The 56,408-nt window shown below is 70.9% G+C and carries 54 protein-coding genes, 3 tRNA genes and 1 pseudogene (2 of these 58 running past the window's edge); 33 read left to right on the forward strand and 25 right to left on the reverse strand.

All coding sequences use genetic code 11. The features are described from left to right. A protein-coding gene (locus IW248_RS24035) for a class I SAM-dependent methyltransferase (protein WP_196928780.1) crosses the window boundary here: on the forward strand, positions 1-392 show its end. 511 nt of this gene lie to the left of the window's left edge; the window shows 392 of its 903 coding nt (coding positions 512-903); its start codon lies off the left edge, out of view; it ends in the stop codon at positions 390-392. Next, positions 389-772 carry a hypothetical protein gene (locus IW248_RS24040; protein WP_196928781.1) on the forward strand — a complete coding sequence of 128 codons (384 nt, stop codon included), beginning with the start codon at positions 389-391 and terminating at the stop codon, positions 770-772. The genes IW248_RS24035 and IW248_RS24040 overlap by 4 nt, the downstream gene beginning before the upstream one ends. Positions 773-814: 42 nt before the next feature. Here IW248_RS24040 and IW248_RS24045 read toward each other — a convergent pair whose 3' ends face one another. Both IW248_RS24045 and IW248_RS24050 read right to left on the reverse strand, forming a co-directional pair. Continuing rightward, complete coding sequence (locus IW248_RS24045) at positions 815-1,711, reverse strand: helix-turn-helix domain-containing GNAT family N-acetyltransferase (RefSeq protein WP_196928782.1); 897 nt, start codon at positions 1,709-1,711, stop codon at positions 815-817. Between the two features lie 27 nt (positions 1,712-1,738). After that, the gene (locus tag IW248_RS24050) at positions 1,739-2,899 is read right to left on the reverse strand and encodes a low temperature requirement protein A (RefSeq protein ID WP_196928783.1); all 1,161 of its coding nucleotides are present in this window, start codon (positions 2,897-2,899) and stop codon (positions 1,739-1,741) included. Between the two features lie 184 nt (positions 2,900-3,083). On the opposite strand from IW248_RS24050, the gene IW248_RS24055 reads away from it, so the two are divergent. Next, positions 3,084-3,548, forward strand: a complete 465-nt coding sequence (locus IW248_RS24055) for a DUF8243 domain-containing protein (RefSeq protein ID WP_124821741.1) — start codon at positions 3,084-3,086, stop codon at positions 3,546-3,548. 13 nt (positions 3,549-3,561) lie between these two features. On the opposite strand, the gene IW248_RS24060 is transcribed toward IW248_RS24055, so the two are convergent. Beyond that, on the reverse strand, positions 3,562-5,961 hold the full coding sequence (locus IW248_RS24060; RefSeq protein ID WP_196928784.1) for a glycoside hydrolase family 65 protein: 2,400 nt from the start codon (positions 5,959-5,961) through the stop codon (positions 3,562-3,564). A gap of 171 nt (positions 5,962-6,132) precedes the next feature. Here IW248_RS24060 and IW248_RS24065 point away from each other — a divergent pair, with 171 nt between their 5' ends. Then, the gene (locus IW248_RS24065) at positions 6,133-6,762 is read left to right on the forward strand and encodes a phosphatase PAP2 family protein (RefSeq protein WP_196928785.1); all 630 of its coding nucleotides are present in this window, start codon (positions 6,133-6,135) and stop codon (positions 6,760-6,762) included. A 112-nt stretch (positions 6,763-6,874) separates the two neighbouring features. Here IW248_RS24065 and IW248_RS24070 read toward each other — a convergent pair whose 3' ends face one another. Further along, positions 6,875-7,552 carry a prepilin peptidase gene (locus IW248_RS24070; RefSeq protein WP_196930343.1) on the reverse strand — a complete coding sequence of 226 codons (678 nt, stop codon included), beginning with the start codon at positions 7,550-7,552 and terminating at the stop codon, positions 6,875-6,877. 842 nt (positions 7,553-8,394) lie between these two features. On the opposite strand from IW248_RS24070, the gene IW248_RS24075 reads away from it, so the two are divergent. From IW248_RS24075 to IW248_RS24130, 12 genes and pseudogenes are all read left to right on the forward strand, one after another. Then, complete coding sequence (locus IW248_RS24075) at positions 8,395-8,904, forward strand: hypothetical protein (protein WP_231397706.1); 510 nt, start codon at positions 8,395-8,397, stop codon at positions 8,902-8,904. Continuing rightward, positions 8,898-9,821, forward strand: a complete 924-nt coding sequence (locus IW248_RS24080; protein WP_196928787.1) for a hypothetical protein — start codon at positions 8,898-8,900, stop codon at positions 9,819-9,821. Before IW248_RS24075 ends, IW248_RS24080 begins: the two co-directional genes overlap by 7 nt. Further along, positions 9,818-10,477, forward strand: coding sequence for an SAF domain-containing protein (locus IW248_RS24085; protein ID WP_196928788.1), 660 nt, complete (start codon positions 9,818-9,820; stop codon positions 10,475-10,477). The genes IW248_RS24080 and IW248_RS24085 overlap by 4 nt, the downstream gene beginning before the upstream one ends. A gap of 2 nt (positions 10,478-10,479) precedes the next feature. Continuing rightward, entirely contained in the window at positions 10,480-11,280 is an 801-nt protein-coding gene (locus tag IW248_RS24090; protein ID WP_196928789.1) for a CpaE/TadZ family protein, read from the forward strand. Further along, a complete protein-coding gene (locus IW248_RS24095; RefSeq protein WP_196928790.1) occupies positions 11,270-12,817 on the forward strand; it encodes a TadA family conjugal transfer-associated ATPase in 1,548 nt (515 codons plus the stop codon). The genes IW248_RS24090 and IW248_RS24095 overlap by 11 nt, the downstream gene beginning before the upstream one ends. Then, positions 12,772-13,719: a type II secretion system F family protein gene (locus tag IW248_RS24100; RefSeq protein ID WP_196930344.1), complete on the forward strand. Its 948-nt coding sequence runs from the start codon at positions 12,772-12,774 to the stop codon at positions 13,717-13,719. The genes IW248_RS24095 and IW248_RS24100 overlap by 46 nt, the downstream gene beginning before the upstream one ends. Further along, a complete protein-coding gene (locus IW248_RS24105; protein ID WP_196930345.1) occupies positions 13,719-14,588 on the forward strand; it encodes a type II secretion system F family protein in 870 nt (289 codons plus the stop codon). Before IW248_RS24100 ends, IW248_RS24105 begins: the two co-directional genes overlap by 1 nt. Before the next feature lie 24 nt (positions 14,589-14,612). Beyond that, positions 14,613-14,807: a hypothetical protein gene (locus IW248_RS24110; RefSeq protein WP_196928791.1), complete on the forward strand. Its 195-nt coding sequence runs from the start codon at positions 14,613-14,615 to the stop codon at positions 14,805-14,807. An 8-nt stretch (positions 14,808-14,815) separates the two neighbouring features. Next, positions 14,816-15,259: a TadE family protein gene (locus IW248_RS24115; RefSeq protein ID WP_196928792.1), complete on the forward strand. Its 444-nt coding sequence runs from the start codon at positions 14,816-14,818 to the stop codon at positions 15,257-15,259. Beyond that, complete coding sequence (locus IW248_RS24120; RefSeq protein WP_196928793.1) at positions 15,256-15,732, forward strand: TadE/TadG family type IV pilus assembly protein; 477 nt, start codon at positions 15,256-15,258, stop codon at positions 15,730-15,732. Before IW248_RS24115 ends, IW248_RS24120 begins: the two co-directional genes overlap by 4 nt. Positions 15,733-15,797: 65 nt before the next feature. After that, positions 15,798-16,169: a pilus assembly protein TadG-related protein gene (locus IW248_RS24125; RefSeq protein WP_196930346.1), complete on the forward strand. Its 372-nt coding sequence runs from the start codon at positions 15,798-15,800 to the stop codon at positions 16,167-16,169. Between the two features lie 14 nt (positions 16,170-16,183). Beyond that, positions 16,184-17,221 (forward strand): annotated as a pseudogene (locus tag IW248_RS24130) (LysM peptidoglycan-binding domain-containing protein); the annotation flags it as partial. 388 nt (positions 17,222-17,609) lie between these two features. Here IW248_RS24130 and IW248_RS24135 read toward each other — a convergent pair. Next, a complete protein-coding gene (locus IW248_RS24135) occupies positions 17,610-18,464 on the reverse strand; it encodes a Rieske (2Fe-2S) protein (RefSeq protein ID WP_196928795.1) in 855 nt (284 codons plus the stop codon). Between the two features lie 185 nt (positions 18,465-18,649). On the opposite strand from IW248_RS24135, the gene IW248_RS24140 reads away from it, so the two are divergent. Continuing rightward, entirely contained in the window at positions 18,650-19,450 is an 801-nt protein-coding gene (locus tag IW248_RS24140; RefSeq protein ID WP_196928796.1) for a crotonase/enoyl-CoA hydratase family protein, read from the forward strand. A 1-nt stretch (position 19,451) separates the two neighbouring features. Here IW248_RS24140 and IW248_RS24145 read toward each other — a convergent pair whose 3' ends face one another. From IW248_RS24145 to IW248_RS24180, 8 genes are all read right to left on the reverse strand, one after another. Further along, complete coding sequence (locus tag IW248_RS24145) at positions 19,452-23,147, reverse strand: galactose-binding domain-containing protein (protein ID WP_196928797.1); 3,696 nt, start codon at positions 23,145-23,147, stop codon at positions 19,452-19,454. Between the two features lie 48 nt (positions 23,148-23,195). Beyond that, positions 23,196-26,081 carry a galactose-binding domain-containing protein gene (locus IW248_RS24150; RefSeq protein WP_196928798.1) on the reverse strand — a complete coding sequence of 962 codons (2,886 nt, stop codon included), beginning with the start codon at positions 26,079-26,081 and terminating at the stop codon, positions 23,196-23,198. 143 nt (positions 26,082-26,224) lie between these two features. Then, entirely contained in the window at positions 26,225-27,883 is a 1,659-nt protein-coding gene (locus IW248_RS24155; RefSeq protein ID WP_196928799.1) for a glycoside hydrolase family 13 protein, read from the reverse strand. Between the two features lie 101 nt (positions 27,884-27,984). After that, positions 27,985-28,872 (reverse strand): carbohydrate ABC transporter permease, encoded by an 888-nt coding sequence (locus IW248_RS24160; RefSeq protein ID WP_196928800.1) that lies wholly within the window; start codon positions 28,870-28,872, stop codon positions 27,985-27,987. 11 nt (positions 28,873-28,883) lie between these two features. Further along, a complete protein-coding gene (locus tag IW248_RS24165; RefSeq protein WP_124821582.1) occupies positions 28,884-29,840 on the reverse strand; it encodes a carbohydrate ABC transporter permease in 957 nt (318 codons plus the stop codon). 86 nt (positions 29,841-29,926) lie between these two features. Continuing rightward, on the reverse strand, positions 29,927-31,306 hold the full coding sequence (locus IW248_RS24170; protein ID WP_196928801.1) for an ABC transporter substrate-binding protein: 1,380 nt from the start codon (positions 31,304-31,306) through the stop codon (positions 29,927-29,929). A 332-nt stretch (positions 31,307-31,638) separates the two neighbouring features. Next, complete coding sequence (locus IW248_RS24175; RefSeq protein ID WP_196928802.1) at positions 31,639-32,643, reverse strand: LacI family DNA-binding transcriptional regulator; 1,005 nt, start codon at positions 32,641-32,643, stop codon at positions 31,639-31,641. 69 nt (positions 32,644-32,712) lie between these two features. Continuing rightward, positions 32,713-34,188 carry a dihydrolipoyl dehydrogenase family protein gene (locus IW248_RS24180; protein WP_307788185.1) on the reverse strand — a complete coding sequence of 492 codons (1,476 nt, stop codon included), beginning with the start codon at positions 34,186-34,188 and terminating at the stop codon, positions 32,713-32,715. 92 nt (positions 34,189-34,280) lie between these two features. On the opposite strand from IW248_RS24180, the gene IW248_RS24185 reads away from it, so the two are divergent. Continuing rightward, positions 34,281-35,357, forward strand: coding sequence for a serine hydrolase domain-containing protein (locus IW248_RS24185; protein WP_196928804.1), 1,077 nt, complete (start codon positions 34,281-34,283; stop codon positions 35,355-35,357). Between the two features lie 8 nt (positions 35,358-35,365). Here the strand turns inward: IW248_RS24185 and IW248_RS24190 are convergent, their stop codons facing one another. After that, positions 35,366-36,691: a cryptochrome/photolyase family protein gene (locus IW248_RS24190; protein WP_196928805.1), complete on the reverse strand. Its 1,326-nt coding sequence runs from the start codon at positions 36,689-36,691 to the stop codon at positions 35,366-35,368. Then, on the reverse strand, positions 36,688-37,611 hold the full coding sequence (locus IW248_RS24195) for a phytoene/squalene synthase family protein (RefSeq protein ID WP_196928806.1): 924 nt from the start codon (positions 37,609-37,611) through the stop codon (positions 36,688-36,690). Before IW248_RS24195 ends, IW248_RS24190 begins: the two co-directional genes overlap by 4 nt. A gap of 66 nt (positions 37,612-37,677) precedes the next feature. Here IW248_RS24195 and IW248_RS24200 point away from each other — a divergent pair, with 66 nt between their 5' ends. From IW248_RS24200 to IW248_RS24235, 8 genes are all read left to right on the forward strand, one after another. Continuing rightward, a complete protein-coding gene (locus IW248_RS24200) occupies positions 37,678-38,820 on the forward strand; it encodes a polyprenyl synthetase family protein (protein WP_196928807.1) in 1,143 nt (380 codons plus the stop codon). A 28-nt stretch (positions 38,821-38,848) separates the two neighbouring features. Beyond that, positions 38,849-40,330 (forward strand): phytoene desaturase family protein, encoded by a 1,482-nt coding sequence (crtI, locus tag IW248_RS24205; RefSeq protein WP_196928808.1) that lies wholly within the window; start codon positions 38,849-38,851, stop codon positions 40,328-40,330. After that, positions 40,327-40,947, forward strand: a complete 621-nt coding sequence (gene idi, locus IW248_RS24210) for an isopentenyl-diphosphate Delta-isomerase (RefSeq protein ID WP_196928809.1) — start codon at positions 40,327-40,329, stop codon at positions 40,945-40,947. Before crtI ends, idi begins: the two co-directional genes overlap by 4 nt. Continuing rightward, positions 40,937-41,881, forward strand: a complete 945-nt coding sequence (locus IW248_RS24215) for a MerR family transcriptional regulator (RefSeq protein ID WP_196930347.1) — start codon at positions 40,937-40,939, stop codon at positions 41,879-41,881. Before idi ends, IW248_RS24215 begins: the two co-directional genes overlap by 11 nt. Then, positions 41,874-42,740: a polysaccharide deacetylase family protein gene (locus IW248_RS24220; RefSeq protein ID WP_307788186.1), complete on the forward strand. Its 867-nt coding sequence runs from the start codon at positions 41,874-41,876 to the stop codon at positions 42,738-42,740. The genes IW248_RS24215 and IW248_RS24220 overlap by 8 nt, the downstream gene beginning before the upstream one ends. 154 nt (positions 42,741-42,894) lie before the next feature. Next, positions 42,895-42,967 (forward strand) — tRNA-Glu (locus tag IW248_RS24225). Positions 42,968-43,024: 57 nt separating this feature from the next. Then, a tRNA-Asp gene (locus IW248_RS24230) sits at positions 43,025-43,098 on the forward strand. A gap of 99 nt (positions 43,099-43,197) precedes the next feature. Beyond that, positions 43,198-43,271: transfer RNA gene (locus tag IW248_RS24235), tRNA-Phe, on the forward strand. A 416-nt stretch (positions 43,272-43,687) separates the two neighbouring features. Here IW248_RS24235 and IW248_RS24240 read toward each other — a convergent pair. Further along, positions 43,688-44,824 carry a hypothetical protein gene (locus IW248_RS24240; RefSeq protein ID WP_196928810.1) on the reverse strand — a complete coding sequence of 379 codons (1,137 nt, stop codon included), beginning with the start codon at positions 44,822-44,824 and terminating at the stop codon, positions 43,688-43,690. 166 nt (positions 44,825-44,990) lie between these two features. Between IW248_RS24240 and IW248_RS24245 the strand changes: the two genes are divergently transcribed. Next, a complete protein-coding gene (locus IW248_RS24245) occupies positions 44,991-45,518 on the forward strand; it encodes an SRPBCC family protein (protein WP_124821593.1) in 528 nt (175 codons plus the stop codon). 12 nt (positions 45,519-45,530) lie between these two features. Here the strand turns inward: IW248_RS24245 and IW248_RS24250 are convergent, their stop codons facing one another. After that, entirely contained in the window at positions 45,531-46,235 is a 705-nt protein-coding gene (locus IW248_RS24250) for a DUF2786 domain-containing protein (RefSeq protein ID WP_196928811.1), read from the reverse strand. Positions 46,236-46,366: 131 nt separating this feature from the next. Between IW248_RS24250 and IW248_RS24255 the strand changes: the two genes are divergently transcribed. Next, the gene (locus IW248_RS24255; RefSeq protein ID WP_196928812.1) at positions 46,367-46,807 is read left to right on the forward strand and encodes a hypothetical protein; all 441 of its coding nucleotides are present in this window, start codon (positions 46,367-46,369) and stop codon (positions 46,805-46,807) included. Positions 46,808-46,923: 116 nt separating this feature from the next. Here IW248_RS24255 and IW248_RS24260 read toward each other — a convergent pair whose 3' ends face one another. Then, positions 46,924-47,313, reverse strand: a complete 390-nt coding sequence (locus IW248_RS24260; RefSeq protein ID WP_196928813.1) for a hypothetical protein — start codon at positions 47,311-47,313, stop codon at positions 46,924-46,926. A 156-nt stretch (positions 47,314-47,469) separates the two neighbouring features. Between IW248_RS24260 and IW248_RS24265 the strand changes: the two genes are divergently transcribed. Further along, complete coding sequence (locus IW248_RS24265) at positions 47,470-48,813, forward strand: ABC transporter substrate-binding protein (RefSeq protein ID WP_196928814.1); 1,344 nt, start codon at positions 47,470-47,472, stop codon at positions 48,811-48,813. A gap of 67 nt (positions 48,814-48,880) precedes the next feature. Here IW248_RS24265 and IW248_RS24270 read toward each other — a convergent pair whose 3' ends face one another. Further along, positions 48,881-49,624: an enoyl-CoA hydratase/isomerase family protein gene (locus tag IW248_RS24270; protein WP_196928815.1), complete on the reverse strand. Its 744-nt coding sequence runs from the start codon at positions 49,622-49,624 to the stop codon at positions 48,881-48,883. Next, the gene (locus tag IW248_RS24275) at positions 49,621-50,478 is read right to left on the reverse strand and encodes a 3-hydroxyacyl-CoA dehydrogenase family protein (protein ID WP_196928816.1); all 858 of its coding nucleotides are present in this window, start codon (positions 50,476-50,478) and stop codon (positions 49,621-49,623) included. Before IW248_RS24275 ends, IW248_RS24270 begins: the two co-directional genes overlap by 4 nt. 177 nt (positions 50,479-50,655) lie before the next feature. Here IW248_RS24275 and IW248_RS24280 point away from each other — a divergent pair, with 177 nt between their 5' ends. Then, complete coding sequence (locus tag IW248_RS24280) at positions 50,656-50,943, forward strand: hypothetical protein (protein WP_091396025.1); 288 nt, start codon at positions 50,656-50,658, stop codon at positions 50,941-50,943. A 48-nt stretch (positions 50,944-50,991) separates the two neighbouring features. On the opposite strand, the gene IW248_RS24285 is transcribed toward IW248_RS24280, so the two are convergent. Beyond that, a complete protein-coding gene (locus IW248_RS24285) occupies positions 50,992-51,771 on the reverse strand; it encodes a class I SAM-dependent methyltransferase (protein WP_124821600.1) in 780 nt (259 codons plus the stop codon). Between the two features lie 54 nt (positions 51,772-51,825). Between IW248_RS24285 and IW248_RS24290 the strand changes: the two genes are divergently transcribed. After that, positions 51,826-52,215, forward strand: coding sequence for a PPOX class F420-dependent oxidoreductase (locus tag IW248_RS24290; RefSeq protein ID WP_196928817.1), 390 nt, complete (start codon positions 51,826-51,828; stop codon positions 52,213-52,215). Positions 52,216-52,297: 82 nt separating this feature from the next. Here the strand turns inward: IW248_RS24290 and IW248_RS24295 are convergent, their stop codons facing one another. Both IW248_RS24295 and IW248_RS24300 read right to left on the reverse strand, forming a co-directional pair. Further along, entirely contained in the window at positions 52,298-52,507 is a 210-nt protein-coding gene (locus IW248_RS24295; protein WP_007073996.1) for a BldC family transcriptional regulator, read from the reverse strand. A 251-nt stretch (positions 52,508-52,758) separates the two neighbouring features. Continuing rightward, positions 52,759-53,598, reverse strand: a complete 840-nt coding sequence (locus IW248_RS24300; RefSeq protein ID WP_124821616.1) for a DUF8083 family protein — start codon at positions 53,596-53,598, stop codon at positions 52,759-52,761. A 193-nt stretch (positions 53,599-53,791) separates the two neighbouring features. On the opposite strand from IW248_RS24300, the gene IW248_RS24305 reads away from it, so the two are divergent. Together IW248_RS24305 and IW248_RS24310 are read left to right on the forward strand one after the other, a co-directional pair. Further along, positions 53,792-54,874: a Leu/Phe/Val dehydrogenase gene (locus IW248_RS24305; RefSeq protein ID WP_124821602.1), complete on the forward strand. Its 1,083-nt coding sequence runs from the start codon at positions 53,792-53,794 to the stop codon at positions 54,872-54,874. Positions 54,875-55,178: 304 nt separating this feature from the next. Continuing rightward, complete coding sequence (locus tag IW248_RS24310) at positions 55,179-55,394, forward strand: DUF3073 domain-containing protein (protein WP_124821603.1); 216 nt, start codon at positions 55,179-55,181, stop codon at positions 55,392-55,394. Positions 55,395-55,533: 139 nt separating this feature from the next. Here IW248_RS24310 and amcA read toward each other — a convergent pair whose 3' ends face one another. Together amcA and amcB are read right to left on the reverse strand one after the other, a co-directional pair. Further along, positions 55,534-55,761: a multiple cyclophane-containing RiPP AmcA gene (gene amcA, locus IW248_RS24315; RefSeq protein ID WP_124821604.1), complete on the reverse strand. Its 228-nt coding sequence runs from the start codon at positions 55,759-55,761 to the stop codon at positions 55,534-55,536. Next, a protein-coding gene (gene amcB, locus IW248_RS24320; RefSeq protein WP_307788393.1) for a cyclophane-forming radical SAM peptide maturase AmcB crosses the window boundary here: on the reverse strand, positions 55,730-56,408 show its 3' portion. It continues 425 nt past the right edge of the window; 679 of the gene's 1,104 nt are visible here — the last part of the coding sequence; its start codon lies off the right edge, out of view; its stop codon occupies positions 55,730-55,732. The genes amcA and amcB overlap by 32 nt, the downstream gene beginning before the upstream one ends.

Here is a 56,408-nt window from a genome sequence, read left to right on the forward strand (position 1 = left end):
GCGCCGCACCGCATCTCGGACCGTTACCACCGCTCCCGGTCGGTGACGAGCCCGGTCCGTTCGCGTTCGCCGACCCGGCGCGGCTCGTTCGGACCCTCACCAACGCCGGCTTCACCGCCGTCACGATCACACAGTGCGATGTCGCCCTGGAGGCTCCGGACGACGCCGACGCGGTGGCCGAATGGCTTATCGAGGTCGGCCCGGCCGGTGCCGCGTACCGGGCGGCTCCGCCGGCTGGTCAGGCTTCGGCCCGGGCGGGGGTCGCCCGGCTGCTCGACCGGTTCCGTGAGCCCGGCGTCGGCTACCGGCTGCCCACCGGCCTCTGGCTCGTCGCCGCGAACGCCGCCGGAACCCCTACCCACCACGAAACCCGTGAGGACAACATCCAATGAGTACGTTCCGACCGCTCGCACCAGCCCTCTGCCTCGTGCTCGCCCTGACGGCGTGCACCGAGGCCGACGCGCCCGAGCCCGCTGCGGCGCCGGACACGACAGGATCGACAAGCGCGGCCGGTTCCGCTCCGGCCGACGGCTCCCAGCTGTCGGCGAAGGAAGTGTGCGCCTACCTGAAAGGCCAGGTGCCGACGCTCAAGGGGATCGGGTCCGAGACGGGTGCGATGGCCAACCTCACCGTGAACCTCTATTCCTGGTACGAGAAGCAGGGCCCCGTGCCCAACGGCCGTGAGATCGACGACCAGACCCGCAAGGAATGCCCGGCGACCCGGACCGAGGTGCTGAAACTCGCCGGCATGGAGAGCTTCGAGCGGCTGTAGCCGCCACGAACGCGACGGCCCATCACCGGACGGTTGGGACCGTCAACGCCCCAACCGCTTCTCGAACCAGTGGTGGGCGTAGTGCTCGGTGTTGTACGCCTCGATCTCCCGGTAACCGGTCGCCCGGTACAGGGCGATCGCCTCGGTGAGGTTGCGGTTGGTGTCCAGCCGGACCGCTGTCGCGCCGTGCTCGGCGGCGTACCGTTCCAGCTCACCCAGCAGTCGCCGCCCGACGCCGAGCCCGCGTACGGTGTCGGCCACCCACACGCGTTTGACCTCGGCGGGCGCGTCGGAGTGGAGTTTGACAGCGCCGCAGCCGATCGGTTCGCTGTTGAGGGTGGCAAGCAGGAGCACCCCGTTGGGCGGGACGAGCGCTTCGTCAGGGACCGGTTTGCTCAGTGCGGGGTCGAACCCGTCGTCGAATCGTCGCGCGATGTCCCGGGCGTAGGCCCGCAGACAGGCGCGGGCTCGCGGGTCGCTCGGCGGGCACGGCTCGATGACGACCATCGAGCCGATGAGGAGCCGTTCGACCTCGGCCATGGCGGTGACGAGTCGTTCGCGGCGGTGTTCGGTGAGCGGTTCGAGGATCGAGGCGGCGAGATCGTCCGACCGCTGGTCGAGGTCGGCCCACTGGGTCCGGCCGGCGTCGGTGAGCGTGGCGACGCGTACCCGGCCGTCGCCGCCGGCCTGGCCAACCGGTCCGACGGTGATGAGGTCGTCGTTCTCCAGAGTGCGCAGAAGCCGGCTGAGGTATCCGGAGTCCAGGCCGAGCCGGGCCCGTAGCGCGGCGACCTCGGCACCGGCGGGGCCGATCTCCCAGAGCAGCCGAGCCTGCCCCAGGGGACGCCCCTGGGCCATGTACTCGTCGTCGAGCGCACCCACCCGTTGGGTGACAGTCCGGTTGAACCGCCGCACGGCGGCGATGAGAGCCGAGTCCATACACCTGACTTTAGTCAGGCTTCTTGACTACGCACCAGACCGGTGGCGGTAGGACCGGATGCCGGCGTGGTCCAGGACGACCACCACGAACACCACCACTGTGACGACCGCGCTGACCGCCAACAGCGGCAGCCGCACGAGGGCCGCCGCACCGCCCAGCACGAACAGGGCGGCGACCCGGGGCCAGGAGAGTCGCCGGTGGATCGCCGCCGAGAAGAGGATCCGCCCGATGAGGAACAGCGCCGGGCCGCTCAGAATGACCAGGGCCTCGGTCGTGCCACCGGTCCGCAGCGGGTGGGCGATGCTCAGCTCTGCGCCGACGGCGGTGACCACCAGCCCGGCGATCATCAGCAGGTGCAGGTATCCGGTGACGACCCCGAGCCGGGACGGGTCGGCGTGTTCGATGGCCGGGCCCAGGCGCTGACCGGCGGGCGTGACGTAGAGCAGACCAATCAGCACCGCGATGGCGAAGACCAACAGGAACGCGGCGGTCTGCGGGAGGGCGAGGTCGCTTTCGGCGTACGAGAGGCCGGCGACCAGGACCAGCTCGCCGAGCGCGATGATCATGATTTGTTGGTACCGCTCGGCGAAGTGCTCACCGGCGAGATGCAGCTCCTGTGGCCCGGTCCGGCCCATCAGTGGAGTGGGCCAGCCGAGTCGTGGGCCGGTGAGGTCGATGGCGAGGGCGAGCAGCCACAGCGGCACGCGCCACTCCGGCAGAAACCCACCGGCCAACCACGGTACGGCCGAGACGCTGAACCAGCAGAGGATGCGCAGCGCCCGGCTCTGCCGTGGGTGACCGCGCAACGCGAGGACTGTGAACACACCCCGGGCGATGTGCACCGAGACGTACGCGCCGGCGAAGAGCAGGCCCCGCCCGTCCAACGCCTGCGGGATCGCCACCCCGGCCAACAGGCTGCCCAGCGCGGCACCGACCAGCAGCCAGCGCACCGCCGGGCTCTCCGGGTCGTACCAGTCGGCGAACCAGGTGGTGGTCACCCAGATCCACCAGACGCCGGTCAACAGCACCGCGGTGTGCAGCGCGCCAGCCAGGCTGAGGTCGTGCAGCAGGTGGGCGGCCAGCTGGCTGAGGGCGAGCACGAACGCCAGGTCGAAGAACAGCTCCAGGAACGAGGCGCTCAGCGGAGAGTCACCGCCCCGCAACAGCCGTTCGGGTCTGCTCGCCATCGGCGCTCCTCCCGCTGGCGCACGCCCTGCGTCCGTCGTACCACCCGAGGCCGGCCACCGGAGGCGAAAGGGGGTCAGCCACCTCGGGGCGACTACCCACCGACCCCTCGTGTCGTTGATCCGGCTGCACCCATGGTCACCGCTGACCACGGTGGGGGCACCGACTCAACGAGGAGGGACGCCGATGACCGCTCAGCGCGAGACCGTCCAGGTCGACCACGACCTGTTCCGCGCCGTGTACGACTCGCCCGCATCACTGCCCGGCCGACACCGCTGGACCACCCCCGAGTCGGACGTCCGGCGGCTGGAGAAGCTGCTCGGCATGCCGGCACGCAGCATCGGCGCCCCGCTCTGGGTCAGCGGCGACGAACCCGACTGCCCGAAGTGCCGCCGGCGGGTCACCTGGTACGACATCGTCTCGTCGGCGCTCTCCGGCCTGCACGACAAGGCCATGATCGCCACGGTCATCCTGGGCGAGCGCAAGTACGTCAACACCGAGATCCCGGACGCCATCGCCGGGGTGCGCTGCTCCGACTGTCACACAGCGATCGACGGTCTGCGCAGCTTCAAGTGCCACAACTGGGCGTACGCCTTCGAGGCGCTGGAGGCCGTCCGCGAGCGGATGGCCGGCGGTCTCGCGCCGACCTGAGCCGGGAGCGGGCTCAGTCGGTCGAGCGACGGGTGGGGCGGCGGCCGGGCGGGGAGGCTGGTTCCGGGCCGGGGTCGGGCACCTGCGGCATCGGCCGGGTGACCGGCTCGGCGCCGGTGACCCGCAGCGACTCGCCGTGGTGCCACAGCTCGACCTCGGCGTCTCCGGCGGCGTCGGGCAGCTCGTAGCGGGCCTCGGCCGGAGTCAACGTGACCCGCAGGCGGTGGCCGCGCCAGCGCAGGCTGAACGCCAACCGGTCGATCCGTCGCGGCAGCCGGGGGTCGAAGGAGAGCACCCCGCGGTCGTCGCGCAGCCCGCCGAAGCCCTGCACCAGCGCCAGCCACGCGCCGGCCAGTGAGGCCAGGTGCAGCCCGTCGGCGGTCTTGTCGCCCAGGTCGGCCAGGTCCTGCAGGACCGACTCGGCGAACAGGTCGTACGCCAGGTCCAGGTGCCCGACCTCTGCGGCCAGCACGGCCTGCGGGGCCGCCGACAGCGACGAGTCGCGGACCGTGCGGGCCTGGTAGTAGGCCAGGTTGCGGGCCTTCTCGTCGGCGGTGAACTCACCTGGGCAGAGCTGCATGGCCAGCACCAGATCTGCCTGCTTGACCACCTGCTTGCGGTACAGCTCCAGGTACGGGAAGTGCAGCAGCAGCGGGTAGTTGTCGTCGCCGGTGTTCGCGAAGTCCCACTCGGGTTGCTCGGTGAAACCGGCGGCCTGCTGGTGCACCCCGCGCTCGCGGTCGTACGGAACGGCCATCGCGTCGGCGGCGGCCCGCCAGCCGGCCACCTCGTCGCGGTCCACGCCGAGCCGGCCGGCCAGCTCGGGGTGCCCCTCGGCGGCGTCCGCCGCGCCGCGCAGATTGCGCTTCGCCATCAGGTTGGTGAAGACGTTGTCGTCGACAAGCGCGGCGTACTCGTCCGGGCCGGTCACGCCGTGCAGGTGGAAGTCGCCCCCGTCCGACCAGTGGCCGAAGGCGTGCCAGAGCCGGGCGGTCTCCACAAGCAGTTCCAGCCCCGCCTCGGCCAGGAACCGCCTGTCATCGGTGGCGGCCAGGTAGCGCAGCACCGCGTCGGCGATGTCGGCGTTGACGTGCAGCGCGGCGGTGCCGGCCGGCCAGTAGCCGGAGCATTCCCGGCCACCGATGGTGCGCCACGGGAAGGTCGCGCCGGACAACCGCAGCTCGGCGGCCCGCTCCCGCGCCTCGGGGAGGTGGGCGTGCCGCCACCTCAGCGCCGAGCGGGCCACCGCCGGGGCCAGGTAGGTGAGCACCGGTAGGACGTAACTCTCGGTGTCCCAGAGGACGTGCCCGTCGTAGCCGTTGCCGGTCAACCCCTTGGCCGAGATGGTCCGATCGGAGTCCGGACGACCGGCCTGGATCAGGTGGAACATCGCGAACCGAACAGCCCGTTGCAGCTCCGGATCACCGTCGAGCTGCACGTCGGCGACCTGCCAGGCCGCGTCCAGGGCGGCGCGCTGGTCGGTCAGCAGGGCGTCGAAGCCGTCCGCGCGGGCCGCGTCCGCCTCGGCGGCGACCAGGGCGGCCAACTCGTCGGCGGGAGCCGCGTCGACCGCCGCCCACTCGTAGGCGGCGAACTTCGTCAGCCGCAACCGCTCCCCCCGGTGCAGGCGACCCGTCACGGTCAGCCGTACACGGTCCGGCGTGCAGTCACCTGTGGTGGTCACCGTGCCCGGCCCCTCCAGCAGGTGACTGACCGCGACCGCGACGCGCTGGCCGCTGCGCCCGGTGCGGTGCACAAGCACCCCGTCGAGGCCAGTCGCACGGTACGTCTCGGCGGCCAGCGGGTCGGTGGGCACCGAGGCGGCCCGAGGATCGTCCGAACGCTCCGGCACCTTCTCGTTGGCCAGCAGATCCGAGCAGACCCGCAGCTCGACGGCGGCGTCCAACGGCTCGACCTCATACCGGACGGCGGCCACCGGGCGACGCGGCAGGGACACCAACCGGGTGCTGCGGATGCGTACGCCCCGCCCGGCCGGTGAGATCCACTCGGTCTCCCGGCGCAGCACGCCGGTACGCAGGTCGAGCACCCGTTCGTGGCTGCGCAGCGTCCCGGTCCGGAGATCCAGCGGCTCGTCGTCGACCCAGAGCCGGATCAGCGCGGCGTTCGGTGCGCTGATCACTGTGTCACTGGCCGACGGGAACGCGTACCCCTCCTCGGGGTAGCTCAGCTCGCGCCGCTCGTGCAGGCCGTTGACGTAACTGCCCGGCATCCCGCACGGGGCGCCCTCGTCGAGCACCCCGCGCCAGCCGATCCACCCGTTGCCCAACGCGAAGATCGACTCGGTTTCGCCGAGCCGGTCCAGGTCGGCCTCCGTACGCCTGATTCGCCAGGTCTCGTCGTCCGCCGTTCCGGCGGTGGACTGCTGTTGATCGGTGGCCGAACCGGTCTGCACGAAGCCTCCTGTCGATGTTGACGTCCTGCGACCAGCCAACCAGAGCCGGCTGTGCGAATCCTGGACGAAGGTCGTACGGACCGCCCGACCTTCGACAGCGGCGGTGCCCTCTGCCGCGTTCGTAGGGTGTCCCCCAGGTGAACAGGGTATGAACGTGAAGTGAGGTGATGCATGGTCGACAACGGCAGCATGGACGTTCCGGAGATCAGCGCCGAGTGGTACAGCGACGTCGTCGACGCCGCCGCCGGCAGCCCAGAGCCGGTGCAGTGGTTCGTCGGACACGCCACCGAGGGGGTGATCCTGCTACTCGGCGCGCTGCTGGTGATGGCCGCGCTGAGCCGCCGCTCCGGCGGCCCGCACGACCGGGCACTCGCCCTGATCGCGCCGCTGCCGGCCCTCCTGGCGTACCTGGGCAGTGAGTTCTTCAAGACCGTTGTGGACCAGGAGCGCCCCTGCCGGACGATCGGTCGGGAGATCATCGCGGGTGCCTGCCCACCCCCGGGCGACTGGTCGTTCCCCAGCAACCACGCCACCATCGCCGGCGCGCTGGCGGTCACCACGTTGCTGCTCAACCGCCGTCTTGGCGTGGTCGCGTTGCCAGTGGCCGCGCTCGGCGCCTTCTCCCGGGTCTTCGTGGGCGTGCACTACCCGCACGACGTGATCGCGGGTGTGCTGTTCGGTGCCCTGGTCGCCGTGGCTGTCACCCCGTTGCTGGCCCGCCCGACCAGCGAGGTACTCCGCCGCCGGGCCAACCGCCCCGACAGTCCGGCCCCCAAACTGGCCAGCCGCTCCCGCCCCTGACCCCCCGCCCCGCCCCGCCCCCGCCCCGTCGATCTTGCACTTTGGGTTGTCGATATGAGTGGGACGCCCCTTATGCCGGGACAGAAAGTGCAAGATCGCGGGGCGGGGGCGGTCAGAGTGCCCAGAGGACGGCAGCCGTTGTGCCGAGCAGCAGGAACGGGCCGAACGGCAGGTGGGTGCTCCAGTTGGCGCGGCGCGTGGCCAGCAGGCCCAGGCTCACCAGCGCGGAGAGCCCGAAGGTGAGCAGCAGCCCGAACGCCAGCACCGGCCAGCCGTACCAGCCGAGCAGCGCGCCGACGCTGAGCGCCAGCTTGGCGTCGCCCAGCCCGAAGCCGCGCCGGCCGAGCAGCACCGCGGTGCTGGCGAAGAAGAGCGCCAGCCCCGTGCCGCTGATGACGGCCCGCAGCCAGTGCCCCGGGTCGGCGTCGAGCGCTGCCACGCCGAGCAGCAGCCAGGTCCCGGCCGCGGCGGGCAGGGTGAGCCGATCCGGCAACCGGCGCACGGCCAGGTCGACGAGGACCGCCGGGATCGTCCAGCCGAGCCACCAGATCAGCGCCGGCAGCGCCCCGCCCGACGGACCGGCGAAGGCCAGCAGCACCGCCGCCGCGAGCACGGCCAACTCGACAGTGCCCGGCGGTGGGCCGACCCGGGCGCGGCAGCGACCGCAGCGGGCCGCCGGGCTCAGCGCCGGCCAGGGGCGGGTCAGGCCGATCGGCGCGCCGCAGGCGTCGCAGCCGCTCCGGTTGGGCAGACCCGGGGGTACGGCGTAGCGCAACGCCGCCAACCGCATCAGCGGGCTGATCGTGAGGATCGCGAACACTGACGAGACCCGGGTACGCGCCACCGCCGAGGCGAGTCCCGCTGGTCGTTCGCGCCGTAGAGCGGGCGTTGCCTGGCCGGTGGGTTCCGTCGTACCGCCGGACGGCGGGGGCGCCGGGCTCCGATCGGGCGGGTCCTCCCGACCGGGGACGGCCGCAGGGGGTCCGGTCAGCGCCATGTTCCCTCCCTTGCGGCCAGATGCTCCTCCACGATGGCGAACACGGATCGTGATTGAACGCTCGCGATGGTGTTGCGGATGGCGCAGAAACCGACCTGCCCACCCGAGCCGGCGAGGGTGCTCTCGACCGCTTCCGAGCTGGGTGAGGCGACCCGCCGATCGGCCGACAACCCCGTTCGAATGCCGGGATGAGGCCGCGATGTCCCACTCCCGCGACCGGTGGCGAGACTCCGGCGAGCCCATCCGGCGCGGCGACGCCCCATCAATAACGACAGTTCGCTCGACCATTGCCCGGGGCGCAGTGTGGACACCCGCCACCACCACCTGTCATCACGCAGAGTGTTCGCTTGAATTGCCTCTGTTGTATCGGCGAGCGTCAGCCTATGCTCGCCCCTTGGGTGTGACGCAAGCCTCACCTTCACCATCGGACGACACAGGACCCCTGATTTGTAAAAGATCCGTAACGGTGAATGCAGAAGCGCAATGAACGGCTCCGGATGTGCTGATCCGGGCGCGCTTCCGCATGCCCGACGGCGGTGAACCGTCACCGCCCCGGGCGACCACGAGGAGGCTCGACGGTGCGCGGACGGCAGCTCAGGAGAGCGGCAATCTGCCTGCTGGTGGGCGTGGCGGCGATGCCGGTCACCGCCTGCGCCAGCGGACGGGAAGCGGTCGAACGGCCGACGGAAGTGCGCGACAACGGACCCCGGACCGATCCCGACGTCGAACGGCATGCTGCCGAAAAGGCGGCACTTGACGCGTACTCCGGGTATCTCGCGGCCTCGCGCACAGCGGGCCTACGCAGTGATCCGCGTTCACCGGAACTGTCCCGGTTCCTCGGTGATCCACTTTTGACTCGGGTCCGGGTGTCCATTCGTGAGGCTAAGGAGCACGGCGCTATGCGTACCGGGACGTTCAAGTCCGACCCGACCGTGACCGCCGTCAGCCTGGACGCGAAGCCGGCCACCGTGGAGATCCAGGACTGCCTGGACACGAGCGGCTACCGGCTGGTCTACGCCAAGGACAAACGCTCGGTCCCGGGCAGCGGTGGCGGCAGACACCTTTCCACCGCTACCGCGACCCGCTATCCCGACGGTCGCTGGCTGATCAACTACGGCGCGACGCACCGGGACCAGCCGTGCTGAGCGGGGCCGCGACAACCCGACGGGCGCTCGCCGGGCTCGGCCTCACGCTTCTGCTGGTAGTCGGTGCGGCCCCGCCGGCCGCCGCGGCCCTACGGGCCGACCCGGGAGCTGGCTGCCCACCCGACCAACCCGACTGCAGCGTCTGGGACGACGAGCCCGGCAAGCCGGGCGATACCGGCGGCGGCGGGGACGACGGTGGGGATGACGGTGGCGGCGGGGGTGGGGGCGTCTGCCAGTGGAACGGGCGGACCATCCCCTGCTACGACGAGGACCTGGGCTGGTTCAACAACGGCGACGGGTGCTATTACAAGCTTTCCGAGGGAACGGTCGAGCCCCCCGAGGGCGAGCAGTGGTATCTGCGAACCTGCAACGGCGGCGACCTGGGTACCCAGGTAATGGTGACGCGGGCCGATCCGCCGCCCGGCTTCGGCGCGCCGCCAGACCCGGAGGAGTTGGCTCGTCGCGCCCTGGCGTCGATCAGTCTGCTGCCGGCACCGCTGAGGATGGCACCCCGCAAGAGCATCGGCCCCGGTCTGGTCGGCCTGCCTGTGTGGATGTGGGCGGCGCGGAGCACCAGCTACTTCGGCCCGCTGACCGCGTCCGCGTCAGACCGGGGCGTGACCGTCTCCATCGAGGCGAAGGTCGACCGGATCGTCTGGGACATGGGCAACGGGGACGAGGTCCCCTGCGAAACGGCCGGCACGCCGTACGACTCGAAGGGCGATCGGGCCGGCGAGACCTCGCCGGACTGCGGCTACGACAAGGGCTACCAGAAGGCCGGCACCTACCGGGTCACCGCCACCACCCACTGGAAGGTGACCTGGCACGGCGGTGGCGAGAGCGGAGAGATCCTGGTGACCCGTAACAGCGGCACCGTTCCGATCCAGATCAACGAACTCCAGGTGGTCACCAGATGAGCCTCGCGACGCGCAACGGGACCGGGTCGGTGGACGCCCCCGTCAACCCGCCCACTGTGGTCCGCCAGCGCCGGGTCCGTCCCGGGCTGCTCGGTCTCGCCGTCCTCCTGATCGCCCTGGGCGGGCTGGGCGCGGCGTTCGCTGTCACCTCGGTTCGGGCCACCGGCAGCTATCTGGCGGTGGCCCGCCCGGTGGAGGTGGGCCGCGAGATCAGCGCAGCCGACCTGGTGACCGTGCAGGTCGCCGGCGGCCAGGGGCTGCGCCCGGTGCCCGCCGGACGCCTCGACGAGGTGGTCGGCAAGCGGGCCGCAGTCGCGCTGCTTCCGGGCACGCTGCTCACCCTGGGACAGGTCACCGACGATCCGCTGCTCGGCCCCGGCCAGCAGCAGATCGCGCTCGGCCTGGAGACCGCCCAGGTGCCGGCCCGCGAACTGCACCCCGGTGACAAGGTCCTGCTGGTCAGCACTCCGGACGACAACCCCGACGGAGACGCGGCCGCCGCCGGCACCCGGTTCGCCGCCACCGTCATCGACATGGTCAGCCCGGCCAACGACGACAAGGTCCTGTACCTGGCACTGCTCACCCGTGACGTGCCCGCGGTGGTGGCGCTCGCCGCACAGGAACGGCTCGCCGTCGTGCTGACCGAGGCGGCCTGAGCATGGCGATCATCGCGCTGGTGTCCGCGAAGGGCTCGCCCGGCGTCACGACCTCGGCGCTGGCCTGCGCGCTGGCCTGGCACCGACGGCTGGTGGTCGCCGAATGTGACCCGGCCGGCGGCTCGATCCTCGCCGGATACCTCGGCGGCCAACTGGACGGCCCGCGCGGCATCGGCGAGTTGGCCGTCGGGGAGTTGCGCGACGGCAACCTGGACACCGCGTTCTGGTCGCAACTGGTCGACCTGGACGCACCCCGCCGGGAACGGCTGCTGCTGCCCGGCCTCGTCGACCCCGCCCAGAGCGGCAGCGTCACCCCGCTCTGGCAGCGCTTCGCCGACTACTTCGACGCCCTCGACCGGGGCACCCCCGGCTACGACGTCCTGGTCGACTGCGGTCGGCTACACGTGAACGGACCACCGTGGCCGGTGCTGCGGGCCGCCTCGGTGGTGCTGTTGGTGACCCGGGCGCACCTGCCGGACCTCTCCGGCACCCGGGCGGTGGTCACCACTGTCGAACGGGACTTCGCCGAGCACCGGGTCCCCCCGGGCACCCTGCGGCTGCTGCTGGTCGGCGGCGGGCACGGGCGGGCCGAGATCAGCCGCGCCCTGAAACTGCCTGTCATCGCACGGCTGCCGCACGATCCGCGTACCGCCGGGGTGCTCGCCCTGGGCGGCACTGTGCGGGCCGGACGGCCGCTGATGCGCGCGGCGGCCGCGCTGGAGGTCCCGATCGGGGCGCTCCTGGAGCGGCGACGGGCCCGGTTGGCGTGGCCCGTGCAGCAGGGGGTGCCCGATGCGGTTTGAGCCGGTCTCCACCGATCCGCGCCAACAGCCACCGGCCGTGACCTCCACCGCGCCACCGCTGGCCGCGCCGAACGGCCGGCACCAGCAGTCCGGGCCACAGCCCCAGCCGATGCCCGCGGCCACCCCGCCGCCGGAGTCGCCGCCCCGGCCCCGAATGGACTTCCAGGTCGTCCGGGAGCTGCGCCGGGAACTCACGGAACGGCTCACCCTCTGGCAGCGCGGCCGAGAGTTCACAGTCGACGAGGAGGACACCGAGCGGGCCCGACTCGCCGTCACTGTGGTCGCCTCGTACGCGGACTCGGTGCGCCGGGCCGGCACGCCCATGGCCGCCGGCGAGGAACGCCTACTGCTCGACCAGGTGACCGCCGAGCTGGTCGGGCTCGGCCGGCTGCAGACGCTGCTGGTCGACGACACCATCGAGGAGGTGCACATCCTCGGCTGCGACCAGGTACGCATCACCCGGCACGGCGGCGGGGTGGACTGGGCCGAGCCGATCGCCGACAGCGACGCCGAACTGGTGGAGATCCTCCAGGCGGCGGCCCGCCGGGCGGGCGCGACCGAGCGGTCCCTCTCCACAGTGAAGCCCACCCTCGACCTGCAACTGCCCGACGGCAGCCGGCTGGCCGCGGTGTTCCTGGTCAGTCACCGCCCGTATGCGGTGATCCGCAAGCACAACACCCTGGACGTGAGCCTCGACGACCTCGCGGGCGCCCGAGGTGACCTGGACGAGATGATCGACCCGCTGCTGCGCGACTTCCTCCGCGCGGCGATGCGCGCCGGTCTGAACATCATGGTCGCCGGCTTGGCCGGTGCCGGAAAGACAACTGTCATCCGGGCGCTGATGAACGAGATCCCACAGGATGAGCCGTACGTGCTGCTGGAGGAGAGTCGGGAGCTACTCCCGGCCCGCCGCCGGGAGCGGCACCGGGCGGTGATGAGCTTCGAAGCCCGGGAGGGCCACGGCGAGCGCGGCTTCGACGGGCGCCCAGCCGGTGAGGTGACCATCGCCGACCTGATCCCGCTGTCGCTGCGGATGGGCGTCCTGCGGATCATCGTGGGCGAGGTGCGATCCCGGGAGATCGTGCCGATGCTCCAGGCGATGACCACCAGTCGGGGGTCGATGTGCACCATCCACGCCCGTACCGCCGCCGGTGTGAGTGAACGGATCGTCGAGCTGGCCCTGGCGCACGGCCGCGAGATGACCGTCGACCAGGCCCGCCGGATGGCCGGCAACGCGCTCGACCTGATCGTCTACGTCACCATCGAGGACGAGACCGCGATCGGTGGGCGGAAACACCGGTTCGTCTCCCATGTGGAGGAGGTGATCGGGGCCGGCGAAGCCGGTCGGATCACCACTACCACGGTCTTCGGGCCCGGCCCGGACGGTCGCGCGGTCCCCCGGCACCTACCGGAACGGGTCCGCGACCAGTTGCTGCGGGTGGGCTACGACGCGCGGCTGCTGACCCGCTGGGTGGAGGCCGGCGCCGGTGCCTGGCGGCGGCCCCGGCAGACCCGACTGGCCCGGCGGGTGACCTGATGCTCGGCAGCCTGGAACTGATCGCGGTGATCTCCGGGGCCGCCTGTGTGGCCGGGTTGCTGCTGGCCGTGGTCGCGCTGGTCGGCACCCGCCGACCCCCCGGGCCGCGACCGGGCAGCGGGCCGGGGCTGAGCCGACTGTGGCGCGGACCGGGTAGCACTCCGTCCGAGCAGCGGGCCTACCAGGCACTGCTGGTCGCCGCGCTGGTCGCCGGCGCGTTGGCGTTCCTGTTGACCGGGCTGCCGGTGGTGGGCCTGCTGGTGGCGGTGGCGGTGCCGGGCACCCCGTGGCTGTTCGGGGTGGGCAAGGCCGAACAGCGGGCGATCGCCCGGATCGAGGCGGTCGGCGAGTGGACCCGCCGACTCAAGGACGTCTCCGGCACCGGGCAGGGCCTCCAACAGTCGATCATCGGCACGATCGGCAGCGTGCCACCCGGCATCGAGGACGAGGTACGGCTGCTCGCCGCCCGTCTACAGGCCGGCTGGATGGCCCGCTCCGCGCTGCTGGCGTTCGCCGACGAGATCGCCGACCCGGTCTGCGACCAGGTGGTCGCGGCACTGATCCTGCACCTGTCGGACCGGGGTGAGCGACTGGGTGATGTGCTCGGTTCGATCGCCGGCGCGGCGTCCGCGGAGGTGGCCACCCGCCGGGAGATCGAGGCCAAGCGCACCCAACCCCGGTTCGCGGTCCGTTTCCTCACCGGAATGACGCTGGCCACCCTCGCGTACGGGCTGATCAACACCGAGTACATCAGGCCGTACGGCACGCCTGTGGGTCAGCTGGTGATGGCCGCCCTCGGCGCCGCCTTCATCGGCCTGCTGGCCTGGGTGCGGTCGATGAGCCAGCCGCATCGGCCGGCCCGGTTCCTGCCGGCGCCTGATCCGAGCGAGGTGATCGCGTGATCGTGAACTGGGTGTTGGCCATCGCGGTCTGCGGTGGTGCCGGGGTCGGCCTGGGTGTGTTCCTGGTGGTCCGGGAGTTGGTGCCGGCGACACCGGCGCTCGGGCCGGCGCTGCGCCGGTTGCACCAGCCTCCGGGTGCCGGTCGGGTGGCCACGCCCGCCTCCCGGCGGTTGGACTCGCTGACCGGGTTGTCCCGGTGGCTGCGTCCGCCGCATCGGCAGCTGGCCCTGATCGGCCAGACGCCCGAGCAGTACGCGCTGTCGGTGCTGCTCTCCGCGCTGATCGGGTTGGCCACGCCGACAGTGCTCGGGGTGGTGCTGTGGGTGCTCGGCATCCCGTTCCCGCTGGTCGTGCCGGTGCTGGGCAGTCTCGGGCTGGCACTGCTGGCCGGCCTGCTGGCGCACCGAGCCGTGCTGACCAAGGCCGACGCGGCCCGCGACGAGTTCCGCCAGGCGGTCTGCACCTACCTCGACCTGGTGGCGTTGCAGCTTTCGGCGGCGCACGGGCCGGTGCAGTCGCTGGAGCGGGCGGCGGCGGTCTGCGACGGCTGGGTGTTCGACCGGCTCCAGGAGTCGCTACGGATCGCCCAGATGCAGATGCACGCGCCCTGGGACGAACTGCGCGACCTCGCCGACAAGATCGGCATTCCGGAGTTGGGCGACGTCGGCGCGATCATGCGTTCCTCCGGCAGCGAGGGCGCGCAGGTGCACGAGACGCTGCGCAGCCGGGCCGACTCGCTGCGCGACCAGATCCGCACCGACAACCTCGCCCGTGCCGAGGGGGTGACCAGCAAGCTCGACATCCCGGGCGCGTTGCTCGTCTTCGTGCTGCTCGGGTTCGTCCTCTATCCGTTCATCGCCCGTGTCTGACCCCGCCCCCTGAAGGAGAATGCCATGTCCATCCTCAGCTACCTGCACGTCGTGGTGACGACGCGCCTGGCCGAGCTTCGCCGTGACGGTGAGCGCGGCGACAGCCCGGTGCCCACCGCCGTGATCATCGCCGGCCTGGTCGCCGTCGCCGTGGCCGTCACCGCTGCGGCCCTGACCAAGGCCAACAACTGGATGACCGGCATTCCGAACCACCCGTAGAAGCTGACATGAATCGAGCCGCGTACCCGAGGTGGAACCGAGCGGTCAACGCCGCCCGGCGCCACCTCGCGTCCGGCGACCGCGAGCGGGGTGCCAACCCGGTGGAACTCGCCGTGATGATGCCGCTGATCCTGGTGCTGCTCTTCGCCTCGATCCAGGTCGCGGCGGTCTTCCTCGCCCGCTCCACCGCGTTGAACGCCGCGCAGAGTGGCGTCAACGCGCAGCGGACGTACCAGGCCGGGAACGGTGCCGGGGTGGACAGCGCCTCCCGGTTCCTCAAGGCCGCCGGGGGTTGGCTGGTGGGCTGGGACAAGGCCGGCCCGACCTGTGCGACCACCGCGACCGAGGTGACCTGCACGGTGAGCGGCCGGTCCCTGTCGGTGGTGCCGGGCGTGGACTTCGCGGTACAGGAGACCGCCCACGGAACTGTGGAGAGGTTGACCCCGCCATGACCCGTACCGCCGAGCGGGGCTCGGTCTCCATCGAGGTGGCGGTGCTCGCGCCCGCGTTCATCGCGCTGATGGTGTTGGCCGGTGTGGTCGGGCGCAGTGCGGTTGCGGCGGAGGCGCTCGACGCGGCCGCGCACGACGCCGCCCGGGCTGCCTCGATTTCCCGGGATTCCGACACCGCCCGGACAATGGCGCTGGAGGCCGCCCAGAAGCAGCTGGACTGGCACGGCCTGGCCTGCTCCAACGACCTGGACCCGAAATTCACCGGCTCGGTGGCCGGCATGCCCGACAGTGAGTCCAGCTTCGATGACGCCTTCAGCAGCCAGATCGGTACGAGCGCCACGGTGACGGTGACGATCAGCTGCGTGGTGTCCTTTCAGGACATCACACTCGACATCCTGCCCGGGATGGTGAGCGAAAAGCTGATCACCGCGCAGTTCACCTCCCCGCTCGACCGTTACCGGAGTCGGCAGTGACGGCCGCCGTCAGGTCCTCGCGGGCAGGCGAGCACGGTCGGGTGAGCATCTTCCTCGCAGTGACGATGGTCGGCGTACTGGCCATCATCGGCCTCTCCTTCGACGGCGCCGGGCAGCTCCGCACCCTGCAACGCGCCCAGAACCTGGCCGCCGAGGCGGCCCGGGCCGGCGGTCAGGCCATCGACCGGGCCACCGCCATCGAGGGTGGGCCGAAGCGGATCGACGAGCCGGAGGCGCGCAAGGCGGTCGCCAACTACCTGGCTGCCGTGGACACCGCCGGCCACAGCGTGAACTTCCCCGAGGTCGACGGGGAAATCCTGATACGGGTGACCGTCTCCATCACCTACCACCGCTCGATGATCGGGCCGTTCGTCCAGGACAAGACGGTCACCGTCACCGGCGAGGCGACCGCGCGTGCCATCACCGCAACACCGTAGGAAGGAAGGCAGCCATGCCCGTATCGGGTGGGTCCGTCGTACGGCGGACCGGACGGATCCTCACCGGCATCGGCGCGCTGGCCGTGCTCCTGGTGCTGCTGGTCGGCGCGCCGATCGCGCTGCTCGCCTTCGCCGGTAACCCCCTGCCCGATCACCTCCCCACGATCAGCGAGGTGGGGACCGCACTGACCAGCCGGGACGACGGTCAGCTCTTCCTGCGGGCGTTGGCCGTGGCCGGTTGGTTCGGCTGGGCCACGTTCGCCTTCTCCGTCCTCGTCGAGCTGGGCGCACAGACCCTGCGCCGGCCGGCCCCGAAGCTGCCCGGGATGGGTCGGCAGCAGAAGGCCGCCGCAGCGCTGGTCGGCTCGGTCGCGCTGATCCTGGTCGCCAGCCCGGCCGCCGCCAGCGCTGCTGCTGTCTACGGCGCCCCGGCGTACGCGAGTCCAAGCGCGCCGGCCGTCACCACAGTGGCCGCGCCGACCCGCGCCGCGACGACACCGGACACGGCCGCGCCGGTGTACCGGGTGGCGCGGGGCGACTACCTCGGCGAGGTGGCCGACCGGTACCTGGACGAGTTCGGCGACTACCGGCAGCTCGCCAAGCTGAACAAGCTCGACGACCCGGACCGGATCCACCCCGGCCAACTGCTCCGGCTGCCCACCGAGGCCGCCGACCAGGGGACCCGGCAGCACGCCACCGGCCGGCTCGTCGACCGGCCCGCGGCGCCGAAGCCCCCGGCACCCCGGCCGGCGCCCGAGCGGGCCGCACCGCCGCGGGTGGCCCCGGCACCACCCGGCGGTACGGAGTCAGCGGGCCAGCCACCCGCCATGACTGTCGGTGCGGCCCGGGCCGGTGAGGCTGATCGGGTGAACCGCCCGCTGGCGGTTTCCGCCGTACTGGCCGTGGCGAGCATCGTCGGCGCCCAGATCGGCGCGGTCCTGGGCTTGCGCCGCCGTCCAGCCACCGCCGGGGCGGCTCCCCGGCTGGCCGCCTCCTCCCGCACATCCCGCCGCGGCGCAGGCCGCAGCAGCGGAGGCGCAGGCGCGGGCCGAAGCGGTGCTGCGGGCCACAGCAGCGGCGTGGGCCAGCGGGGCAGTGGTGGGGCGGCCGGTAGCGGTGCCGCGTGGGCTTCCAGCCGGGCGGCGGCGGCCATCGAAGCTCCAGCGGCACCGACCGGCCGTGCGGCACCTGCGGGCAGCGGAATGGCTTTCCCCGGTAGTACGGCGTTCCCGGGTAGCGGAATGGCTCTCTCCGGCGGCACGGCACCCCCCGGCGGCGGAATGGCGAGCGCCGACCCAGAGGGCTGGAGTGGTGACGACGGCTGGGCCGGTGCTGGTGGCGAGGGCGGGCTGTTCGACGGCGGGCACGGCCTGGACTCGGTACCGGACGGTCCGCCGGTCGGCCGCCACCGACGCAGCTGATCGGCAGGGCGAGAGAGGGTCAGGGCAGGCGGGTCTGGAGCACGCCGTTCTGGATCCGGGTGGGCAGGATCTGCTGGTCGTTGCCGGACGGCCCCTGCACGACCTCACCGCCGTTGAGGCGGAACGCGCTGCCGTGCCACGGGCAGACGACGCAGGCGTGGCCGTCGATCTCCTGCACTTCGCCCTCGCCGAGCGGCCCGCTCTGGTGCGGGCAGCGCTCCAGCATCACTGTCACCTCGTCACCGTGCCGGTAGAGGATCACCGAGATGTCGTCGTCCACCTCTCGGGTGATCAGGGTGCGTTGCGGCAACGTCGCCATGTCGGCCAGCGAGTGCCAGCCGTCGGTCATCCGGTGCAGCTCGGAGACGCTCTGGTTGACCTGCGCCCCCTGCTTGTACGCGAGGTGACCCCCGATGTACGCCCCGAGGCTCACGGTGGAGAGCCCGAGGAAGCCGAGGGCACGGCCCATTCCGTGGCGTCCGGACAGCCGCGCGGCCAGCGAGCCGGCGTAGATCGCCATGCCGACGGTGTTGGCGGCGGCGTGCACCAGGCCGACCCGGCGCTGGTCCCGGGCGAGTGCCGCCCAGTCGTTCAGACCGGCCACCGCCGCCGGCAGCGCGCTGACGGTGCCCAGACCGACAAGCACGGTGGCGGGCCGACGCTGCCCGGGCATGAGGTCCAGCACCGCGGCGCTGATCCACGCACCGACCGGCACCTGCACCATCGCCGGGTGCAGCGGATGCCCGAGGGTCACCCCGTGCAGTAGGTCGCGCAGTCGGCGCGGACGCAGTGTCCCCAGGACGACCTTCTGCAGCCGGTCACCCGCGCGGTCCAGCCGGGAGTCCTGCTCAACTTTCGTCAAAAGTGCTCGCACGAGTACCGACTTCCCGGCGATCGACGTCGCAAACCGGTCGGCGGTGACAAACCTGCCGCGCCGCCCACACCGCCGATCTTGCGGTTTCTGCCCCGACAAACCAGGGCACGGGCCGCGAAACGACATCCGAAAGTGCAAGATCGACGGGGATTGTGGGGGTGGGGCGGGGCGGGCATGCTGACGGGATGGGTGTGCGGGTGGAGCGGGTCGGGGCGGTCACCACTGTGGTGCTGGACCGGGCAGACGCTCGGAACGCCGTGGATGGTCCTACGGCTCGGGCGCTGGCCGACGCGTTTCGAGCCTTCGAGGCCGATCCGGAGGCGGCGGTAGCCGTGCTCTGGGGCGCCGGTGGAACGTTCTGCGCCGGCGCCGACCTCAAGGCGATCGGCACGCCGAGCGGCAACCGGGTCGAGCCGGAGGGGGACGGCCCGATGGGTCCGACCCGGATGACGCTCAGCAAACCGGTGATCGCGGCGATCTCCGGGTACGCGGTGGCCGGTGGGCTCGAACTGGCGCTCTGGTGTGACCTGCGGGTCGCCGAGTCCGACGCGACACTCGGCGTGTTCTGCCGCCGCTGGGGGGTGCCGTTGATCGACGGCGGCACCGTCCGGCTGCCCCGACTGATCGGCGAGAGTCGGGCGATGGACCTGATCCTCACCGGCCGCCCGGTGCCGGCCGACGAGGCGTACACGATGGGGTTGGTCAATCGGTTGGTGCCACCCGGCCGGGCGCGGGCCGCGGCCGAGGAGTTGGCGGCCGCCATCGCCCGGCATCCGCAGACCTGCCTGCGCAACGACCGGGCGGCGCTGCTGGCCGGCGCCGGGCGGCCCGAGCCGGAGGCGCTGGCGACCGAGTTGGCGTACGGGATGGACTCGCTGGCCACGGACGCGGTGGCCGGCGCGGCCCGGTTCGCCGCAGGCGAGGGCCGACACGGCACGACGCCGCCGGGAGGGGTACACCCCCCGACGGCGTCGGCTACTGGCTAGCTCAGTTGCGGTTGATGGTGAAGGTCGTCGTGGGGTTCTGGATGTCCACCGCGTTGTTGCTCAACCGGAGGTTGTTGAAGGTGACCGACCCGACGGCCGGCCCCTGCCCGGCCTCCGGCATCGGGTTCGCCCAGATCGCAAAGCCGGACTTCGCGTCGTAGGCGTCCCCGCTCTTGCGGGCGCCGCTGATGGAGATGTTCGTGAAGACCGTGTCGGTGATCGGGTTCTGCGGCTGCCCGCCGACGTAGTTGGTCTGGAACATGATGCCGCTGTAGGTCGGATCGATGATGTCGACATCGCTGACCCGGATGCCCTGGAACACCTTCGAGGCGGAGAAGACCCAGATCGCCGGGAAGGTCTGCCCACCCCAGAAGTGCCCACCGGCCCGCACGATCGAGATGTTCTCGAACCGGGTGGGCGGGTTGGCACCGAAACCGTTCATCGGGTAGCCGAAGTCGAGCGAGCTGATGGTGATGCCCGAGTAGACCAGGGTGTCCGCGATGTAGATGTTGCGGAACGTGTTGCCGTAGCCGCCGTACACGGCGACACCGGCGGCCCGCCAGGTCAGGGTCGAGGTCAGGTTCTCGTAGATGTTGTCCTTCATGTCGGCGCCGCCCGCGTCGATCGCCGAGAACAGCGCGAAGCTGTCGTCGCCAGTAGCCCGGGCGTCGTTGTTGCTGACCAGGTTGTTGGTGCTCCCGTTGGTCATGTTGATGCCGTCGGCGAACATGTTCCGGATCCGGGAGTTCTTGATCGTCATGTAGTCGGTGTTCGCGCCCCAGTAGAGGCACACCATGTGCTCGTTCCAGATGTTGTCGATCACGATGTTCGACACGTTGGCGAAGTCGAACACCTTGCCCGGACCGTCGATCCGCGAGGTGTAGTTGCCGAAGTAGGCGAAGTTCTTGAAGGAAGAGTTCGCCGCCGACGCCTCGGCCCGGAAGCCGATGTCGGTGTTGTCCTGGCCCGAAGGAGCGTTGAACCGGGTGTACCAGGGACCGGCGCCAGTCACCTGGACCGCCTTGCCGTACACCTGGAACTTCGACGAGGTGGAGTAGTTACCCGCCGGCAGGTACACACCGACCAGGTTGCCTGTGGTGTCCATCCGCACCCGGTCCAGGGCGTTCTGCACGTCCTGGTGGGTGAAGCCGCCCGGCGTGGTGTAGCGCGCCGAGTCCGGGTTGGCGATCGGCGCCACCTGCTCCGTGTTGATGAAGTCGATGGCGTACGTGGTGGTGTTGGCCGGGTCCTTCTGGAGGCGGATCTTGCTGCCGGCCGGGACCGTGGAGTTGAGCATGACGTTGGCTTCGTCGTAGATGTGCCGCGGTCCGCCCGCGCTCGGCGAGTTGCCCGGGCTGGCCTCGTTGCCGTAGAGCCAGGCGTACCGGGACGTTAGATCGATGGCCTTGTGGAACGTGCCGTTGACGTAGACGTTCAGTGTCGAGTTGATTCCGCCGCCACCGGAGGCGTCCGGGATGGAGAAGCGGGTGACAAGCGTGTTGGTGCTGGCCCGGGTGGTGAACTCGACGTAGCTGCCGGTCGAGTTGAGGGTCACCGCCCGCCGACCGGACGCCTCGCCGGCCAGGTCGCCGATCTCCCGGTTCGGTCCGACGACGGCGGCGCCGCCGCCGATCACGCCGTCCTCGGCCTCGTACATGTCGTACGGCATGTTGGCGCCGCGCCCCACGAAGAGCGGCCGGTCACTCGTGTTGTTGGCCTGCTTGACCGGCAACTCGTTGCCGTCCACGGCAAGCACCACCCGCACTGTGTACTTGCCGTTCGCGGCGGTCCAGGTGCCCAGGCTGATCGGACCGACCGTCGCGCCGGCGTTGATCACGCCGGAGTGCGAGCCGGTCAGGGTACGGACCACGGTGCCGGACTCGTTGAGCACGGTCAGGGTGATGCCGTGCGAACCGGAGGCGGAAGCCTGGTTGCCGGCGTTGCGGATGGACACGGAGAAGGTGACAGTGTTGCCCGCCGAAGGGTTGCCCGGCGACCAGGCGACCGAAGAGGCGACCAGGTCGGAGCTGGCTACCGCGGCGACGACCAACGGGCTGGGGTTCGTGTAGCTGTTGTTTGTGTCGTCCTGCTCGACGACTGTGTTCGACTCGTCGACCTTGGCGCTGAGCGGGTAGCTGCCCGAGTCCCGGGTGCCGATGCTGGCGCTGACAGTGGTCGAGGCACCCGCCGCGAGACCGCCGACCGAAGCCGTGCCGACCCGGGTGGAGCCCAGGTAGAAGTTGACGTTTGTCGCGCCGGAGGCCGCCGAGCCCGCGTTACGCACCGTCGCGGAGAGCGTGATGGTGCTGGTCTCCACGGGTGCGGACGGGCTGAACGACATGCCGGTCACGGTCAGGTCCGGGTTCGGCGCCGGAGTGCCGAAGACCTGGAACTCGGCCACCTGCCCGGCCGGAGCGCCGGTGTTCGAGGCGATCGAGAGTCGTACGTCGGCCGCCGCGCCGGAGACCGGGATGGTCACCGTGTTGCCGCTGCCCGGGTTGAAGGTGTAGTTCGTCGCCCCGACCAGCGTGGTGAAGCTGGACGAGCCCTGGTCCCGGCCGAGCACTGTGATGTTCTGGGTACGCGCGCCCCACGCCGAGTCCGGGTTGAGCTTCACGACGACCTGGCTGAGGCTGGCGTTCGCGCCCAACTGCACGGTCAGCGTGCTCGGGTTGCCGTTGCCCTCCCAGTAGGTGGCCACGTTGTTGTCGTTGGCGTTGGTGGCCACGAACGTGTGCACGAACCCGGAGGCGGTGATCGGCTTGCCGACCGCCAGGTTGCTCCCGGTGGGCGGGTTGCCGGTGCCGGTCCGGGTCACGGAGTTGCTGTTCGCCGACTGGTTGCCGGCCGCGTCCTTGGCCCGGACGTAGTACGACACCGTGGCGCTGTCCGCCTGGCTGTCGGTGTAGGTGAGCGTCGAGCCGCTGACGCTGCCGCGCAGCGCGCCGTTGGCGTAGACGTCGTAGCCGGTCACCCCGACGTTGTCGGTGGACGCCGACCAGGTGAGTCGGATCTGCCCGCTGGCCGGCTGGGTGTAGGCCAGGTTGCCGGGGACGCTGGGCGCCTGGGTGTCGGTGCTGCCGGTGGCGCCGTACACCTCGACCTCGGAGAGTTGCGCGGCCGGCCAGCCGGTGTTGCCGGTGACCTGCACCCGAACGTAGCGGGTGCTGGCGGCGGTGAAGCTGACGGTCGCGGTGTTGCCGCTGCTCGGGTTGAAGGTGTAGCCGGCGGACGCCTTCAGTGTGGTGAAGGACGAACCGTTGGTCGAGCCGAGCACCGACAGCGTCTGCGTACGGGTCTGCCAGTCCGACGCGGGCGGCAGCTTCAGGACCACCCGGTCCACGCTGACCGTGGCGCCCAGGTCGGCCTGGATCCACTGCGGGAACGCGTTGTTGGCGCTCTCCCAGTAGGTCGAGGCGTTGCCGTCGTTGGCGTTGCCGGCCACGTAGTTCTGGTTGTAGCTGCTGGCCGTCATGGTGGCGGAGAGCCCGGCGAGCAAGGCCACGCGGGCGGCGGCCGCGGACGGGTCGGCCGCCGGTGCCGCGCTCGCCATGGGGGTGACGACCGGGGCGGTGGCGAGGAGCATCCCGGCGAGCGCGCCGGCGAGTAGCCGCCGGTGGGCTTTCCGGGTGGTGCGGGGGACGGTGGTGGGCGCGCCGGTTGGCGGCGTGCCTCGTCTGGTGCCGGTCCTGGACATGGGGTAGCTACACCTCTTTCGGGGGTGGGTGGTGGGTGTATTGCGGGCCTAGCTGGAATAGACCTCGAACTCGCTGAGCTGGCCGGCTGGCCAGCCGCTGTTGCCGGTGACGGTCAGCCGCAGGTACCGCTGGGTGGTCGCCGCGAAGGTCACGGTGACCGTGTTGCCGCTGGACGGGTTGAAGCTGTAGCCGGCGGACGCCTTCAGCGTGCTGAAGGTCGAGCCGTTCGTGGAGCCGAGCACCGCCACCGTCTGCGTACGCGTCTGCCAGGCCGACGAGGGTGGGAGCTTCAGCACGACTCGGGACACCGACCGGTCGGCCCCCAGGTCCACCGTCAGCGACTGCGGGAACGCGTTGTTGGCGCTCTCCCAGTAGGTGTTCGCGTTGCCGTCCACCGCGTTGGGGGCGGCGTACACGTCGGAGTGGCTGGTCTCGGTGATCGACCGCCCGGCCGCCAGGTTGCCGCTGGGCGGCGGCGTGGTCGGGGGCGGGGTCGTCGGCGGTGGGGTCGTCGGGGGCGGGGTGGTCTGGGTGCCGCCGTACACCTCGACCTCGGAGAGTTGCGCGGCCGGCCAGCCGGAGTTGCCGGTGACGGTGACCCGGATGTAGCGGCGGTCACCGGAGGGCAGCCCGATCGACACCGCGTTGCCCGTGCCGGGGGCGAAGACCCGACCGGCGGACGACGCGAGTGTGGTGTACGACGAGCCGTCGCTGGAGCCGAGCACCGACAGCGTCTCGGTGCGTTGCTCCCAGCCGCTGGGCAGCTTGAGCGCCACCCGGTCGACCGACCGGGACGCGCCCAGGTCGATGGTGACCGACTGGGGGAAGGCGTTGTTGGCGCTCTCCCAGTAGGTCGACGCGTTGCCGTCCACCACGTTGGCGGCCGTGTAGTTCTGGTTGGTGCTGGTCGCTGTCGTCGACCGGCCCAGCGCGAGGTTCCCGCTGGTCGGCGGCGGGGTGGTGGGAGGCGGGGTGGTCGGGGGCGGCGTGGTAGGCGGCGGGGTGGTGGTCGGCGGCGGCGAGGTGGGTCCGCCGCCCCACTGGGGGTTCGGCCACGGGCCGCAGTACGGGGTCGGGGTGTACCAGCCGGAGTTGCCGGAGCCCTGGGTGATCTGGAAACCGGCGCCCACGCAGTTGTGCATCGGGTTGCTCTGCGCGATGTTCGTGGCCCGCACGTTGGTGAGCGACACCTGGCTGTTCGCCTGCACCTGGAGCGCGTACGTGCCGGCGCCGTCGATCCGTACGTTGCTGAGGTTGATCCCGTTGGTCTGGCCCTCGATCCAGTGCAGCGCCGCGTACGAGCTGTCCAGGATGTCGGTGTCGGTGATGTTGATGGTGGGGTTCTGGAACGCCTCGTTGAGCGCGGAGAACCAGATCGCGCCGACCCCGAAGTTCCAGTTGTAGTCCGAGTTGCCGTTACGGATCAACGTGTTCCGGGCGATCGTCCAGGTGCCCTGGACTCCGGTGGCGCCCTGCACGCCGGGGTAGCGGTTCGCGACGTGGATACCGCCGCCGTTGGTCAGCGAGTCGGCCGTCACGTTGTCGGTGATCTTGATGTCCCGACCGCCGTAGCTGACCAGGTGGTTCGCCAACAGGGTCACACCGATGGTGTTGTGGGTGAACGAGTTGTTGACGTTCGGCACGCTCTGCGCCCACATCGCCAACGCGTCGTCGCCGGTGTTGCGGACGAACGTGTTCGTCACAGTCGAGTTGGTGACCCCGGTGTGGAAGTTCACCCCGTCCGCGGTCTGGTCCAGGATGCGGCTGTTGCGGATGGTGAAGTTGTCCATCGGGCCGTCCATCCATGCCCCGACCTTTGTGTTCTCCAGCCAGAGGTTGTCGACCACCGAGTCGGTCATCGCCCCGCCCAGCGCGTTGACCTGGTCGTCGTCCACCCGCTCGCGGATGTCGCCGATGATGGCGAAGTCCCGCAGCGTGACGTTACGGCTGGGCCCGTTCGCCTCGTGCGAGCGGACCGGGCCGGTGTAGCCGCCCCCGGGGACGTACTTGCCGTAGATGCCGACGGACCTGTTCCGCTCGGTGGGGTGCCGGCCGCCGAGCACCGAATACCAGGGGCCCGCGCCGCGCACTGTCACCCCGTCGACCACCACGTGATCCCAGAGGGTGAAGGTGCCGGTCGGGATCCAGACCGTCCGGCCCTGGGCCTTGCCGGCGTCCACCGCCGCCTGGAACTTGGCCGTCGAGTCGGTCGCGCCGCTCGGGTCGGCCCCGAAGTCGGTGACCACGTCGAGCACACCGGAGGGCTTCGTGATCGCCGGAGCGACCAGCTCGAAGTCGGCCAGGTCGATGGTGAACGTGGGCGACTGCGCGGTCGAGGAGACCTGGAACCGGATCTTCGTGCCGGCCGGCTGGGTGCTGCCGAACAGCGCCCGGGTCTCGTCGTAGAAGTGGTGCGGGTTGGTGTCGCCCGGGTTGTTGTTGAACGGGTATCCGCCGTAGTACCAGCCGTACCTCGACGTCACCGGGACCGACTTCAGCAGCGAACCGTTGGCCCGCAGGTCGATGGCGGCGTCCCGGCCGGTCCCGGCCGAGCTGTCCGGCAGGCTGTAGCGGAAGGTGACAGCGTTGGCCGGGGCGGTGAGGGTGAACTCGACGTACTCACCGACGGCGTCCAGGGTGACCGCCTCCCGGCCGGACGCCTCGGACGGCAGCGTGCCGTAGCGCCGGTCCGGGCCGATCTTCGTGCCGTTGTGGGCGGTCTCCTCCGCCTCCTGCTCGACGAACGGCACTGTGGCGCCCCGGTTGGGGATGTCGAAGGGGGACAACCCCGCCGCCGAGGCCGGGGTCGCGGTGCCGGTGACCGCGAGGGCGGTCACCGTTGTGGCGGCGAGCACTGTGGCGGCGATGGCGGCCAACAGTGCCCGGGTCGGGTGTCGAAGGTGGTGCGGGGTGCCGGTGGTGTGGTTGGCCATGAGCTGCGCTCTCCCTTTCGTCAGGCAGGCCAGATCCCCCCGTGTCGGTGCGGTGTCGCGCGTCCCCCCTCGGTTCTCCCTTCTTGGTGGCGTGGTGCCGGCGACCGGGACGGGCCGCCGGCACCACGGCGTGCGGAGTCAGGTCAGGCCGGGCCGTCCGCCCCGCGCGGCCCGTCGGTGGATTCGGCGGTACGCAGCCAGACCGCCGTGTCGGACGGCAGCAACCCGTCGTCGAGCGGTCCGCTGGCCAGCAGCAACTCCCCCTGAGCTGGCATCGGCACCGGCGCGGCGGACAGGTTGACCAGGCAGGTGAAGCCACCGCCGCGGCTGAACGCGAGCACCCCGTCCGGGGCGGGCAACCAGGTCAGCTCGCCGTCACCGAGCGCCGGGTCGGCCTTTCGGGCCTGGATCGCCGCCCGGTACAGCTCCAGCATCGAGGCCGAGTCGCCGGTCTGCGCGCTGGCCGTCCGGCCCTTCCAGTCGGCCGGCTGCGGCAGCCAGGGCGCCGCGGCACCCTTGGGGCTGAACTCGAACGGCGGCTCGTCCCCGGCCCACGGCAGCGGTACGCGGCAGCCGTCCCGACCGGGGTCGATCCGGCCGGACCGTTCCCACATCGGGTCCTGCCGCAGCGCGTACGGGATGTCCTCGACCTCGTAGAGGCCCAACTCCTCGCCCTGGTAGACGTAGGCGGCGCCGGGCAGCGACAGCGAGAGCAGCGCGGCGGCGCGGGCCCGGCGGGTGCCCAGCTCCAGGTCGGTGGGTGTCCCCTCGCGCTTCGCGGCGAAGCTGAACCGGGTGTCCGCCCGACCGTAGCGGGTGACGTGTCGGGTGACGTCGTGGTTGGAGAGCACCCAGGTGGCCGGCGCGTTGACCGGCGCGTGGGCGCTCAGCGTCCCGTCGATGCTCTCCCGCAGCGCCGCGGCGTCCCAGGCACAACCGAGGAAGTCGAAGTTGAACGCGGCGTGCAACTCGTCCGGGCGCAGGTAGTTGGCGAACCGCTGCCGGTCCGGCAGCCACACCTCACCGATCAGGGCCCGGTCGGCGTACTCGTCGGCGACCCGACGCCAGCCCCGGTAGATGTCGTGCACCCCGTCGAGGTCGTGGAACGGGTGCGGCTGGTCGGGCTGGACCTCGGGCAGCGTCCCGTCCTTGACCAGGAGCCCGGCCGAGTCGATCCGGATGCCGTCCACGCCCCGGTCGAACCAGAACCGCAGGATGTCCTCGAACTCCTCCCGCACCCGGGGGTGGTCCCAGTTGAAGTCCGGCTGCTGGGGGGCGAAGAGGTGCAGGTACCAGTCGCCGGGGGTGCCGTCCGGGTTGGTGGTACGTGTCCAGGTCTCTCCGCCGAACTCGCCGATCCAGTCGGTGGGTCGCTCGTCGCCGTTCGGGCCGCGGCCGGGTCGGAACCAGAACAGGTCCCGTTCGGGCGCGCCGGGCCCGCCGGCGAGGGCGGCCTGGAACCACGGGTGCGCGTCGGAGCAGTGGTTGGGCACCACGTCGACGATGGTCCGGATGCCCAGCGCGTGCGCCTCCGCGATCAGCGCCTCCACCTCGGTGAGGCTGCCGAAGACCGGGTCGATGTCGCGGTAGTCGGAGACGTCGTAGCCGGCGTCCGCCATCGGCGACGGGTACCAGGGACTGAACCAGATCGCGTCGACGCCGAGCGCGGACAGGTGATGCAGCCGGGACCGGATGCCGGCGATGTCACCGATGCCGTCGCCGTTGCCGTCGGCGAAGCTCCGGGGATACACCTGGTAGATCACCGCTCCCCGCCACCACGGACTTCTGTCAGCTGTGGACACGAGCACCTGCTTTCTGCGTCAGTACGTCGGCGGGTTCGCCGGACCTGGTTATGTGTCGGGCGAACGGTCGTTGTTCGCCGCGCGGAAGGATGCGGTGGTGGCTATCCCTTGATGCTGCCCGTGGTCAGACCGGACATGATGTTCCGTTGGAAGATCAGGAAGATGATGACTGTCGGGATCGCGGCGATGACCGACGCGGCGATCACCACGTTCATCGGCGTGCCACCGGCGAAGGCGTAGATGCCGACGCTCACCGTCCGGGTCTCGGGCGAGGGCATGACCAGCTTGGGCCAGAGGAAGTCCTTCCAGACCGCCGTCACGGCGAAGATCGAGACGACGCCGAGGATGGGACGCGACAGCGGCAGGATGATCGACCACAGCGTGCGCAGCGACGTCGCCCCATCCATGAGGGCGGCCGCCATCAGCTCCTCGGGGATCGAGTCGAAGAACCGCTTCAACAGGAAGATGTTGAACGCGTTGGCGACCAGGGGCAACCAGATGGCGAACGGTGAGTCCAGCAGGTTGATGTGCACGATCGGCAGGTCGATCACTGTCACGTACTGCGGAACGATGAGGACCATCGCCGGGATCATCAACGTCCCCAGCATCAGCGCGAGGATCACGTTGCCGAACATCGGCCGGAGCTTGGACAGCGAGTACGCGGCGGCGGTGTCGAAGACCAGTTGGAACAGCACCGCGCCGATGGCGTAGTAGAACGTGTTGAACAACAGCTTGGCGAGGGCCAGGTTGTTCCACGCGTCGATGTAGTTCTGCGGTTGCGGATCCTTGGGGAACAGCGAGGGTGGGGTCTGCGCGATCTCCTGGCCGGACTTCAGCGCGCCGGTGACCATCCAGTAGAGCGGGCCGAGGAAGACGAGCGTGAACCCCGCCACGACGACGACCAACAGTGTCCAGTAGATGACCTTGCCCCGCCCCCGGCTGAGCTGGGATTGGGAGATGAGGGTCCGGGTTCCGGAATCCTGTGCCATTCCTCGCCGTCCTAGTCCTGTTTCGCAGTCAGCCGCACGTACACGGCGGAGAAGCCGGCCAGCACCACGAGCATGATCACGCCCAGTGCGGCAGCGCCGTTGAGGTCGTTCTGGAAGAACCCGTGCTGGTAGATGAGGTACGCCACCGAGGTCGCGGAGTCCTCAGCGCCCGCACCGTTGGCGAGGATCAGTGGCTCGATGAAGAGCTGCATCGTGGCGACGATCTGCAGCATCGCCAGCAGCGCGAGGATCAGCCGGGTCTGCGGGATCGTCACGTGGACGATCCGCCGCCAGATCCCGGCGCCGTCGAGCTCGGCCGCCTCGTAGAGCTCACCGGGGATGTTCTGCAACGACGCCAGGTAGATGAGCACCGCGCCGCCCATGTTCATCCAGGTCGACGCGACCACCATGGCCGGCATCGTCATCTCGGGCGACTGCATCCACTGCGAGGTGGGCAGGTGCAGTGCCTTCAGGATCGCGTTGAAGAGCCCCGCCTCGCTGGGGTCGTATGCGTAGAACTTGAAGAGGAACAGTGCGGAGGCCGGCGGCAACATCACCGGCAGGTAGACCAGGATCCGCAGGTACCCCTTGGCGTGACGGAACTCGTTGAGCAGGATCGCCACGAAGAACGGCACCACGTACCCGAGGGCGAGCGCGAGCACCGTGAAGTAGAACGTGTTCTGCCAGGCCGTCCAGAAGCTCGGGTCGGCGATGATGCGGGAGTAGTTGTCCCAGCCCACCCACGTGGTCTCGCCACGCCGGGTGCGCTGGAAGCTCATGACGATCCCGCGGATCATCGGGTACCAGGAGAAGACGACGAAGCAGAGCACCGCCCCGATCAGGAACGCGTGACCGGTGAGGTTGTCCCGTACCTTGCGGCCGAGGCTGGTGCGCTGCGGCCTCGCCGAGTACGGCGACGGCGGGCGGCCCGGTTTCCTGGGGGTCTCCGGGACGGTGGTGATCGCCAAGGCAACTCCTGGGTGAGTCGGTGACGTCGAGATGCGGTGCGAGTGGCGTGGGGGTCGGGTCGGCGTCCCGACCCCCACACGATCGGTCAGCTCTCGGCGGCGAGGAGCTGGTTGACCTTCTCCTCGGCGGTCTTGAGCAGCGCGTCGATGTTCGAGTTCGGGTTGGTCAGCACACCTGACATCGCGCCGTCGAGCACCGCGTAGACGGCCTGGGCGTTGCGCGGCTCACCCTTGATCGGGACCGGGGTCGCCTCGAAGAGCGCGAAGTTCGTCGTGTCGACGTTCGCGTTCGCCTTACGCAGCTCCAGCTCCTGCTTCTGCGCGTCACTGCCGTTGGCGAAGAGCAGCGGCTGGGGCAGACCCACCGGGTAGTTCTGCGGCTTGGCCCGGGCGTAGTCGAACTGGCCCTTGCCCGGGGTGAGCTTCTGGTACGCGATCCACTTCAGACCGGCCTTGACCTGCTCGGGCGTGAGGTCCTTCTTGAAGAAGTAGCCCTCGCCGCCACCGAGCGTCCCCTTCGCGGCGCTGTCCTGGCCGGGCAGCGGAGCCATCGCCCAGTCCTGGAACTTGCCCTGGAACTGGCTGACGATCGCCTGGGTGGCGTCCGGCGCGCCGATGAACATGCCGACCTTGCCCGCGCCGGCGTTCGTCAGCAGGTCGCCCCACTGCAGCAGCTGACGGGCGCCCATGCTGTTGTCGCCGTACCGCATGTCCTTGAGGTTCTGCAGGACCTGCTTGCCCATGGCGTTGTTGAAGTCGGCCTTCTTGCCGTCCTCGGTCAGCACCTGGCCGCCCTGCGAGTAGAGCAGGGAGGTGAAGTGCCAGCCGCCGGTGTTGCCTGCGCTGTACTCCGAGTAGCCGGCGATGCCGTTGCCGAGCGCGGAGATCTTCTTGGCGGCGGCCCGGACCTCGGCCCAGGTCTTGGGCGGGTTGTTCACGTCCAACCCGGCCTGCTGGAACAGGGCCTTGTTGTAGACCAGGCCCATCGAGTAGTTCTTCACCGGAACGGCGTAGAGCTTGCCGCCGTCGGTGAAGACCTCCTTGAGCGCCGGGTCGACGCTGTCCCAGGTCGAGATCGCGTCCTTGTTGACGTGCGGACTGATGTCCATCGCCTGACCGGAGTCGAGCACCTGCTGGAGATCGGTCATGTACCCGTAGAAGACGTCGGTCACGGTGCCACCGGCGAGGCGGGCGGTGAAGTCCGGCGGGTTGTTGCACTGCTCGCCGACGCTGACGCTCTTGATGGTGATGTCCGGGTTCTGCTTCTGGAACTCGGCGACGTCGTCGTTCCAGTTCTTCAACAGCTCTTTCTGGGCGCCGACCGGCTGGCAGTCGACAGTGATGGTGACCTTGCCGCCTGCGTTCGAGCCCTTGTCGTCGCTCTTCGTGGAGCATGCCGTGAGGCTGAGCCCCAGGCCGGCCACGAGCGCAACCGCCGCAGCCTTTCGGTATTGCGGTACGGACATCTGTCCATCCCTTCGGGAACGGGTGTCTCCAATGACCTTCGCTGATCTGCGGTGATACGACCTGACGCCCAGTAGCTGCGTCGGAGCCAGGTGTGAGTGGAGTCACTGTAGCGAGGCCGACTCATTTCGGCAAGGTATCGACCCTGTTCCGAAAGGACACGACGCGATGACGACAGATGTTGGCAAGGCCGTGAAAGCAGCCCGGTTTGCTGGCTATTGATCCCTTATGGCCGATCATTCGGCCTCGTCGATGCCGACCGTCGCGAGCAACGACGAAAACGGCCGCCGACCGCAAGAAGCGGTCGACGGCCGAAGCGTCGTACGGGTGGTGCCTAGCGGCGGGGGGCGGGCGCGGTCGAACCCCGCACCACCAACTCCGGCTCGAACAACAACTCGTCCTGGAGGACGCCGGCACCCTCGATCTGGGTGACCAGCAGATCCACGGCGGCCTGCCCCATCGTCTCGATCGGCTGCCGCACTGTGGTCAACGGCGGGTCGGTGCAGGTCATGAACGCGGAGTCGTCGTAACCCACCACCGACACGTCGGCCGGCACCGAACGCCCCAACCGCCGGGCCGCGCGGATCGTGCCCAGCGCCAGCACGTCGCTGGCGCAGATGATGCCTGTCACGCCCCGCTCGACCAACTTCGTCGCGGCGACCCGGGCACCCTCCATCGAGAAGCTGGAGCGTTCGACGCACTCGGCGTCACCCTCGTCCCAGCCGGCGGCCTTCATCATCGCGTCGAGCTTGCGCCGGGACGGCACATGCCCCTCCGGGCCGAGCACCATCCCGATCCGCTCGTGCCCGAGCGAGCGCAGGTGCCCGTACGCCTGCTCCACCGCCACCGCGTCGTCGGTGGAGACCCGGGGGAAACCCAGCTCGTCCACACCAGCGTTGACCAGCACCACCGGAAGCCCCCGGTCGGTCAGCCGACGGTAGTGGTCGTGTTTGGCGTCGGCGAGCGCGTACGACCCACCAGCGAAGATCACTCCGGAGACCTGGTGGTCGAGGAGCATCTCCACGTAGTCCATTTCGGAGACCCCGCCGATGGTCCGGGCACAGAGCGCCGGGGTGTAGCCGCGCTGGGCCAGAGTGCCGGTGACGACCTCGGCCAGCGCAGGGAAGATCGGGTTCTGCAACTCGGGCAACACCAGCCCGACCAGCCGGGCGCGTTCGCCGCGCAACTTGGTCGGCCGCTCGTAACCGAGCACGTCCAACGCCGTCAGCACGGCCGTCCGGGTCGCCTCGGAGACTCCGTCGCGGCCGTTGAGCACCCGGCTGACGGTGGCCTCGCTGACGCCCGCCTTCTTGGCAACTTCAGTCAACCGCTTGGTCACGGTCGCAATCGTACGTCACCTGAATGAAAGAAATGAACAGCGATTTGCCCAGTGTTTGCCGTCCAGGCGTCAGGACAGGTCGCCCAAAGCGCTTTCGATGGCCCGGTGGAAGGTGGGGTACGCGTAGATCATGTGCCGGAGCTGACTCAGCGGCACCGCCGCGTGCACCGCCACCACCAGTGCGGACAGCACCTCGCCGCCGGCCGGGCCGACCGACGTCGCGCCGATCAGCACGCCCTGGTCGGCGTCCGCGACGAGCTTGATGAAACCGTCGTCGCCAACCCGGTGGATCCAGCCTCGGGTCGAGCTGCCGAGTTTGGTGAAACCCACCTGCACGTTGATGCCACGCTCGCGAGCCTGCTGCTCGGTGAGCCCGACCGCGCCGATCTCGGGGTCGGTGAAGGTCACCCGAGGCAGCGCGCGGTAGTCGGCTCGCGGGACGGTGCCGGCCGATCCGCTCGATCCGCTGGCGGCCAGCGAGCTGGACGCGCCCATCGCTCCGCCGACCACGCTGGACGTGCCGCTGGCGTCCGCCCCGGCCTTCGCCTGCCGGGCAGTGGCCAGGATGTCGGCGATCACGATCCCCGCCTGGTACATGGCGATGTGGGTGAAGGCGCCCTCGCCGGTCAGGTCGCCGACCGCCCAGACGTGGTCGGTGACGTGCAGCCGGTCGTCGACCGGGAGGTAACGCTGGTTGGCGTCCAGGCCGATCGTGTCGAGACCCAGCTCGGTGAGGTGGGCCTTGCGTCCGGTCACCACCAGCAGCCGTTCGGCGGTGAACTCCGCGCCGCCGCCACCGCGCAGCGTGAACCTGGTGCCGTCGTGCTCGACCCGTTCGGCGCGTACCCCGGTGTGGATCTCCACGCCGTCGGCGCGCAGCGCCGCGGCGGCGACCTCGGAAGCCTCGGGTTCCTCGATGGCCAGCACCCGGTCGAGCGCCTCGACCACTGTGACCCGGACCCCGAAGCGGGCGAAGACCTGCGCCAACTCCAGGCCGATCGCGCCGCCGCCCAGCACGAGCAGCGACTCCGGCAGCTCCTCGACCTCGATCGCCTGGTGGTTCGTCCAGTACGGCGTGTCGGCCAGGCCGTCGATCGGCGGCACCGACGGACGGGTGCCGGTGCCCAGCACCACCCCGTGTCGGGCCTCGAACACCTGGTCACCGACGCGGACCCGGCGCGGGCCGTCGAGCCGGCCGCTGCCCCGCACGAGCCGGCCGCCCTTGCCGATGAACCGCTCCGCCGCGACAGTGTCGTCCCAGGTGTCGGTGGCTTCCTCGCGGATCCGCTTCGCCACCGGCGCCCAGTCCGGCTGGACCTGCGCCGTCCCGGCGAGCCCGTCGACCCGGCGAGCCTCGGCGAGCGCGTTGGCCGCTCTGATCATCATCTTGCTCGGGATGCAGCCCCAGTACGGGCATTCCCCGCCGACGAGATCCCGTTCGACGCCGACGACGCTCAGGCCGGCCTCGGCGAGCCGTTCGGCCACCTCCTCGCCGCCGACTCCGAGCCCGACAACTACCACGTCCACCAGCTCCGGCTCCGCCACACCGAACAGCATCCCCCAGCGACAGCACCCCGACCACCGGGGTCGCCGGAAAAGTCGGCACGCTCACCGGCCCGTACGCCTACCGTGGCCGGATGCACGCACGCTTCGCTCCGGTCCGGGACTGCTTCCACGACCTGCTCGCCTCCGGCCGGGAAACCGGGGCCGGCCTGACCATCTGGTACGACGGGCAGCCGGTCGTGGACCTGGTCGGCGGCTCCCGCAGCGGCCACGGGCCGGGCGGCGAGCCCTGGCTGCCGGACACGCTCGTGAACGTCTACTCGGTCGGCAAACCGGTGGCCGCGCTCTGCCTGTTGCTGCTCGTCGACCGGGGAACCGTCGATCTCGACGCGGCCGTGGACAGGTACTGGCCGGAGTTCCGCACCCCCGCCACCGTGCGGCAGGCGTTGTCACACACCGCCGGGCTGCCTGCCTTTCCGGTGCCGCGACCGGCCACCGCGATCGCCGACTGGGCGCTGCTCACCGGCGACCTGGCTGCCGCCGACCCCGAGTGGTCGCCCGGCTCGGTCGCCGGGGAACACGCCTGGACGTACGGGCACCTGGTGGGCGAGCTGGTCCGCCGAGTCGACGGACGGTCGGTGGGCCGGTTCCTGGCCGAGGAGATCGCCGACCGGTGGCAGCTCGACCTCGGCTTCGGGCTGACCGAGGCGGACCAGCGGCGCTGCGCGGACCTGCGGTACGGCGACCCGCAGTGGCCGAGCCGGGCGCTCGGTGAGGCGGGCTCGCTGCGGGCGCGGGCGATGGGCAACCCGGCCGGTGGGCTGGACCTGACCGTGTTGAACAGCCCGATGTGGCGGGGCGCCGAGGTGCCCGCGGTCAACCTGCACGCCACCGCGCCCAGCCTGGCCCGGCTCTACGCCGGTCTGCTGGCCGGTGGTGTCCTGGACGGGGTTCGGCTTTTCAGCCCAGAGCTGGTGGCGGAGGCGACAGGGGTCCAGTACGACGGGCCGGACCTGGTGTTGGACCGCGACGCCCACTGGACGCTGGGCATGCAGTGGGAGCCGGACGGCAGTTGGGGCATGGGTGGCATCGGCGGCAGCAGCGCGTGGGCCGACCCCGAGCGCGGTTACACCTTCACGTACGCCACGGCGCACCTCGCCGAGCACGACCGGGTGGACGATCTGGTCGAGGCGCTGCACTCCTGCCTCTGAGGCCGGGGTCAGCGCAGCCAGACGGGGTCGGTGCCCGGCACCGAGAGCGGCGGCGGGTAGTCGAGCGTCTGGCGCAGGGCCTCCGGCAGCCGCCATGGTTGGTGCACCGCCTTGCCCTGCACCCCCGCCAGCTCCGGCACCCACCGGCGCACGTAGTCGCCGTCCGGGTCGTACCGTTCGGCCTGCCGGACGGGGTTGAACCCCCGGTACGGCTTGGTGTCGTTGCCGGTGCCGGCGACCCACTGCCAGTTGCCGGAGTTGTTGGCCACGTCCCCGTCGAGCAGCCAACGGAAGAACACCTTCACCCCGGGCCGCCAGTCCTGCCCGAGGTGCTTGGTCAGGTAGCCGGCGGTGATCAGCCGGGCCCGGTTGTGCATCCAGCCCTGCGTACGCATCTGCCGCATCCCGGCGTCGACGATCGGCATCCCGGTGCGTCCCTCGGTCCAGGCCGCCAACGCGTCGTCGTCGTAGCGCCATTGTTCGGTGGCGCCCCGCCGGTACGGCGACGTCGAGATCTCCGGGAAGGCGGCGGTGACCTGGTAGTAGAAGTCCCGCCAGCAGAGCTGCCTGACGAACGGGCCGGACCGGTCGCCGGCCCTGTTCGCCACCGCCAGCGGCGACACGCAGCCGAAGCGCAGGTACGGGCTGAGCCGGGACGTGTCGTCGCCGGCCATGTCGTCGTGCTGATCGCCGTACCGGTCCAGCTCGGGCAGCCAGTCGGTGAGCCGCTGCCGGGCGACCCGCTCGCCGCCGACGGCCGCGTCCGGCGAGTCGCCGGCCGGCAACGCCGGCAGCCGGCCCACGCGTACCCCGTCGGGCAGCGCGATCCGGCGCGGCGCGGCCAACTCCTCGCGCCACCTGTTGGCCGCCCAGGCCCGGTGGTACGGGCTGAACACCCGGTAGTGGTCACCGCCGCCGCCGGGCCGCAGCGCACCCGGCTCGACCACTGTCAACCCGGGGAACAGTCGCAGGTGCAGCCTGTGCCGCTCGCACTCGGCGCGTAGTCGCCGCTCCCGGCGGCTGGCGTGGTGGCTGACGTCGGCCGAGAGCGCGACTGCGGTGGCCCCGACCTCGGCAGCCAGCCGGATCGTCTCGGCCACCGGGTCGCCCTGCCGGACCACCAGGTCGCCACCACTGTCGCGGAGTTGGTCGCGCAGGTCGGCGAGGGCCTGGTGCAGGAAGCGGGTGCGGTTGGCGGAGAGGTCGGCCAGCGCCGGGTCGAGCACGTACAGCGGCACCACCTGGTCGAAGGCCGCACAGGTGGTGGCCAGCGCCGGGTGGTCGTGCACCCGCAGGTCGCGGGTGAGGAGCACGATCGCCGTGCTCGCGGTCACCGGCTCGCCGGGTGGATCGTCGGCCCGGGGATGACGACAGGCGTACCTGTCGAGCTGAGCAGGGCCCGCGCGGCCACCGCCATCCGTCGCCGCTGCGGCACCAGGGCCCGCCGGACGAAGACGTCGTAACCCTGCGCGGCCACCTCGTCGAGGATGCCGCCGTAGAGCGCGTACGCGGTGCGCATGCATGCCTGTGAGGCGGGCGCAAGCATGGTGATCCCCGGTGCGGCGGCGGCGTAGTGCGCCTGGGCGCGGGTCACCTCGTACTCGATCAGCTCGCGGATCCGGGGGGTGGCGTGGCCCCGGGCGCGGGCGTCGGCCAACTCCTCGCGGGTGACCCCGAACTTCGCCAGGTCCTCGTCCGGCAGGTAGGTGCGGCCCCGGTCGAGGTCCTCGGCGACGTCCCGGATGAAGTTGGTGAGTTGGAAGGCGAAGCCGAGCTGCCGGGCCGGCTCCCGGGCCGCCGCCGGGTCGGAGCTGCCCAGGATCGGCAGCATCATCGTGCCGATGACCGCCGCCGAGCCCTCCATGTAGTCGAGCAGGTGGTCGTAGGTCGGGTACGCGGTGACGGTGAGGTCCATCGCCATGCTCTTCAGAAACGACGCAAAGTCGTCCCGGTCGAGATCGAAGACCGCGATCGTGTGCAGGACGGCCGGTAACAGCGGGTCGTCGACCGGCGCCCCGTGCAGACCGGCCACGAACTGGCCGGCCCAGTGGTCCAGAAGGGCGGCCCGCTCGGCCGGCGGCAGGTCCTCGGTGCGGTCGACGATCTCGTCCGCGTACCTGGTGAACCCGTAGAGGGCGTGCACATGTCGTCGTTTCCATGCGGGGAGCAGTCGGGTGGCGAGATAGTAGGTGCGGCCATGGCGTTTGTGCAGCTCACGGCACCGGCCATAGGCAGCGGTGAGATCAGTTTCCACCGGCCCTCCTCCATTTTATCGACGCACCAATCGACGCAACTCGTAGCCTAGGGTACGCTCAGCCGCATGGCCAACGACGCAGTTGCGGGCAATGTGACCCGTGTGGCGCCGGCAGGGCCGGGAGACGGGGACGATCCGGTCCGCGCCGTTCTGGCCGCGTACACCCACGATCTGGTCACGGCGGTCGACGAGACCCTGAGCACCTTCCTCGCCGCCGAGGTCGACACCCTCAACGACATCGACGCATCGATGGGCAGCTTCGCCGCCACCGCACGGGAGGCCGTCCTGACCGGCGGCAAACGGATCCGGTCCACGTTCGCCTACTGGGGTTGGCGCGGGTCGGTCGGCGGCACCGCGGCCCTGGCGCCCGTCCTGCCCGCGCTGGCCGCGCTGGAGCTGCTGCACACCTTCGCGCTGGTGCACGACGACGTGATGGACGCGTCCACCACCCGCCGCGGCCGACCCACCACGCACGTCGCGCTCGCTGAACAGCACGTCACCGCCGGCCACCGAGGTGATCCCGGCCGGTTCGGTGAGGCCGTCGCCGTACTCGTCGGCGACCTCTGCATGGTCTGGGCCGACCAGTTGCTGGCCCACGCCTCGGTGCCATCGACTCGACTCCTCGAGGTGCGCCGCTGCTACGACCAGATGCGGGTGGAGACTGTCGCCGGGCAATATCTCGACGTGCTCGGCGAGAACGACCCGGTCAGCTGGTCGGTCGACCGGGCGCTGCGGGTGGCCCGCTACAAGACCGCCAGCTACACCGTCCAGCGACCACTGCTCTTCGGTGCCTGCCTGGCCGGGGTGCCCGCCGACGATCCGCTGGTCTCCGCGTACACCCGCTATGGCCTGGCTGTCGGCGAAGCGTTCCAGCTCCGCGACGACCTGCTCGGCGTCTACGGCGACCCGGCGGCCACCGGCAAGCCAGCCGGTGACGACCTCCGCACCGGCAAGCCGACCACGCTGCTCATGCTGGCCCGTGAGCTGGCCACACCGGCCCAGCTCACGGCGTTGGAGCGGGCCGCCGACGGACCTGTCGAGACGCTCGCCGGGCTGGTCGCCGAGACCGGCGCGGTGACCCGGGTGGAGCAGATGATCGCCGAGCGGGTGGGCGACGCGCTGGCCGCGCTCGACGCCGCACCCGTGGACCAGACGGCGCGTACCGCGCTGACCGGGCTGGCCACCGCCGCTGCCAACCGGCGGGCCTGATGAGCGACTTGAGCGAGGAGGTGGTCACGTGCGGACGGTGACAGGACGGACGGACCGGGTGGTGGTCGTCGGCGCCGGGCTGGGCGGGCTCGCCTGCGCGCTGCACCTGGCCGGCAGCGGTCGACAGGTGACAGTGCTGGAGCGCGAGCCGGTGCCCGGCGGGCGGGCCGGACGACTCGGCGTGGACGGCTACGAGTTCGACACCGGGCCGACAGTGCTCACCATGCCCGACCTGATCGCCGAGGCGCTCGGCGCGGTCGGCGAGGAGCTGCACGACTGGCTGGACCTGACGCCGCTCGACCCCGCCTACCGGGCGTACTACCCGGACGGCTCGACCCTCGACGTGCTCACCGACACCACCCGGATGGCGGCCGAGATCTCCCGGGTCTGCGGGCCCCGTGAGGCCGACGGCTACCTGCGTTTCGTCGAGTACGCGCGGGAGCTGTGGCGGTTGGAGCGCACCGACTTCATCGAGCGCAACCTGGACGCGCCGACCGATCTGCTCACCGGCAACCTGCTCAAGCTGCTCAGCGGCGGGGCCTTCCGGCGACTCCAGACGAAGATCAACCAGTTCTTCCGGGACCCGCGTACCCAGCGGATCTTCTCCTTCCAGGCGATGTACGCCGGCCTCGCGCCGCACGACGCGCTGGCTATCTACGCGGTCATCGCGTACCTCGACTCGGTGGCCGGGGTCTACTTCCCGCGCGGCGGCATCCACGCGGTCTCCAAGGCGATGGCCGGCGCGGCCGAGAAGCACGGCGTGCAGATCCGGTACGACACCACTGTGACCCGGGTCGAGACCGCGAACGGCCGCGCCACCGGCGTGCTCACCGCCGACGGCGACCTGGTGCCGGCGGACGTGGTGGTGCTCAACCCCGACCTGCCGGTCGCCTACCGGGACCTGCTCCCCGCCGCCCCGCAGCGCCAACTCACCTACTCGCCGTCCTGTGTCGTTCTGCACGTCGGCTCCCGCCAGGGCTATGCGAAGATCGCCCATCACAACATCCATTTCGGACGCGCGTGGAAGGGCACCTTCGATGAGGTCATCCGACGGGGTGAGCTGATGACCGATCCGTCGCTCCTGGTGACCAACCCGAGCCGGACCGATCCCGCGGTGGCCCCGCCGGACCGGCACACCTACTACGTGCTCGCCCCGGTGCCCAACCTGCACCGGGCGCCGTTCGAGTGGCGCGGCGACCTGACCCAGCGCTACACCGACCAGCTGATCGGCACCCTGGAGGAACGCGGCTACGTCGGCTTCGGCGCCGGGGTCGAGGTGCTCCAGGCGATCACCCCCGCCGAGTGGGAGGAGCAGGGGATGGCCGCCGGCACCCCGTTCGCCGCCGCACACACCCTCTTCCAGACCGGCCCGTTCCGCCCGTCCAACCTGCACCGCGCCCTGTCGAACGTGGTGTTCGTCGGCTCCGGCACCCAACCCGGCGTCGGCGTACCGATGGTGCTCATCTCCGGCAAGCTCGCCGCCGGCCGGATCACCGGAGAAGGCCGATGAGCAGCCGTGAGAAGCACCTCGTCGAACTCGTCGACGAGACCGGCAAGGCCCACGGCGAGACGACGGTCGCGGCCGCCCACCAACCCCCGGGGCAGCTGCACCGGGCCTTCTCGGTGTTGCTGGTGGACCCGGACGGCCAGGTGCTGCTCCAGCGCCGAGCCGCCGTCAAGACCCGGTTCCCGCTGCGCTGGGCCAACTCCTGCTGCGGCCACCCCCAGCCCGGGGAGTCGCTCGCCGAGGCCGCCAACCGGCGGCTGAGCGAGGAGTTGGGCGCGGGTCCGGTCGAGCTGACCGAGGTCGGCATCTACGTCTACTACGCCGAGGACCCGGCGACCGGCCGGGTCGAGTTCGAGTACGACCACGTGCTGCGAGGCGAGTTCCTGCCCAGCGCTCCGCTACTGCCGGACCCGGACGAGGTGGCCGAGCTGCGGTGGGCCGATCCCAGCGCGTTGGAGACCGAGTTGAAGATCGACCCCCGGTCGTACGCGCCCTGGCTGGGCGGGGTGGTGAACCGGCTGCTACGCCCCTCGGGGTCCCGGTCGGGCGCAACCGACTCGGCCATGACCCCGCCCGGATCGTCGGCGGATGACACGGCGGAGCGGTCGGGTGGTCGATGAGGCGCTGAGCGCGGGCGCGGTCGCACGCCGGCTGGGGGTCGCGGTCACGACCCTTCGTACCTGGCACCAGCGCTACGGGCTCGGGCCCAGCGAACACGTCCCCGGTCACCACCGCCGGTACACACCCACCGATCTGGCCCGCCTCGAGATCATGCGTCGACTCACCGCCGAGGGGGTGAGCCCCGCCGAGGCGGCCCGCTGGGCCCGCCAGGCTCCGGACCCGACGCCCAACGGCACCGTCGCCCCCACCCGGATCCACCCGACCGGCCGGGACGGCGGCGGCACCATCCCGGTCGGCCGTGCCGGCCCCGCCGCGCGCGGACTGGCCCGGGCCGCCATGCGTCTGGACGCGGCGGCGATCAGCGAGACGATCGGGCACGCCCTGGCCGCCAGCGGGGTCGTCGCCACCTGGGAGGGACTGCTGCGCCCGGTGCTCGCCGGCATCGGTGAACGGCACGCCGCCACCGCCGGCCTGATCGACGTGGAACACCTGGTGTCGCGCTGCGTCTCCGAGGCGCTCGCGGCGGCCAGCCGGGCCAAGGTCCCCACCGGGCCGGCCCGGATCCTGCTCTCCTGCGCCGACGAGGAGCAGCACACCCTGCCGCTGGAGGCGTTGGCCGCGGCCCTCGCGGAGGCCGGTGTCAGCTACCGGATGCTCGGCGCCCGGGTGCCGGTGGCCGCTCTCGTCGAGGCGGTCAACCGGACCGGACCGGCCGCCGTGGTGCTCTGGTCGCACACCCGGGCCACCGCCGACCCGGTCCAACTCAGCGCGCTGCTCGCCGCACCCCGGCGCCCATTGCTGGTGCTCGCCGCCGGCCCCGGCTGGCGAGCCGACACGCTGCCCGCCGGGGTGGTGCGGCCGGTCGATCTGGCCGAGGCGGTCTCGCTCTCCGCCGCCGTCCGCGACTCCCTGGACCAGTCGAGGCGTGACTGATCGCACTGTCGCCGAGTGCCGGCGTGAACTACCGTCGGGCGGGTCCGGCTACCCCGACCCCTCCGGGAGCGAGCAGATGCAAGCCCGCGCCGTCCTGGCGTCCGTCCTCGCCTTGGCGCTGGTCTTGTCCGGCTGTGCCCAGCCGGACCGCACCATCGTCTCCGCCGGCCCTCCAAAGCCTGTGGAATCCACCACGCCGCCCACCCCGAAACCGCACCCCAGCGCCACCAAGCCGGCCAAGCCGCCACTGCGGCCACTGCCGGCCAAGCTCCCCGCCGGTCTGGGTCGCAACACCGGCGTACGCCCGGTGGCCCTGACGTTCGACGACGGGCCCAACCCAGCCTGGACGCCCAAGGTGCTCGACCAACTGAAGGCCGCCAAGGTGACAGCGACCTTCTGTGTCGTCGGTCGCGAGGTGCAGCGCCACCCGGAGTTGGTCCGGCGGATCGTCCGGGAGGGACACCAGCTCTGCAATCACAGCTGGCGACACGACCTCGATCTTGCCCGGCGACCCGTCGCCGAGATCCGGGCCGACCTGGACCGCACCAACAAGGCCATCCAGAAGGCCGTCCCCGGCGCGAAGGTGTCGTTCTACCGGCAGCCGGGCGGCCGGTGGACGTCGGAGGTGCTCGGGGTGGCCAAGGACCTCGGCATGCGTCCGCTGCACTGGTCGGTCGACCCACAGGACTGGGACAAGCCCAGCGCGGCCACGATCGGCAAGCGAGTCCACGCCGCCACCCGCCCCGGCGGCATCGTCCTCCTGCACGACGGAGGCGGAAACCGGGCCGCGACGCTGGCCGCATGCCCGAAGTTGATCGCCGACCTGAAGAAGCGCTTCGGCATCACCCGGCTCCACTAAAACTGCTCTGACCTGCGGTTTTGACCCGTCCCAAGCCCTTGCCGACACCGATTTTGTCGACCGACCGAGCATCACGTATGCTTTCCAAGCCTCCGGCGGGGCCGGATGGGAGCAAGTCCGCTTGAAGTTGCGAATGTGCAATGATGGCGGGGCCGCCCTCATCGTCTAGCGGCCCAGGACGCCGCCCTTTCAAGGCGGTAGCACGGGTTCGAATCCCGTTGGGGGCACGACCGGCGCAAGCCGGAGCAAGGCAAGACCGGCGCAAGCCGGAGCAACACAAGCTAGGTCCTGTGGAGCAGTTGGAGTGCTCGCCGCCCTGTCAAGGCGGAGGTCGCGGGTTCAAGTCCCGTCAGGACCGCAGCGCCGACGCCGCGCCTCGCGCGGCGTTCTGCGTATCGGAGCAGGTCGCCTTGCCACCGGTTCGTCCGGTTGCCGGGTAGCATGAGCCGAGCGACACGGCCAGGTAGCTCAGTTGGTACGAGCGTCCGACTGAAAATCGGAAGGTCGGCGGTTCGACCCCGCCCCTGGCCACATAGCCTTTCGCCGGGCTACAGAGGTCCCCACCAGCGGAAACGCAGGTGGGGATCTTGCTTTTTCCGGCGCCACTGCCGGCACGCGCGAGCAGAGCGCCGCGACCCCGCGACATCGAGCGGCATGGCGCCGAATTGATTCCTCCAAGATCGTGCTCGATCCAGGAAACAGGGCCCTCCACCCGCGTGCGAGGCCACTACGTCGAGGATCGAGCATGATCATGCGAGAAGGATGTCCTGGCACCGCTGCCGGCGACGCTCGGACGACAACCGCGAGCGGCGTCCCACGCACTATCACCGAAACTGCTGCCTCCCGACCGGCTGAGGCAGCAGTTTCGGTGAAGATGCTCAGATCTTGGCGCCCTGTGCACGGCCACCCAGGTGAGACCGCCCCGCACAACGAGGAACGGCGCGGCGTCAGTGGTCGCGGCGACCCTGCGGGCGGTGCTGCGTCACGCTGCCCTGGATCGCCTCCCACACGCTCCGTCCGGCCTGTCGCAGCGTCTCCCCCGCCTGCTCGGCCAGCTGCGCCGCGCTCTGGGCTGCGGCCTGCGCGGCACCCGGCAGACCACCGTCCCCATCCCCGGACGGGCTCGGATCGGACGCAGTCGACCGACCTGGCTGGTTGCGGGTCTGCCCGGCCGCCGAACCCGCCGATCCCTCGGGGCGCCGCTGGTCCCGGCCCGCCCCTGCCGGGCGCTCTCCACCACCCGAGCCTTCGTGCTGCTTTTCCTCGGCATGACGTAGCCCCTCGTGCCGCTGGCCTTCCGGGCGGTGGCCACCTGGCGCGCCGGCCTCTGGCTGCTGGCCCTGTGGCTGCCGGCCCTCAGGGCGCCGCCCCTCCGACTGCGGGCCGTGCGGATGCGGGCCCTGCGGATGCGACTGGTCGGCTGACCCCGGGCCGCCAGCTCGCGGCCCGGGTCCACCGGCGTCCGGTGCCGACCCGACCGGACCCGCCCCGGATCGACCGGCATCCGCCCGATCAGAGTCCGACCGATGAGGGCCCGTCCGATCAGAGCCCGGCCGGCCAGAACTCGGTCGACCTGAGCTCGGCCCGTCGAAACCCAGTCGGTCGCGGTCGGCCACCGGGCTGGCCGCGCCGACCTGCCGGCCCGGCTCGTCGCGTACGCCGTCCGAGTGCCGACTCGACGCTTTGACCTCCGCTGCGCCCGCGGCCAACTGCTGGGCGCTGCGGTTCACATCGTCGACGGCGGTGCCGGCCGTACGCGCGAGCGCCTCGATGATGTGCGGGTTGTTGTCGAGCGTGTCGAGCGCCCGGCCCAGGATTCTGGTCAGCTGCTCCAACCGCACCCGCAGCTGCGCCTCGGCGTTCACCCCGTCGATGTTCAACTCGCCGCTGCTGAGGTGCACCCGTACGCCGGCGTCGACCTGGAGCAGGTTGGCCACCCGGGCCCGCAGCGACAGGTCGGCCTCCAAACCGTCGACCGCCAGCCGGATGGAGTCGACGGAGACCTTCGGAATGTCGAGCAGGACGTCCGGGTTCCCGCTGTCGACGTTCCGGTCCGGCTCCCGCTGCTGCCCGCTCTCGCTCATGGTCTCCCGTCCCGCCTGCACACCGGCCCGGTGATCCGGGCCGTTCGGCGCGGTTACCCGCTTTCCGGCGGGGCATCCCGTCCGTGACGGCTCGACGACCCTCTGTCTGGAACCGGGCACCGAGTGAAGCTGCACACCGAGGCATCAGCCGGTATGGTCCGGGCCTATGGGACAGGAATTGACTGATCCGGCCGACATCCGGCAGGACGTCGGCCAGTTCTCTCTCCGGTGCAGCCTTCTCGTCCCGGGCTCGGCCGAGCACGCGTTCGCGGTCTTCACCGACGAGCTGACCGACTGGTGGGTGACCGAATACACCTGGTCCGGCCCGGACGCGCTGGCCGAGCTGGGCATGGAGCCGCGGACCGGCGGCATGCTCTACGAGTTGGGCCCGTACGGTTTCCGCGCCGACTGGGGGCGGGTGCTCACCTGGGATCCGCCTCGCCGGCTGGTCTTCGTCTGGCAGATCGGCCCCGACCGGGCACCGGTGCCGGACCCGGCCCGCGCGAGCGAGGTCGAGGTGCTGTTCCATTCCGAGGGGCCGGAACGCACCCGGGTCGAGTTGGAGCACCGGCACTTCGACAGGCACGGCGAGGCTGCCGAGGGTTACCGCAAGGCGCTCACCGCCGGCTGGCACGAGCTGCTCACCCGCTACGTCGCCACGGTGTCGCGGCACCGCCCCACCACGACGGCCTGACGACCCACCGGATCACCGACCGAGCCGCCGGTCGGCGGCGGCACCGCCGAGGTCCCGACCACCAAGGTTCGCGCGTTGGCCGGCTTCCGCCCCCGAGCCGAAGCCGGTGCCGCCCAACCGGCGTGGCGGCGCGGTGCGCAGCCGCGGGTACTCCTCGGTGAGCCGACGCTGCACCCGGTCCGATCGGTCGACCAGCACCAGCGCCATCGACGGCGCGCCCGACTCGCTGGCCGCCGCCGACTCGGCCGCCCAGAGCCGACCTCCGACCACCTCGGCGAAGCCGGCCAGCCAGGAGCGTCGGAAGGCGGCGGGATGGTCGTCCGCCGGCACCTCGGTGGCGGCCAGGCCGTGCGCCGCCTGCACGAGCAGTGAGGTGAAGAGCAGGTCGACCCGTTCCAGGTCGCTGGCGAAGCCGAAGAGGTGCAGGGCGAAGCCGTTGCCCTGCCGACGGCGTACGCAGCGGCAGCGCAGGGGCTCGGCCACTGCGGCGAGCAGGCCGACCTTGTCGCGGGCGTACGGGGCGACGACGTCCAGCACCCGATCGCCAACCGGGTCGGTGGTCGGGTCCCGGGCGGCGAGCAGCGCCCTGTCGACGCCGTAGCGGGCGATCAGCTCGGTCGCCTTGGCGGTGAACGCGGCCGACTCGGCAGGCGTGCAGGCCGGGTCCTCGGCCTGGGCCAACAGCTTGCGCACCTTGCTGAGCATGGCCTCGGACATGCCTACAGAGCTACCACACGGGCCGGACATCATCGGGGCCGCGCCAGATTCAATCGATACGTATCATCGTCACGGTCGGATGATCAGTCCAATACGGACGGTCAGTTAACTGTTCTTGGAGGATCGAACGAATGCCATCCCCGACCGCTCGCCTGCTCGCCGTCGCCACGGCCACCGCACTGCTCTCCACCGGCACGCCCGCGCTGGCGGAGCCGACAACAGCGACCACACCCGTCAGCTCCGGACCGAACGCGTTCGCCCCGCTCGCCACCTGTTACGGCGGGGCGGTCCGGTCGTACTTCGAGACCGGCCGCTACGGCGGCTCAGCCGGCCAGTACCGCACCACGACGCGCTGTCGCGACATCAACGTCCGCAACGCGAGCGTGTACGCCACCGAGGCGTGCGTGATCTTCGTCGACAAGACGAGTGCCTGTAACTACTGGACCTACCTGCCGGCCAACTCGGGCTGGATCACGGTGGCGACAAACGTCCGGGACGGCGTCAACTTCCGGGTCCGCTTCGAGAACCTGCGGTACGAGTACGAGCCGCTGATCGCGTACCACGCGTTCTGACCGACCCCGCGCGGTCGCGGCGTCCGCCCCCCGACGGGCGCCGCGACCTGCCGACACAGCCGCGACCTGCCGACACAGCCGCGACCCGCCGGCACAGCCGCGGACCGGCTGACGCATCACCCGGCGCGGCTGCGCAGGGTGGCGATCGTCGAACCGGCGAGTGTGAGCAGGCAGTCGGGGAGCAGCCCGTCGGCGGCCGCCGCGCCGAACAGCGCCTCGCCTGTCGGTTCGTCGCAATTCGCGTACGCACTGACGAAGCGGGCCACCCAGCGGGTGTCGTACCCGGCCTGATCGATCCCCGGAAAGTCGAGCGCCGCCCCGCTGGCCGTCGGCGCGTCACCGAGCATGGTCGCCGCCAGGCACCAGGCGACCCCGTACGCGCCGCTCAGGCCGGCCCGGTCGACGACCGCGTCGAACGCTCCCACCACCGCGTCTCCATCGCCGGTCAGCGCCGAGCGGAGCACGGCGGCCGCGTCATCGAACGTCTGCTGTGGTAGGTCCGTCACTCAGCGCACAGTAGGACGGATGGTCAAGCCCTCACAGCAACCGTCACTGTCCGTGTTCAACGCGAGCTACCTGCGCATTACGCCACCTCCACGGTCCCGCCGTCGGCTTCGGCACGCTAATGTGCGCAGCGGACCTTCGCCGGAGGAAGGACGACCATGTTCGAATCACGCCGCTCGCGGGTAGCCACACTGGCTGCCTGCGCGACGATCCTGCTCGCCACAAGCGCTTGCGGGGATGACAAGCCCGAGGAGGCAAGCGCCCAACAGGTGCGCCTCTACGGCACGGACGGCAACATGCTCAACTCCTATCCTGCGGAGTTGAAGGAACGGGCGAGTCTCGTCGACGGGATGAAGGGCACCACGCCCCTCGTTCCGCTGCCAGACGACTTCAAGGGCCGGCTACGGGCCGTCAATCCGGCGCTGACGGACTACGTGTACTCCGCCGAGACGTACGACGCGGTGGTGATCGCCGTGCTCGCCGCCCAGTTGGCCGGGAGCACCGACCCGGCCGCCATCACCAAGCAGATCGTCGCCGTGACCAACGACGGGCAGCGCTGCGAGGACCCCGCCAGCTGTCTCGCGCTGGCCCGCAACGGGCAGGACATCCAGTACCGCGGCGTGTCGCTGACCCGGGCGGGCTTCACCGACAAGGGTGAGCCGGCCACCGCCAGCTACGCCACGCTGACCTTCGACGGGCAGCAGATCAACGACGGTAAGACCGAGTTCGTCGGCGCGGGCATCGAGTCGGCGGCGAGCACCAAGACGCCGCCGAAGCCGAAGAAGCAGCGCGCTGGTGGCGACGCCGACCAGGAGCCGCTGATCCTGGGCGGCCTGTTGCCGAAGACCGGTGACCTCTCGATCGCCTACCCGCCGATGGCGGCCGGCGCCGCGCTGGCCATCAAGGAGATCAACGCCGCTGGCGGCGCGCTGGGCAAGCCGGTGACGTGGCTGGACGGCGACGACGGCACCAACCCGGCGGTGGCCAAGGCCACGGTGGCCAAGCACGTGACGGACGGCGTCAGCGTGATCATCGGTGCCGGCGGTTCGGGCATCTCCCGGGCCGTGCTCCCGGACGTGGTGCAGGCCGGGAAGATCCTCTTCTCCCCGTCCAACACCGACGCCAGCCTGACCGACGTCGACGACCAGGGCCTCTACTTCCGTACCGCCCCGCCGGACAGCCTCCAGGGCCGGGCACTCGCCGACGTGATCCTGCGCGACGGGTCACAGAAGATCGTGATCGTCGCCCGCAAGGACTCCTACGGTGAGGGCCTGCAGGGCACCGTCCGCGACGAGCTGGAGAAGGCCGGCATCGCCAACGACCGGCTCAAGCTGTTGACGTACGAGCCGCCGGCCGACGCGAAGGCGGCGCCTGTCGACTTCAGCGGCGGCGCGAAGGAGATCAAGGCATTCGGCGCGGACGCCGTACTGATCATCGGCTTCGGTGAGTCCGCCCAGGTGATCCGCGGCCTGGCCGACGCCGGGGTGCAGATCCGGCAGTAAGCAGGACCCGAAACCCACGACGGCCGCACCGGCTTCCCGCCGGTGCGGCCGTTTCTGGTACGCGGGATCAGCGCGGCCGGCGGCGCTCCAGGAACTCGGTCATCCGGCGGTGCTTCTCGTCGTCCTCGAAGAGCACCGCCTGGCTGACCAGGTCGAGATGCGGGTGCGCGGCGGCGGGCGCGTCCACCGCCAGCTTGGTCAGCCGCACCGCCAACGGCGAGCCCAGGGCGATCTCGTCCAGCAACGCGTGCGCCACCGTCAGCAGCTCGTCGGGCTCGTCCACCACCCGGTTCACCAGGCCGATCCGCAGCGCCTCGGCGGCGTCCACCCGCCGGCCGGTGAAGAGCAGCTCCTTGGCCCGGCCCTCGCCGATCAACGCGGGCAGCCGGTGGGTCGCGCCGGCGCCGGCCAGGATGCCCAACCGCACCTCCGGCTGGCCGAAGACCGCCCGCGCCGTGCACACCCGCAGATCGCAGGCGTACGCCAGCTCCGCGCCACCGCCCAACGCCGGCCCGTCGACGGCCGCCACGGTCGGCATCGGCAGCGCCCGGACACGTGCGAAGGCGGCCGAGTTGATCGCGGCGAGAGCGTCCGTGCGACCCCGTTCGCGGAGCTGGCCGATGTCGGCGCCACCGGCGAAGATGCCCGACGTGCCACCGGTCAGCAGCAGCAGGCGCGGGCGCGCCTCCAACTCGGCGCAGACCTGGTGCAGCTCGGCGATCAGGTCGGCGTCGATGGCGTTGCGCTTCTCCGGCCGGTCCAGGGTGACCACCAGCCGGTCCGGCCGCTCCTCGATCCGCAACCCGCTCATTGCCTCACACCGGCTTCCCAGCGGTAGAAACCCTGCCCTGACTTCTTACCCAGCCGCCCCGCGGCCACCATCTCCTCCAGCAGCGGCGGAGGCGCGAAGCGGTCCCCGTACGCGGCCTGGAGGGTGCGGGCGATGTCCAGTCGCACGTCGAGGCCGACCAGGTCGGTGAGTTCCAACGGCCCGATCGGATGCCGGTAGCCGAGCACCATGGCCTTGTCGATGTCCGCCGGGCTGGCCACCCCGTCGGCGACCATCCGGATCGCCTCCAGCCCGAGGGTGACCCCGAGCCGGGAGGTGGCGAAGCCGGGCATGTCGCGTACGACGACGGGGTCTTTGCCCAGCCGGCCGGCGAGCGCGACGGCTGCGGCGGTGGTCTCCTCGGCGGTGGCCGGGCCGACCACGATCTCCAGCAGCGCCATCGCCCAGACCGGGTTGAAGAAGTGCAGGCCGAGGAAACGTTCGGGCGCGTCCAGCTCGGCGGCCAGAGCACCGATGGCGATGCTTGAGGTGTTGCTGCCCAGCAACGCCGGGCGCAGCGCGGCGGCGTCCCGGAGCACAGTCCGCTTCTCCTCGAGGCGCTCCGGCACCGCCTCCACGATCACCTGGGGGGCGGGCGCGACGTCGGCGAGGGTTGGCCGCAGCGTCACCCGCTGGCGGTTCGTGGCGGCCTCGTCGGCACTCAGCTTGCCGCGCTGCACCGCCCGCTCCCACAGCTCGGCGAGCCGGTTCAGCGCGGCCGCACCCCGCTCGGGGTCCACCTCGACCAACTCGACGGCGTGCCCGGCGCCGGCCGCCACGTACGCGATGCCGAGTCCCATCGTGCCGGCACCGACGACCACGAAACGATCGCTCATCACGCCTCCCTGTCCCGTCCGCCGACGCGCGGGGTCCCCGCCACGTCGGCCCGGGTGTCCCGCCCGCTCCGCTCGCTCATGGTGCGACCCTAGACAGCGCGACGACCCGGCCCATGCGTGGGGGAGCGCCGGATCGGGTAATGACGGCCCGTCAACCGAGGGAAGGACCGCATCGAGATGAGCCAGGCACCGGAGAGCGTCACCGACGGGGAGATCGTGGAGACCCGAGGCGACGAGCGGGTCGAACTGCTGCGCGCCGACACCAACAACGACGGCAAGACCGATGTGTGGGTGGTGGACACCGACGGCGACGGCAAGGCGGACCTGTTCCAGTTCGACACCGACGGTGACGGCAAGGTGGACATCACCATGGTCGACATCGACGAGGACGGCCAACCGGACGAGGTGGTCGACGGCGACGGCGGTCTCCCGCCCGAGCAGCTCCCCCCGACCGTCCAGGTCTGAGACGTACGGCGGCCCCTGCCTCCGCTCGGCGGACGCGGGGGCCGTCGCTCAGTCGACGAGGCGCAGGGTGGCCAGGTAGTAGGGGGCGTCGCGGTCGTCCACATCGGTGAGCCGCCAACCGGTGCCGTGCACCAGGCTGGCGAACTCCTCCGCCGAGCAGACCAGATAGTCGAACCATCCGGTGCTCAACTCGCGGTAACGCAGCCGCAGCCGCAGCTGGCCACCGAGCCGGCCGCGCCGACGGTTGCGCTCGTGGTAGCCGGTGTGCAGCGGGTCGCGGGTGCCGTACGGGTCGGTGCCCTGAGCGATGATCTGCGCGCCCGGTCGGGCCAGCGCGGCGAGCGCGGCGAGGAACTCGGGAGCGCGCTCCCGCCCCTCGAACAGCCCGAGGTTGTTGCCGAGAAGCAGGAACGTGTCGTACCGCGAACCGTCGGCGACGTGCGTGTCGACAGTGCCGTGCACCAGCCGCCGGACACCGCGACGCCTGCTCACCTCCAGCGCGCCCGCGGAGGTGTCCAGCCCGGTGACCGGTACACCGCGCTCCTGGAGCAGCAGCGCGATCCGGCCGGCGCCGGTGCCGATGTCCAGCGTCTCGCCGCGGGTCCGGTCCACCGCGCGGTGGTCGTACGGCTGCCACTCCGCCGGCCCGTCCAGGTAGTGCGCGGCCGGGGCGCCGTTGATCAGACCGTCGTCCCGTTCGATGATCTCGATGACCGGTCGCGGCAGTCGACCACCGACCAGGGGGCGGGGGCCCACCCCGGTGGCCACGGCGAGCGTGTCCCGCAGCAGTTCGCCGATCACGTCACCGATTAGAGGCTCAACCGTCACGGCGTTCACGCTATCCGGCCGCTCAGTGGCCCGGACCGGCCGTATCCTGGCGGCGTGACCACGCTGGACCGGCTGTCGGCCGAGAAGTACATCCTGCTCACGACCTTCCGCAAGGACGGTCGGGCGGTGCCGACCCCGGTCTGGGCGGTACGCGACGGTGAGGCGTTGGCGGTCTGGACCCGGGCCGACTCGGGCAAGGTGAAGCGGATCCGCCACAACGGCGAGGTGACAGTGGCGCCATGCGACGTGCGGGGTCGGCCACACGGGGCGGAGGTGTCAGCCCACGCGACGATCTACGGGGGCGGTGACACCGGTCGGATCCGCGACCTGCTCAAGCACAAGTACCGCCTGATCGGTCGACTGAGCCTGCTGGGCAGCCGGTTGCGTCGCAGCGAGGGCGGCACGGTCGGCATCCGGGTGACGTTGGCTGAGTCGCAGCGCTGACCCGCGGCGGGCGTCGTGCTCGCGGCATGGAAAGGGGCGGCGGATCGAGATCCACCGCCCCTGACGAAAAAACTGCTGCCGCTCAGTCGCCCTGCCGCTGCTGCGGGATCTGGCCCTGCAGAAGCGCCCTGACCTCCGACTCACGGTACCGACGGTGGCCCCCCAGGGTGCGGATGGCACTGAGCTTGCCAGCCTTGGCCCAACGGGTCACCGTCTTCGGGTCGACCCGGAACATCGACGCCACCTCGGCCGGCGTGAGTAGCGGCTCTGGTTCGTGCGTTCGCGATGCCATCGGTCACTCCTCCACATGTATAGACATCGGCCGGGGTCCCGCCGGCCGACGCGTCTCCCATGGTCCGGCTAGTCCCCGATGTCCGACATGGGCCGAACGGATGAAGGTCCCTAGACGGACGGATGAACCATGCCCGATTTTTACGACTTTTACACGGTAGAAAGTACCTTATTCGGACTCATGATCACGGTTCGTGATGCGTCAACTACGAGCACACCTCACCTTGGGAGCGCTCCTAGGGGTGATATGCCCTAATTACACCGCTCCAACAGCTGCACCGCGCGCCACCGTGCCACCAACTTGTCGTACGCCGCGGACGCCTCCTCGGCCTCGCCGCGCGACAGCCCCGCGAGGCCGCCGGCAACCAGCTCGGGCGAGTCGTCCGCTGTGAGAGTCTCGTCAGAGAGCAGGTCCACCAGACCGCCGTAGTCCAGCTCGACCACGGACCGGGGATGGAACTCCTCCAGCCAGCGGGCCGCCTCCTCCACCGCCTCGGTGATCGGCGCCTCGCCCACCGACTTGCGCAACACCGACAGCGCCCGTGACGAGCGACGTCGAGCCTTGGAGATCTCGGTGCGGTAGCGCAGCGCCCGCCGGCCCGGCTGCGTGACCAGGTCCCGCTCCGCCGGGTCGAAGAGCACGAACCACCGCAGCGGTACGCCCCAGGTGGCGATCTGCTCGTGCACCCGGGGCACCCCGTGCTCCAGCACCCGGGCACCACTGCGCCAGTCGTCCACCACCGCCCTGGCCTGCCCGGCGAGCACCGGCGGCACGAAGGCGTCGGCGAGCACCGAGGGCACCCCGTCCCGGGCGCTGAGAGCCGCCTCAGCGACCCGGATGCGCAGGTTCCACGGACAGACCAGCAGGCTGTCGTCCGTCTCCAGGACGTACGCCTCCTCCGGCAGGTCCGGCAGCCGGGTCCAGCCCGCGCCCAGCGCCTCGATCACCGCCGTCCGCTGCCGACCGGGCCCCTCCACCGGGGCGACCGCGCGCCCCTCCGAGACGTAGCGGCGCCAGTAGCTCTGCCGGTCTCGGTCGAAGGCGGCCAACGGTTCGTACACGCGCAGGTAAGAAGCGAAGAGCGACGGCACCGCGCGATCCTCCCACGAACCACGCCGGTACGCGGTCAGCGGCCGGAGCACGCGCGCCGCACCGTGGGACGGCGGCCGCGTGTCGAGCGCCCGCACGGCGGCCGATACTAGGCTCGATCACACCGGCAGCATCCCCGCCGGGGTTCACCAGGTCCACGTCCCACAAGGACGCACACCACAGTAGGAGCCAACCATGGGCGTATTCGCGAGCACCGACGACCCGGTATCGACAGGCCACGAACAGGTCGTGTTCTGCCAGGACAAGCAGAGCGGCCTGAAGGCGATCATCGGGATCTACTCCACCGCGCTGGGCCCGGCGCTCGGCGGCACCCGCTTCTACCCGTACGCGAGCGAGGACGACGCCCTCGCCGACGTGCTGGACCTGTCCCGCGGGATGGCCTACAAGAACGCGCTCGCCGGGCTGGACCTGGGCGGCGGCAAGGCCGTGATCTGGGGCGACCCGGAGCAGATCAAGAGCGAGGCGCTGCTGCGCGCGTACGGTCGCTTCGTGGAGTCGCTGGGCGGCCGCTACTACACCGCCTGCGACGTCGGCACGTACGTGGCGGACATGGACGTCGTGGCCCGGGAGACCCGCTACGTGACCGGGCGCAGCGTGGAGCACGGCGGCGCGGGTGACTCGTCGATCCTCACCGCCTGGGGTGTCTTCCAGGGGATGCGGGCCGCGGCCGAGCACGTGTGGGGCACCCCGAGCCTGCGGGGCCGGCGGGTCGGCGTGGCCGGCCTGGGCAAGGTCGGCAAGTACCTCACCGGTCACCTGCTGGAGGATGGCGCCGAGGTGGTCGCCACCGACGTCAACCCGAAGGCGCTGACCTGGGTGCGCACCAACCACCCGCAGGTCACCCTGGTCGACGACTCCAGCGCGCTGGTCGCCGCGGACCTCGACGTGTACGCGCCGTGCGCGCTGGGCGGCGCGCTGAACGACGACACAGTGCCGGCGTTGCGCGCCAAGGTGGTGACCGGGGCGGCGAACAACCAACTCGCCCACCCGGGTATCGAGAAGCTGCTGGCCGACCGCGGCATCCTCTACACGCCGGACTACGTGGTCAACGCGGGCGGCGTCATCCAGGTCGCGGACGAGATCGAGGGCTTCAACTTCGACCGGGCGAAGCTGCGGGCGACCCGGATCTACGACACCACCCGGGAGATCCTGCACCTGGCTGACGCGGAGGGCGTGCCCCCGGCCGTGGCGGCCGACCGGCTGGCGGAGCGGCGGATGGCGGACGTCGGCCGGCTGCGCGCGATCCACCTGCGCTGAGCGTTTCGTTCCGGGGGCGGATCGACGAGATCCGCCTCCGGGCCCCCGGTGACGGCGCAGCTGGGTAAGCTGAGCCCGGGTCAAATTTGATGCGGTTTGTCCGGTGTCACGGGTGCTAACCGTTCCGCTCCTTACCCAGTACACTGGGTAACGGCCGGATCGACGCGACGCGCAGAGCCGGCTGACGGTAACCCGAGGTGCCGAACGGTGGCATCCCCATGTACCGTAAGAGCCACGAGAGATGCCTGACGTCATCGGGGCCCGCCTTCGGGCTGCCCCGCATTCTGTGCGAGGGGGTCGAGCCATGGGGCGCGGCCGTGCTAAGGCCAAGCAGACTAAGGTGGCGCGGGAGTTGAAGTACCACTCCCCGAACACCGACCTCACCGCCTTGCAGCGCGAACTGGCGGGTGCTGGTAAGTCTGAGCACCACTTCGACGACGACTCTAAAGAGTCCGTCGGCGATGATGATGAGGATCACGCGGACGACGATCCAGATCCCTGGGTCCGTCCGACCCGCTGACCGTTCGACGCAGCTGAGCACGCGGTGACCCCCGCGTGCTCACGCGCGTCTCGTGCAGGTGCAGCTGAGCGACGATCAGGTGCCTGGCCCCGACCGGAGCCAATCCGGCCGCTCGACAGGCCCCTGATCGCGGCTCACCTCAGCGCGGGCGATTGTTCCAGTTGTAGAACGTCGGGATGTTCTCGAAGTGGTTCCAGGCGCAGACCGCGCTGGACCCGTCTCCGCCCGACACCTCCGAGCGCAGCCGCCGTGCGTCCTCGGCCTCCTGGAGCAGCGCGACGAGCGCGGGAGCCGCGTCTCGCACCCGTTCGGTGACTCCGTCGTCCGCTTCGCGCTCAGGCCGCCGGTGACTGGTGGTCTCGGGCATGCTCCAACACTCCCTCCAATAGGCGGATCTTGCTGTTGCGGCAGTGCTCGGTCTCCGTACCGTCAAAACGCCCCAGCTCGAAGTAACGGTTGGCGGCATGGCCACCGCCACAGAAGCCGAAGTACGGGCAGGACGCCCGACACGCCTCCACCCCGCCCAGGAACTCCTCCACCCACGGCGTCGCCGCCGCGTCGCCGAGGATCTGCGCCAACGGGGTCGTCAGCACGTTGCCGCTGCTGAAGTCGCCGTAGTGGGGATCGGTGAAACCGGCCAACTCGGGGGACAACACGATCACCGAGCCGTCGTGACCGATCGTCGGGATCGGGTCCAGTTGGCGGGGCAGCAGCCCGTCCGCCGAGTTGTCGAGCACCGCCGCGGCGTAGCGCAACGACCACTCGATCTCGCGGAGGTGAATCCGGGGCTCCCGGCGCCACGCCCCGACCAACTCGGCCCAGAACGCGGACACCGCCGACGGGTCGTGGCGGTTGTCGCGGGTATTGACCCCCTCGGTCTCCTCGATGTTGATGCCCAGCACATCGCAGCCCAGCTCAAGGAAGTAGTCGTACAACTCGGTGGCGAGCCCCGGCTCCGGGCGGGAAACCACGGCCAGCGCGGAGAAGGGCAGACCGCGCCGGCGCAGCGCCGAG

Origin of the sequence: Micromonospora ureilytica (assembly GCF_015751765.1) — a bacterium.
Lineage (GTDB): Bacteria > Actinomycetota > Actinomycetes > Mycobacteriales > Micromonosporaceae > Micromonospora > Micromonospora ureilytica.

Bases quoted from the DNA above. Each gene is read 5' to 3' on its own strand.
- IW248_RS24265 (WP_196928814.1), top strand. From the start codon at position 47,470: ATGTTCGAATCACGCCGCTCGCGGGTAGCCACACTGGCTGCCTGCGCG.
- IW248_RS24115 (WP_196928792.1), top strand. From the start codon at position 14,816: ATGAATCGAGCCGCGTACCCGAGGTGGAACCGAGCGGTCAACGCCGCC.
- IW248_RS24170 (WP_196928801.1), bottom strand. From the start codon at position 31,306: ATGTCCGTACCGCAATACCGAAAGGCTGCGGCGGTTGCGCTCGTGGCC.
- IW248_RS24140 (WP_196928796.1), top strand. From the start codon at position 18,650: ATGGGTGTGCGGGTGGAGCGGGTCGGGGCGGTCACCACTGTGGTGCTG.
- IW248_RS24185 (WP_196928804.1), top strand. From the start codon at position 34,281: ATGCACGCACGCTTCGCTCCGGTCCGGGACTGCTTCCACGACCTGCTC.
- IW248_RS24280 (WP_091396025.1), top strand. From the start codon at position 50,656: ATGAGCCAGGCACCGGAGAGCGTCACCGACGGGGAGATCGTGGAGACC.
- amcA (WP_124821604.1), bottom strand. From the start codon at position 55,761: ATGCCCGAGACCACCAGTCACCGGCGGCCTGAGCGCGAAGCGGACGAC.
- IW248_RS24145 (WP_196928797.1), bottom strand. From the start codon at position 23,147: ATGTCCAGGACCGGCACCAGACGAGGCACGCCGCCAACCGGCGCGCCC.
- IW248_RS24050 (WP_196928783.1), bottom strand. From the start codon at position 2,899: ATGGCGAGCAGACCCGAACGGCTGTTGCGGGGCGGTGACTCTCCGCTG.
- IW248_RS24200 (WP_196928807.1), top strand. From the start codon at position 37,678: ATGGCCAACGACGCAGTTGCGGGCAATGTGACCCGTGTGGCGCCGGCA.
- IW248_RS24070 (WP_196930343.1), bottom strand. From the start codon at position 7,552: ATGCGGTTGGCGGCGTTGCGCTACGCCGTACCCCCGGGTCTGCCCAAC.
- IW248_RS24310 (WP_124821603.1), top strand. From the start codon at position 55,179: ATGGGGCGCGGCCGTGCTAAGGCCAAGCAGACTAAGGTGGCGCGGGAG.
- IW248_RS24275 (WP_196928816.1), bottom strand. From the start codon at position 50,478: ATGAGCGATCGTTTCGTGGTCGTCGGTGCCGGCACGATGGGACTCGGC.
- IW248_RS24305 (WP_124821602.1), top strand. From the start codon at position 53,792: ATGGGCGTATTCGCGAGCACCGACGACCCGGTATCGACAGGCCACGAA.
- IW248_RS24150 (WP_196928798.1), bottom strand. From the start codon at position 26,081: ATGGCCAACCACACCACCGGCACCCCGCACCACCTTCGACACCCGACC.
- IW248_RS24270 (WP_196928815.1), bottom strand. From the start codon at position 49,624: ATGAGCGGGTTGCGGATCGAGGAGCGGCCGGACCGGCTGGTGGTCACC.
- IW248_RS24250 (WP_196928811.1), bottom strand. From the start codon at position 46,235: ATGTCCGAGGCCATGCTCAGCAAGGTGCGCAAGCTGTTGGCCCAGGCC.
- IW248_RS24160 (WP_196928800.1), bottom strand. From the start codon at position 28,872: ATGGCACAGGATTCCGGAACCCGGACCCTCATCTCCCAATCCCAGCTC.
- IW248_RS24075 (WP_231397706.1), top strand. From the start codon at position 8,395: ATGCCGGTCACCGCCTGCGCCAGCGGACGGGAAGCGGTCGAACGGCCG.
- IW248_RS24295 (WP_007073996.1), bottom strand. From the start codon at position 52,507: ATGGCATCGCGAACGCACGAACCAGAGCCGCTACTCACGCCGGCCGAG.
- idi (WP_196928809.1), top strand. From the start codon at position 40,327: ATGAGCAGCCGTGAGAAGCACCTCGTCGAACTCGTCGACGAGACCGGC.
- IW248_RS24040 (WP_196928781.1), top strand. From the start codon at position 389: ATGAGTACGTTCCGACCGCTCGCACCAGCCCTCTGCCTCGTGCTCGCC.
- IW248_RS24245 (WP_124821593.1), top strand. From the start codon at position 44,991: ATGGGACAGGAATTGACTGATCCGGCCGACATCCGGCAGGACGTCGGC.
- IW248_RS24110 (WP_196928791.1), top strand. From the start codon at position 14,613: ATGTCCATCCTCAGCTACCTGCACGTCGTGGTGACGACGCGCCTGGCC.
- IW248_RS24255 (WP_196928812.1), top strand. From the start codon at position 46,367: ATGCCATCCCCGACCGCTCGCCTGCTCGCCGTCGCCACGGCCACCGCA.
- IW248_RS24125 (WP_196930346.1), top strand. From the start codon at position 15,798: ATGGTCGGCGTACTGGCCATCATCGGCCTCTCCTTCGACGGCGCCGGG.
- IW248_RS24055 (WP_124821741.1), top strand. From the start codon at position 3,084: ATGACCGCTCAGCGCGAGACCGTCCAGGTCGACCACGACCTGTTCCGC.
- IW248_RS24120 (WP_196928793.1), top strand. From the start codon at position 15,256: ATGACCCGTACCGCCGAGCGGGGCTCGGTCTCCATCGAGGTGGCGGTG.
- IW248_RS24095 (WP_196928790.1), top strand. From the start codon at position 11,270: ATGCGGTTTGAGCCGGTCTCCACCGATCCGCGCCAACAGCCACCGGCC.
- IW248_RS24085 (WP_196928788.1), top strand. From the start codon at position 9,818: ATGAGCCTCGCGACGCGCAACGGGACCGGGTCGGTGGACGCCCCCGTC.
- IW248_RS24065 (WP_196928785.1), top strand. From the start codon at position 6,133: ATGGTCGACAACGGCAGCATGGACGTTCCGGAGATCAGCGCCGAGTGG.
- IW248_RS24045 (WP_196928782.1), bottom strand. From the start codon at position 1,711: ATGGACTCGGCTCTCATCGCCGCCGTGCGGCGGTTCAACCGGACTGTC.
- IW248_RS24240 (WP_196928810.1), bottom strand. From the start codon at position 44,824: ATGAGCGAGAGCGGGCAGCAGCGGGAGCCGGACCGGAACGTCGACAGC.
- IW248_RS24090 (WP_196928789.1), top strand. From the start codon at position 10,480: ATGGCGATCATCGCGCTGGTGTCCGCGAAGGGCTCGCCCGGCGTCACG.